Source organism: Burkholderia sp. KCJ3K979 (genome assembly GCF_016759955.1).
GTDB lineage: Bacteria > Pseudomonadota > Gammaproteobacteria > Burkholderiales > Burkholderiaceae > Burkholderia > Burkholderia orbicola.
Genome location: NZ_JACFYV010000008.1, coordinates 1 through 57,671 on the forward strand (window position 1 = coordinate 1; position 57,671 = coordinate 57,671).

The following is a 57,671-nucleotide window of genomic DNA, read 5'->3' on the forward strand; positions in this document are numbered from 1 at the left end:
CGACGCGGCGCCGGGCGTGGCGCTCGCGCTGGCCGAACAGGCGGTGCTGTCGGCGCGCGATTCGGTGGCCGGGATCGCGCGCGACGCCGACGTGCTGCTGCTGTCGCTGCCGACCTCGGCGGTGGTCGAGGCGGTGGTGCTGGGCGCGGGCGGCGTGCTCGAGAACGCGAAACCGGGCTCCATCGTGATCGACACCACCACGGCCGATCCGGACAGTACGCGGCGCGTGGCGGCGGCTTTGGCCGAACGCGGCATCGGCTTCGTCGACGGCCCGGTGAGCGGTGGCCCGAAGGGCGCGGCCACCGCCACCATGACCATGGTGCTGGGCGGCTCGGACAGCGATATCGCGGCCATCGAGCCGATCCTCGCGGCGATCAGTGCCAAGCGCGTGCATGTGGGGCCGGTAGGCGCCGGCCACGTCACCAAGCTGCTCAACAACCTGCTGACCGGCGTGCACCTGCTGGTCGCCAGCGAGGCGGTGCGCACCGCGCGCGCGGCCGGCGTCGATCCGGAAAAGCTGGTCGAGGCGCTCAACGGCGGCTCAGGCCGCAACAGCGCGACGCTGACCAACTATCCGACCTGGATCTTCAACGGCAAGTTCGATTCCGGTTTCACGATGAAGCTGATGCGCAAGGACGTGCGGCTCGCGCTGGGCCTGCTCGACCAGTTCGACAGCGTCGCGCCGGTGGCGCGCGAGGCGGCGCGCGTGTGGGCGGCCAGCGAGGGTTCCGTCGCCGACGGCGAGGACTTCAACCGCATCGTCGACTTCGTCGACCCGGCCTGAGGCGGGGCAGCCCGCGCCACGATCCCGCTCGACTCACCTACACGGAAACCTGACATGACCCAGCACGCAGACCAGTTGCTCGCCGCGTTCGCGCACTTCTTCCCCGGTGCCGCCACGATCGGCTCGTATATCGACGGCGAACTCGTCGCCGGCCAGGGCGACACGATCCAGCTTTACGATGCGGCGACGGGCGAGGCCACGCTCGCCTATCGCGACGCCGGCGCAGCCGTTGTCGACCATGCCGCCGAAAGCGCGCGCCGCGCGCAGCGCGAATGGTGGGCGCTCACGCATGCCGCGCGCGGCCGGGTGATGCAGGAGGTGGCGCGCGCGATCCGCGCCGAGGCCGACGCGATCGCGCGGCTGGAGGCGCTGGGCTCGGGCAAGCCGATCCGCGACTGCCGGGGCGAGGTGGCGAAGGTCGCCGAGATGTTCGAGTACTACGCGGGCTGGACCGACAAGTTCTACGGGAGCGTGATCCCGGTGCCGACCTCGCACCTCAACTACACGCGCCGCGAGCCGGCCGGCGTGGTGCTGCAGATCACGCCGTGGAACGCGCCGGTGTTCACCTGCGGCTGGCAGGTGGCGCCCGCGGTGGCGATGGGCAACGGCGTGCTGCTCAAGCCGTCGGAGCTCACGCCCTTCACGTCGCTGGCGGTCGCGAGGCTCGGCGAGCGGGCCGGGCTGCCGCGCGGTCTGGTCAACGTGCTGGCCGGCTTCGGTCACACCGCCGGGCAGGCCGCGATCGCGCATCGCGTGGTGAGCAAGGTGGTGTTCGTCGGCTCGCCGGCCACCGGCGCGCGCATCGCCGAGGCCGCCGCGCGCCGCGTGCTGCCGTGCGTGCTGGAGCTGGGCGGCAAGTCGGCCAATATCGTGTTCGCCGATGCCGACCTCAAGCGCGCCGCGCTGACCGCGCAGGCGGCGATTTTCGCCGGCGCGGGCCAGAGCTGTGTGGCCGGCTCGCGTCTGCTGGTGCAGCGCGCCGTCTACGACGAATTCGTCGCGATGGTGGCTGCCGGGGCGAAGAAGATCCGCGTCGGCGCGCCGCTCGACGAGGCGACCGAGGTGGGCCCGATCAACAATCGCAAGCAGTACGACCACGTGATGTCGATGATCGCGAACGGCGTGGCGGCGGGCGCCACGCTCGCCAGCGGCTCGGCCGAGCGCGTCGAGGCGGGCCGCGGCGGCTACTTCGTCGCGCCCACCGTGCTGGCCGGCGTGTCGAACGCGATGGAGGTGGCGCGCACCGAGATCTTCGGGCCGGTGGTGGCCGCCATCCCGTTCGACACCGAGGAGGAGGCGATCGCGATCGCCAACGACACCGACTTCGGCCTGGCCGGCGCGGCATGGACCACCGACGTGGCGCGCGCGCATCGCATGGCTGCGCAGGTGAATGCCGGTACCTTCTGGGTCAACGGCTACAAGACCATCAACGTGGCGTCGCCGTTCGGCGGCTACGGCATGAGCGGCTACGGCCGCTCGAGCGGGGTCGAGGCGCTGTACGAATACACGCAGACCAAGAGCGTGTGGGTCGAGACGGCGGAAGCGCCGCCCACCGCGTTCGGTTATCTGTAATCACCGGTCCGCATGCGACGGCAGCCGGGCTTCAAGGGGAGATTCGTCATGGAACACGCACTGGGTATCGAGCGCCGCGAGCTGGGCGGCGCGGCCACCGCCAAGGTCCTGCTTTACGCGGCCGGCATTTTGCTGGTCGCCGAATGGATCGGCTCGTTCACGTTCAAGCTCGGACCGGGCAAGGTCGTGCTGCTGCCGATGATCTGGGCGCTGCTGCTCGGCGCCGCGGTGGGGCTGGCCAGCGCGCGCTGGAACAGCAGCGCGCGCCTGAGCGTGCCCGACCAGTTCTTCGCGGCCGCGATCCTGCAGCCGGCGCTGCTGCTGTTCGTCTCCAAGCTCGGATTGATGGTGGGCAGCGCGCTGCCCAAGCTGGCGTCGGCGGGCTGGGCGCTGGCCTTCCAGGAATTCGGCCACTTCGTCGGCACCATCCTGCTCGGCCTGCCGCTCGCGTTGCTGCTCGGCATCAAGCGCGAGGCGATCGGCGCGACCTTCTCGGTGGGCCGCGAGCCGAGTCTGGCGATCATCGGCGAGAAGTACGGGATGGATTCGGCCGAGGGGCGCGGCGTGCTGGCCGAGTACCTGACCGGCACCGTGTTCGGCGCGGTGTTCATCGCCGTGTTCGCGGGTTTCGTGAGCAGCCTCGGCATCTTCGATCCGCTCGCGCTGGCGATGGGCTCGGGCGTCGGCTCGGGCAGCATGATGGCGGCCGCGTCGGGCGCGATCGCCGCGCAGCAGGACCCGGAGACGGCGAAATCGGTGCTCGCGTTCGCCGCGGCCAGCAACCTGATCACCACCACCATCGGTACCTACTTCACGCTGTTCATCTCGCTGCCGCTCGCGGTCTGGGGCTATCGCGTGCTGGAGCCGCTGATCGGCCGCACCACCAAGGCCTCGGCGCAGCCGGAGGCGGCCAGCCCGTCGTTGGGCGAAGTGCGGACCGAGGCACCCGCGCTCGGCTACGGCGGCAAGCTGCTCGCGTGGATCGTGACGGCCGCGATGGCGCTGGTGTGCGACTGGATCGCCCACGGCACCACACCGTTGGCGGGACTGCCGGGAATCGCGATCATGGTGGCCGCGACGATCGTCGGCGACGCGCTGGCGCGCGTGACGGGGCGGCGGATTCCGGCGGTCTGCTGGGTATCGGTGGTGGCGATGTTCCTGACCTCGCCGTGGTCCCCGTGGGCTTCGCAGATCGCCGCGCTCAGCTCGCACAACGATTTTCTCGGCGTGACCACGCCGATGCTGGTGTTCGCGGGGTTGTCGATCGCCAAGGACATCCCGGCCTTCCGCCGGCTCGGCTGGCGCATCGTGCTGGTGTCCTTCGTGGCCAATGCCGGCACCTTCATCGGCGCGACCCTGGTGGCGCAGCTGTTCCATATCTGACGTCTCGCGGGGCGGTGGCGGGCGGCATGAATCGGCCCGCCGCCACGCCACGCCGCGACGACCGCAAAAGTGCTTCCCTCCGCATGAAACTGATCGATTCCATCGTCGCGCACGCCGACGAACTGACGGCGATCCGCCGCGATATCCATGCCAATCCCGAGGTGGGCTACGACGTGTACCGCACCGCCGAACTCGTCGCCGAGCGGCTCGAGCAATGGGGTTACGCCGTCACGCGCGGCGTCGGCCGCACCGGCGTGGTCGGCACCTTGAAGCGCGGCGGCAGCGCGCGTGCGATCGGCCTGCGCGCCGACATGGATGCGCTGCCCGTGCAGGAGGCCAACACCTTCGCGCATCGTTCGACGGTGCCCGGCGCGATGCATGCGTGCGGCCACGACGGACACACCACCATGCTGCTCGGGGCCGCGCGCCATCTGGCGCGGCATGGCGAGTTCGACGGCACCGTGCAGTTGTTCTTCCAGCCGGCCGAGGAAGCGGGCGGCGGCGCGCGCGCGATGATCGAGGACGGCCTGTTCGAGCGTTTCCCGGTGGATGCCGTGTTCGGGCTGCACAACTGGCCCGGCATCGCGGCCGGCGATTTCGCGGTGCGGCCGGGGCCGCTGATGGCCTCGACCAGCCTGTTCCGGATCGACTTGCGCGGGGCCGGCTGCCACGCGGCCATGCCGCACCTGGGCCGCGATCCGGTGTTCGCGGCGGGGCAGGTGCTGAGCGCCCTGCAGGGGATCGTCACGCGCAACCGCAATCCGATCGACGGCGCGGTGCTGTCGGTCACGCAGGTGCATGCGGGCGAGGCGATGAACGTGGTGCCGACCGATGCCTGGCTCGGCGGGACGGTGCGGACCTTCTCCGATGCGACGCTCGACCTGATCGAGACGCGCATGCGCGCGGTGGTGGCCGCGACGGCCGCGGCCTTCGATTGCGAGAGCGAGGTGGATTTCCAGCGCCAGTATCCGGCTACCGTGAACGACGCCGAACAGACGGCAGTGGCGGTAGCGGTGATGCGCGAGCTGGTGGGCGACGCGCATGTGAACGCGGCCGTCGATCCGACCATGGCGGCGGAGGATTTCTCGTTCATGCTGCGCGAGAAGCCGGGTTGTTATGCGTTCCTCGGGAATGGGGCGGGCGATCATCGCGTGCACGGGCATGGCGGCGGGCCTTGCCTGCTGCATAACGCCAGTTACGACTTCAACGATGCGTTGCTGCCGGTGGGAGCGAGTTATTTCGTGAGGCTGGTGGAGCGCGTGTTGGGGCGGTAGGCAGGCGCTGCCGACACTGCAGGGGGAGTCGACGCCGCTTTGCGCGACACCACGGTCGGCGACGATTTTATTTCGTTGGACGAATAGGCTGGATTCCGGGGAAGTCTTGCGGTTCCGCGTCGGCGTCGGCCGATGAAGCGCCATGTGAACTTCGCAAACGGTGACGACCTTTGCTCTGTTCTACGGCTGTGCCGGGCCGCCTCGTGCACTCCTCGATCCTTGCATCATCGATGTGACAAGTGCGTGTCATCGGTGAATTTGTTATTTTCCGCTTGATTGGATCCCTATCACACTGGATAGAATGCTTCCCGTTCCTGACGAATACGGAACGGATAGTACATTTTTGTCGCGTTGACGATAGCGAAAAAACAGGGGATCCAGACATGCGAGACAAGGGAGCATCGACGATGCTGTCCGAGGAAATCGTCCCACTCGGCGACATCGAGAGTACTGCACGACGCCATTTCGTGATGGGTCTCGGTGCTACGCTTCTGGCCGGATGCGGCGGTGACGGAGGTAACGCGGTTACAGACGCTGAGCGTACATCGGCAAACAACAGCGCCCTGGCGTCCGGAGTTGCTCCAACTTCTGGCGGTATCGACGCACGCGCGACGTCGGCAGGCACTGCCCAAACCCGCACCTTCACGCATCCTGGCTTGCTGCATACCGAGGCGGATTTCGCACGCATGCGCGCGAAAGTCGGCGCGCACGCTTCCCCGTGGATCGACAGCTGGAACGTGCTCGTCGCCAACGGTCACACGCGCCTGACGAACAAGCCGAACCCGCAGGTCGGCATCTATCGCGGCAACGATCCGACGCATGGTCAGAACTACGGCGCGCTCTACAACGACATCGCCGCCGCCTATGGCGACGCGCTGCGCTGGAAGGTGTCGGACGACAAGCGCTACGCCGACAAGGCCGTGGAGTATCTGGACCAATGGGCCTCGACGCTGACGACGCTCGGCGGCAGCGACGTGGCGCTCGCCGCCGGCATCTATGGCTACGAGTTCGCCAACGCCGCCGAAATCATGCGCAGCTACAGCGGCTGGAGCCCGGCCGGCCTCGCCGCGTTTCAGGCGATGATGCGCAATGTCTTCTACCCGGTCAGCCATGCTTTCCTGACCCGTATCGACACCGCGATGGACACGCACTACTGGGCCAACTGGGGACTGGCGAACATCGCGTGCGTCCTGGCCATTGGCGTGCTGTGCGACGATGCCGAGCTCGTCAACGAGGCCGTCACCCATTTCAAGACCGGTGGCAGTAACGGCTGTATCCGGCAAGCCGTGTATTACATGCATCCCGGCAACCTCGGGCAATGGCAGGAAGCCGGCCGGGACCAGGGGCACAGTGTGCTCGGCATTGCATTGACGGGCGCCATTTGCGAGATGGCGTGGAATCAGGGCATCGACCTGTACGGCTACGACAACAACCGCTTCCTCGCAGGCGCGGAATACGTGGCCAAAGCCAACCTGACACAGGAGGACGGCGCGTTCCACACGGTGCCTTTCGTCACGTACCAGAACAGCGCCGGCGTCATCCAGACGCAGCTGTCCACCGGCGGGCAAGGCAGCGCCCTGGGGCGGCCCTGCTGGGCGCTGGTGGCCAACCATTACATCAACCGCAAAGGTCTGGCGGCGCCTTACACCCAGCGCGCAGCCGAGCTTGTGGCACCGGAAGGCGGTGGCGGCAACTACGGCTCCAACAGTGGCGGATTCGACCAGCTTGGCTACGGCACGCTCACCTGCACGCTCGACCCCGGCACCCCTGCCGCCACGCCGACCGGCCTGACGGGCTACACCAGTGCGGGCAAGGTGGTGCTGTCGTGGTGGGGCAGCAGCAACGCCGTCAGCTACAACGTCAAGCGCGCCACCATTGCCGGCGGACCATACAGCACCATCCAGAGCGGGATCACCGGTCTGCTGACCTATACCGACATGCCAGCCGGTGCCGGCACGTATTTTTATGTCGTGACGGCGCAAACGATTGCGGGCGAATCGGCGCACTCCAACGAAGTGAAAGTGATCACGGCGCAGCAGTTGCTCGCGCACCTCGCGTTCGATGAAGGCAGCGGCATCACGGTCGCCGATAGCTCGGGCAACGGGCGCAATGGCACGCTCAACGGCGCTACGTGGGCAGCGGGGCGCAGCGGCAACGCGGTCTCGCTCAACGGCTCGGGCGCGTATGTGGCGCTGCCCGACGATCTGCTGGCCGATGTGTCGGACTTCACCATCGCCAGCTGGGTGTTCTGGAACGGCTCGCAGACGTGGGCACGCCTGTTCGATTTCGGCACGGGCTTTCACCGCTACATGATGTTCACGCCGCGCGGGCAGATGCGCAACGGCTGGGCCGGCATGCGCTTCGCCATGACGGCCAACGGCCCCGGTGACGGCCCTCCGGAACAGATCATCGACGCGCCCACCGAGCTGCCGAGCAAGCGATGGGTGCATGTGGCCGTCACGCTGTCGGGTTCGACCGGCACGATCTACGTGGACGGCATGCCCGTCGGTACCAACACGGCGATGTTCCAGGCGCCGTTCCGCCTCGGCGGTGCCACGCAGAACTGGCTGGGCAAATCGCAATACAGTGCCGACGCCACGTTCCACGGCCTGATCGACGATTTCCGCATCTATCGCGGTGCGCTCGGCGCTGCGCAGATTGCATCGCTCGTGGCGAATTGATTGCGCAGGGCCCGACGGCGGGCCCTGCGATGAACCTCTTCCTTCAAGGATTTCTCCGATGACCGTGTTTTCTCAGCGATGGATTGCCGCTGCGGCGGTGGCGTGTACGTTATGGGGCTGTGGTGGTGGATCCGGCAGCACGACAGGCGCGTCCAGTCTGGCCGCCAATGTCGCCGCCAATCGTGGCCAGATCGGCGGAAACGGCAGCGGCAGCAACCTGCCGGCGGCGAGCTGGACCAGCGTCAAGTGGGGCGGGGGCGGCTACGTCACCGGCCTGATCTATCATCCGACCAACGCGAGCCTGCTGTACGCACGCACCGACGTCGGCGGCGCGTACCGCTGGAATGCGGCCAGCTCGACATGGACGCCCATCACCGACGGCATCGGTTTCGGTGCGGGCGAGGGCGACTTCCACGGCGTCGAAAGCCTCGCACTCGACCCGAACGACGACCAGCTCGTCTACATGATGACCGGCATTACGGTGACGCAGGGGCACAACGGCCGCATCTACATCTCCAGCGATCGCGGCAACACGTGGACGCACTACGACCTGCCGTTCCCGGTAGGCGGCAACGACAACGGCCGGGCCACCGGCGAGCGCCTGCAGGTGGACCCCAACAATCCGTCGACGCTGTTCTACGGCTCGCGCACGGCCGGCCTGTGGAAGAGTGCCGATTCGGGCCGCACGTGGGCGCAGGTCACGGGATTGTCCTCCACCACGATCGGCGGCGGCAATTCCCCGATCGGCGTCGAACAGGTGATCTTCGATACGTCGGGCAAGGGTAGCGGCCAGCCGACCTGGATCATGTGGGCCACCGTCGCCCCGGACTACGCGAACGCGGCGGGCCTGACGTCGACGCTGTACAAGTCCACCAACGGCGGCTTTTCGTGGACGCCGGTGCCGGTCCCGTCAGCGGTGTCCGGCTACTACATCCCGCACGTCGTGCGCACGTCCGACGGCACCTTTTACGTGGTGTTCAACGCGGGCGTCGGCCAAGGCATCGGCGGACCGAGCCGTCTCTACAAGTTCGGCGGCAGCAACGACAGCAACTGGACGCTGCTCAACAGCTCCAGCAGCAACGGCTTTGGCGGCCTGTCCGTCGCCGGTCTGGGCTCGTCCGCTCGCATTGCACTGGGCATGACCGGCTGGAGCGACACCAGCAAGACGATCCAGCTATCCGACGACGGCGGCACTACATGGCGCGAAATCGAGGCCGGCATGCCGCATACCGGCATTGCTGCGGGTGGCTGCGCCGGCTGGGTCGAGGGCGTCACCATCGACCCAACCAATCGCGATCACGTCATGCACGTCCACGGCGGCGGCATCTGTGAAACGATGAACGCCTCGTCGCCCACGCCAACCTGGAGCCCCAAGGTCGACAACCTCGAGGAAACCGTGACGCTGGCGCTGGTCACGGCGCCGCCCGGTGCGTCATACAACTTCATCAACAGCGCGGGCGATATCGGCACGTGGGTCAATACGGATCTTTCGACGAGGCCGACGAAGGGCCCCTTGAACACGTGGAGCAACGGCAACTCGGCCGATATGTCGTGGTCCGATCCGGCGTACATCGCCGCCGCGGGCGTCGACAACGCCAACGGCCATGCCACCAGGGGCTTCTGGTCGGGCGACAGCGGCAATAGCTGGTCGACGTTCGCGTCGCTGCCCAACGGCGCAGCGGCAAGCCAGAGCAACGTGGGCAACCTGGTCGTCCCGTCACGCAACAACGTGACCTGGGCACCGCCGGACTCGGTGCCGTCGTACACGACAAACAATGGCGCCAGCTGGACGGCGACCAACCTGCCGGCGTTCAGCGCCGTCTGGAACGGCTTCCCGCGTGCCTACCGCCTGGCCGCGGACCGCAAGAACCCGAACAAGGTCTATGCGTATGATTCGGGCGGTGCGTCGTGGAGCTGGCAGCGCGGCAAGATCTACGTCTCGAACGATGGCGGCCACACGTTCACGCTGAGCCAGGGCTCGGTGAACGCGAATCTGGCGTGGAATTCGTGGCGGGATACGTCGATGGCGGTCAATCCGAACGCGGAGGGCGATCTTTGGCTGGCCGACGGCACGGCCGTGTACCACTCGGTGGACTCGGGGGCGACCTGGTCGAAGCTCGGCGCCTTTGCGTCGGCCAACGGCACGCCGGGCGCCACCGTGATCGCGTTGGGCAAGGCACCGACCGGTTCGCCGTACTCGGCCGCGGTCTACGTGGAAGGCACGCTGAACGGCGTCTGGGGCATTTACCATTCCGACGACGGCGGCGCGACGTGGGCGCGCTTCAACGACGACGCGCACCAATTCGGCGACTCCGGCGTGATGGCCGGCGACTGGAACACATACGGCCGGATTTACGTCAATGGCGCCGCTCGCGGTCTGATCTTCAGCAATTGAGGTCGACCGTCCGGTTGCGGTTTGCAACCGGACGGTGCGCGTGGTTGAATGGCGGCAAGGACGAGGATCTCGTGCTTTCTCGTGCTCGTCAGCGGGGTCGATCCGAGCAGCGCAACATCGACGGCGCGTCCGGATCGACGTACCGAGCGCCCCGCGAAGCGGGCGTATCCCGCGGGCGCCTTCCGACCAATCTTGCAGAGGCATACGCGTGATGCGCGTCGATCAGCCGGCCTTTCTGGGTTCTCTCTTTCTGGCGCGCCTTGCAGACCAGATGCTGCTCTTTCTGGTGCCGCTCGTCGTCTTTCAGGTCACTCGGCAAGCGACGTGGTCCGGGCTCGCTTTTTTCATCGAAACGCTCCCGCGATTCATTGCCTTCCCGATCTGCGGTGCACTGAGCGATCGCGTGTCGCCGATTCGCGTGCTGCGAATGAGCCAGGCCAGCCGGGCCGTCGCTTGTCTGATCGGCATCGTCGGCTATGTCGCCTGGAGCGGAATCGGCTGGCTGATCGCGCTGTCCGCCGTATGCGGCGTACTCACGAGCCAGGGTCTCGTCGCCCGGGAGGTGCTGCTGCCGCAGATTTTTCCGCTGCAGCGCTTCGAGAAGGTGCTGGCCCATACGCAGCTCGCCGATCAGTCGGGCGTCGTGCTCGGACCGATCGTTGCGGCGGCGCTGCTGGGATGGCGCACCTGGGAGTGGGGCGTCGCTTGCGCGGCGCTACTGTTCGTCGCGGCGGATCTGTTGGCGTTCGTATGGCAGCGCACCAGCACGGCGCGCATTGCGCGTCCCGAGCACGCGGTGGGGCCGTGGTATGCGCCGTTCGGCGTGGCGCTGACGCATGTCCTTACGCTGCCGGGGCTCTCGCGGCTCGTCCTGCTCGCGGCGGCGGAAAACCTCGTGATCGGGACGACACTGGCGACGTCGGCTGCGATGGTCACCGGTACGTTTCGGCAGTCGGGCGGTTTCTATGCGGGGCTGCAGGTCGCGGGTGCCGTCGCGACGGTCGTGGTCCTGTTGTTCGTCGCGCGTATCGAGGTATCGCGCGTGCGGCTCGGCATCGTCGCATTCGTCGCGATCGCGGCCGGCGGCCTCGTGATGGGCCTGTCGGGTTCGATCGCGATGTACGTTGCCGGTTTCCTGATGGTCATCGGTTTCGACAAGATGTTCAACGTGTACATCCGCAGCGCACGGCAGGCGATCATTCCCCCTCGGGACTATGGCAAGACGACGGGCGTCATCGTCCTGCTGAACAACGCGACGCAGCCGCTTGGCGGGCTGCTCGTGGGGCTCTTCTCCGGCCGCGGGCGCGTGGCGCTCGTCGTGACGCTGACGTCGATCGGCATGGCGATACTGGGTGGCGCGATCGTTGCCGTCGGCGCGGCGCGGACGCGATCGACCGCGCGCGTGTCGGACTGACGCGACTGACGCCCAAGCCGACGACGCGTGGGCCGCGTCGGCCTACGCAGCGGGCGCGACCGACGCGCCGGTAATCTTGTGCCGCGCGAGTGCCTCGGCGACGAACCCGGATGCCTTCGCTTCCTCGACGAAGGCCCGCAACGTGTCGGCTGCCGCCGCACCGCGGCTTTTCGGCAAACCCATCGCCTGACGGATCACCATGAATCGCTCGTCGAGCAAACGCAGGCCAGGCGCTTGACGTGCGTCTGCCTCGAGCTGTTGCTTGACGCCGGCGGCCACATCCAGGCCCTCGTCGAGGAACGTCCGGACGACGGTCGGAGACGTCGGTGCCCGCACGATCCGCGCATGCTTCAACTCGCGCGTCAGGAACAAATCGTAAGCGCTTCCCTCACCAACTGCCACGCGGATCGACGGCTGGTCGACATCGTCGTTGGCGCGAATCGACGATTCATCGCGCACCATGTAATAGCCTTCGATCAAAACGTACGGATCGGTAAACGCGATGGTTTCTCCTCGTCGTGGATCGATGGCGAAGAAGCCGACGTCTGCCCGCTCGTCGCTGACCGCCTGGACGGACTTGCCGGCCGCGTCGAGCACCACGAGTTCAAGTGCCACGCCGAGCGTTGCGGCAAAGGCGCGCGCCAGATCGACCGACACACCGGCCGGTTCGCCCGATGCGTCCTTGCTCGCGAGAATGGGATTCCCGAGATTGATCGATGCCCGCAGCTTGCCGGTGGGTGTGAGTGCGCGAATGACGGATGGGTCGGGTTTCATGTCGATAGCGTGAAGAAAAGAAATTCATGGGTGGGCACGAGCCTTCAGCCGCAGACCCGTGCATCGCTCGACTTGCGTTGCGCGAGCGCCCGGGGCCTCAGCAGTATCGCGACGGCCAGCACGCTGGCGAGCGCAATACCGCCCGCGAGAAAGAACGCGCTGAAGAACGTATGGCTTTCCTGCACGAGAAAGCCGGTGGCAGCCGGGCCGACGATGCCCGCGCAGTTGGCGATCGCGTGTACGCATCCGCCGACACTGCCGAGTTTCGGGCCGGGGATCGTGTCCTGAATCAGTGCCCAATAGGCGCTGCCGCTCAGATAAAGGGCAAACACCGCAACGGCCATCAACAGCAGCGCACCGAGCGTCGTGGTCACGGCGCCGGCCAGCGTGACGCACACGCCTCCCGTGCCGAGACAGGCGATCAATACCCGCTTGCGCGCGAGCAATGCGTTGCCCGTGCGGCGAAAGATCAGATCGGACAGCACGCCGCTCAGTCCGTAGCCGATGAACCCCAGCAGCCAGGGCAGCACCGTCGCGAGACTCATGCTTTTCAGGCTCAGGTGGCGGTCCATCGTCAGAAAGGTCGGGAACCAGGTGAGAAAGAAAAACAGGATGTAGCTGTAACCGAAGTACGAAATCATCGCCGCGAGAATGGCGGGCTGCTTGAGGTAGAAGCCGAGGGGCCGCAGGTCCGCAGGGTTTTCGGGGACGCTTCGGTCGGATTCGATCAGCCGGCGTTCGTCATCGGATACGCGTGCATGCTGATGCGGCTTGTCGGTCGCCATGGACATCCAGAACACCAGCCAGAGCAAGCCGAAACACGCGATTCCGGCGAATGCGACGCGCCACCCGTAAGCGGCCGTCAGCAGGCCGACGACCGGCCCTGCAACCGCGCCGCCCAGCGGCAGGCCGCAATTCGCGAAGCCGAATGCGGTCGCCGATTCCTTGTGCGGAAACCAGTTGTTCACGATCTTGTTGATCGTCGTCGCGAGCGGACCTTCGGCCATGCCGAACAGCGTGCGGACGGCCAGCAGCGAGCCGAAGCCGCCGGCAAGACCGGTCGCACCGCATAGCAACGACCACGTCAGGACTGCCCCGGAGAAGACGCGCTTGCCGCCCCAGCGATCCGCCGCCCATCCGCCGATGAAATTGAATGCCGCGTAGCCGATGAAGAACGTCGAGAACAGCAGCCCGAGGCTGCTCGGCGACATATGCAGTTCCCGCATGACGGCGGGGGCGGCGACGGACAGCGCCGCACGGTCGAGATAATTGATGAAGCCTGCGATGAACAGCAGCAGGACGATGCGCCATCGAATGTTTGTCACCTGTCGCTCCCTGGAGCTTGTTATGTGCTTGACGGCCGGGCGCTCGAACGCGCTATCCGGTCCGTCGCTTGTCGTTTCGCTGCCGCGCCGTGCGTTCGGAGCGGTGCGAGCGTGGCGGCCACGCTCGCGAACGCGGCGTTCAGCGCCGCGGACGGGCGGTCGCTTCCAGCATCGCGAGCTGTGCCGCGCCGATATCGATGCCTTCCGCCATCTGGCGTTCCAGGCGACCGAGTTCGATCTCGCCGGGCACGATCACGGGCGCCTCCGGATCGGCCGGTTGGGAGCCGTGCAGGATCGCCGCGTAATCGGCCATGTGCGTGGCGAGCCACCCGGTGCTGCCGAGCCGGGTCGTATCGATGAGAATGAAGAAGTGGCCGAGATTCTGCGGTTGTTCAGGGTCGTCCTCCCACGACTTGACGTGCGTGAGATACGCCGCTCCGGAAAGCAGTCCCGCGAACAGGTCGACCACCAGTGCGAGGCCGTAGCCCTTGTGGCCGCCGATCGGCAGCAGAAAGCCGTCGAGCGCGGCTTTCGGATCGGTGGTCGGTTTGCCTTGCGCGTCGGTGGCCCAGTCGCCGGGAATCGGCTCGCCCCGCTTGAGCGCGTTGCGGATCTTCGCCCGTGCCGCGACGCTGATCGCCATGTCCAGCATGAACGGGCGCCCGTCCGGGTTCGGGACGCCAAAGCCGACGGGACTGTTGCCCAGGCGGGCGTCGGTACCGCCCCACGGCGCGATCGTCGTCGTCGCGTTACTGCCGATGATGCTGGCGAAGCCCTGCATCGCGGCGAGGTACGAATAGGGGGAGACGGGGCCGAAGTGATTGCTGCCGCGCACGAACACACAGGCAATGCCTTGTTCGCGTGCGGCCGTCATCGCCAGATCGAGTGCGCGATGGCCGACGAGCGGGCCGATGCCGTTGTCGCCGTCGAGGCGGTAAAGGGCCGGCGCCACCTGTTCGGTGGTGATCGACGGTGCGGGATTGATGCCGCCGATGCGCAGGCGCGAGCCGTACGATTCGATACGGCTCGTGCCGTGCGTACGCAGACCGAACAGATCGGCAAGCACGAGGATCGTGGCGGTGTCGGTCGCATCGGCGCGCGTCAGGCCGAGCGCGCAGAGTGCTTCGATGGTCAGCTCGGTCAGATGTGCCTTGCTGACGATGCCGTGGGTGGGAGTGGGCTGGGTCATGGAACGCGTTGTCTCCTTCGATTTGAAAACCGTGCGGTTCAAGCGGCTGCGAATAGCACGACGCTTGCGTTTCGCACATGATCGAGCAGGAGCGGTTCACGCAACAAACGCATATTTTCGTTCGATTGGTGCGCCGTGCGCACGAATCGAACCCAATCCAACCCAACCACCGGATGCGCGCGAAGGCTTTGCCGTGCCGCCCGAAGCCGAGGGCCGGCGCTTCGCCTAAGCGGCCGTGCTTGCGGGAGGCACACCGGGTGCACGCATCTCCGTCAACAGCTGAAGGAAGAAGCGGCCCGCGGAGGACAACCCGCGGCCGCGCCGCTGGATGACACCCAGCGTTCGCCGGATCGGCGGATCGACGAGCGCGACGCTGGCAAGTACCTTGTGCGGGCCGCGGGGCATCGCGAGCCGAGGCACGACACCGACGCCCAGGCCCGCTTCGATCAGACTCACGAGCGCGGGTACATGGCGTACCTCGCAGAACCATTTGGGCCGGTCGGCCGCGCCTGCCAGCGCCTCGTCTATGACCGCGCGATTGCCGCTGCCTTGCGCGATGGCCAAATACTCGAGGCCGGCGAGCTCCGCCCACGCGACGGATTTGCGCTTTGCGAGCGGATGACTGCGCGGGCAAGCGAGAACGAAAGGGTCGTCGAGCAGCGGCGTGAATTCGATGTCCGGCTCTTCGGTGCCGACGTAAGTCAGGCCAAAATCGGCTTCCCCGCGCGCGACGGCGAGAAAAACCATCGACGACGGCTCGTCGATGAGACGCAGGCGAATGCCCGGGTAGCGCTGATGATAGGTCGCGATGGTTTCCGGCAGGAAGTAGCGCACCGCCGACGGCACGCACGCGACCGTGAGTTCGCCGGTCATCTTGCGGGCAAGGTCGTCGAACTCGAGCATCGAGTTGTCGACCTCGTTGAGGATGCGGTGAGCGCGCTCGAGAAACCCGCGGCCGACGATCGTCAGGTCCATCTTCCGTGTGGTTCGCTCGAACAGTCTGACGCCCAGCACCTCTTCGAGTTTTTCTATCCGGCGCGACAGCGCGGATGCCGACAGATGCAGTGCATCGGCCGCCGCGCGAAAGCTGCCGAGGTCGGCCGTCGCCACGAAGGCCCGCAAGTCCGATATCTCGAAATTCATGCCGATGACCACAGCGAGGGAAAGGGGTGCCCAGTTTCGGCGTGCCGATGGGGGCTGTCAATTCGTGCGTGCGGCACACGAATTCGCCGGCGCGATCGGCCTGCCTTGCGGCGGGCGACGGGCGGGGGGCCGTCCCGACTCGAGAAACGCTCGCCGACGCTGCCGACGTGAACACCCGCGGCGGGTGGGAACAAGAGATGCCAGTCTGACGCTTTCGTTGTCCCGGTTCCCGGAATTCCGCACGAGCCGTCCCGCAGCGCCGCGCACGCTCAAAGCGGCAGCACGGAAGTCTGCTTGATCTTCTGCATCGGAATCTCGGTCTTCACGCTCTGCACGCCTTCGATCCGGGTCAAGTGGTCGATCTGGAGTTTCCGATAGGCGTCGATGTCGGCGGTCACGACCCGCAGCAGGCAATCGCAATCGCCCGCCATCAAGTGGCACTCGAGCACCTGTGGCAGCCGTTGAACCGCCTCGGTGAAACGGTCGACGGTTTTCGCGTCCTGGCTCGTCAGCCAGATACGGACGAACACGGTCAACCCCGCGCCGATCTTCGAGGCGTCGAGCAGCGCCGCGTAGCGCTCGATGACCCCAGCCTGTTCCAGCTGCCTGACCCGACGCAGGCACGGTGACGGCGACAAGCCCACTTTCTGCGCCAGTTCCACGTTCTGGATGCGCCCATCTTCCTGGAGCGCTCTCAGAATGCGACGGTCCATTTCGTCCAGTTCGATCGCGGTCATTGATCCGACAAGTTCGGTTGAGGCACGCAGTGCCGGAATGTTCGGTTTTTGAGGCATTGAATTGCCAAAACGCTTCCATCTTAGGTCGAACACGCAACCTGAAATTATTTTTTCTACGATAAATTTTGGCCCGTAGCAGCCGGGGCGGTCCCGCTGCCGATCAAGGGGCAAAAATGAGCACCGGTTCCGTCCAGCACTTCGCATTCGAACAAAATCCCCATCCCGTCCCGGCGGCCGAGCGCGCCGCGCTGCTCGACGATCCCGGTTTCGGCCGGGTCTTCACGGATCACATGGTGACGATCCGGTACTCGGCGGAACAAGGGTGGCATGACGCGAAAATCGGGCCGCGCGAAGCGTTCCGATTCGATCCGGCCACGCTCGTGCTGCATTACGCGCAGGAGATTTTCGAGGGCTTGAAAGCCTACCGGTTGCCGGGCGGCGGCGCGGCGTTGTTCCGTCCCGACGCGAATGCGCGGCGCTTTCGCCATTCCGCCGAGCGGCTGTCGATGGCGCCGTTGCCGGAGGCGATGTTCGTCGAATCGGTGCGTGCGCTGGTGCGGGCCGATCGTGACTGGATTCCGGCGTTCGACGGTGCGGCGCTCTATTTGCGTCCGTTCATGATCGCGACGCAGGCGGTGCTCGGCGTGAAGCCGTCGCCGGAGTACCTGTACTGCGTGATCGCGACGCCGGTCGGCGCGTACTTCAAGAGCGGCGCGGCCGGGGTCACGTTGTGGGTGTCGGAGCACTACACGCGGGCGGCGCCGGGCGGTACGGGCGACGCGAAATGCGGCGGCAACTATGCGGCGAGCCTGGCGGCGCAGGCGGAGGCGATTCGCGAAGGCTGCGAGCAGGTGGTGTTTCTCGATGCGGTCGAACGCCGCTGGATCGAGGAACTGGGCGGGATGAACGTGTTCTTCGTGTTCGACGACGGGTCGATCCGGACGCCGCCGCTGAACGGGACGATTCTGCCGGGCATCACGCGCGCGTCGTTGATCACGCTGGCCCGGGAACTGAATTACACGGTGCGGGAGGAGGGCTACACGATCGAGCAATGGCACGCGGATGCGCGCAGTGGTCGACTGGTCGAGGCGTTCGCATGCGGCACGGCGGCGGTCGTGACGGCGATCGGCCGGGTGAAGGGCCGGGCGTACGACTTCACGATCGGCGACGGTGGCGCAGGGCCGGTCACGCAGCGCCTGAAGGCGGCGCTGCTCGATATCCAGAACGGGCGTGAAGCCGATCGCCACGGCTGGGTAGACCGCGTGTTCTGAGTTCGGCACGGCGGCCCTCGCGACGCACGACGGCCGTCATGAAAACCGTGACCGGCATGCCGGCCGGAAGCCGCCGCGCTGTCTCTGGAATTCTTCGATCATGTCAGCTGTTTCGTTGTCACGGGCGATTGACCGCCTGTTCATTGTCGACCCTGGTCTTCATCGTCTGCTGGGCGGTGCGCGCGCCGCGCTGGCGAGCTTGCTGGCCGGTGCGCTCGGCATTGCGTCGGCGCTCCATCTCGGTTTTGCGATCACCACCGGCGCGGTGGGCATCCTGTTCTCGATGATCGCGCCACTCTTCCTGCGCGATGCTCACCGGCTGGACTGGTATGAGTCGCTTGCGTGGCAGTACGGCACCGCATGCGCAAGCTTTGCCGCGGCCGCCTGCGTGAGTGCGTGGCCGGCCGTCGGCAAGGCGGGGTTCGTGATCGTCCTGTTCTGTTCGATGCTGTGCCAGACCCGCGGGCCGCGCACGATCGGCTGTGCGTTCCTGGCGATCGCCATGTACTACCTCGGTCTTTATCTGCATCCGGCCGCGCTACAGGCCGGCCACATGCTGGCGATGTCGATCGCCGGCCCGGCAAGCGTCGTGCTCGTCTGCCGCGTGCTGTTGCCGGTGCACGCGGCGCCCACGCCACGGCTCATTGCGCGCTCGGTATCGCTGCACGCGGCGTGCATCGCACGAAGCGACGTGTCGGATGCCGGCGCGCTGGATGCGATGGCCCATTTACTGGCGCTGAACGAAGCCGCCATCGCGCTCGAGCATCACGCGTCGACACGCGATGAAGGCGACGCGCATGCGTTGCACACCGCGCTCGTCGCCTTGGAGATCGCGTCGGCTCGACGCGTGCTGAACCGCGATCGAACCGATGCCGCCGCCGCGGCGCTGCGTGCCGCGATTGCCCGCTTCGAGAGCGTCGCCGACTGCCTGGCGGCGCGCATCACCGCCGCACCGCCGCCCGCGACGCCGCAGCCCGCGCGCGCGGTGCCGTGGACCGCCGGCTGGCGCACGCTTGCATGGTTGCCGGCGATCCGCGCCGCGGCGGCTGCGTGCGCCGCGATGTTGATCGGCGAGACGCTGTCGTCGGAGCGGTGGATGTGGGCGGTGCTCAGCACGTTCGTCGTGTTCTTCGGCACGTACTCGTGCGCGGACACGATCTATCGCGGCGCGCAACGCGTCGCCGGGACGCTCGCCGGCGCGCTCGCGAGCGTACTCGTCGTCGGCGCGGCTCATCATGCGAATGCACTCGTGGTCATCGTCATGGGCGTGTGCGTGTTTGGCTGGGCGTACCACATCCTGCACGCCTATGGGCGCGGCGTGTTCTTTCTCACGGTGCTGATCGGCCTCGTCTATGCGCAACTGGGGTTCGAGATCGGCGCGCTTGCGGAACTGCGTATCGGCGAGGTGTTGATCGGCTGCGCGGTGTCGCTCGCGGCGGCGCTGCTGGTGATGCCGCTGGCGGCGTCGCGCCACATTGCGACGCGCTCGCACGGGCTGTTGGCGGCGCTGCGCGAACTCGTGCACGACCGCGACGACGGCATGCGGCCGGGGGCGGCGCAGATGCGCGCGGCCGATCGCCGCTTTCACGACGTGCGCATGGCGATCCGGCCGTTGGCTGCGTGGCGCATGCTCCGTGCATCCGGCGACGCCCGACGGTTGTCGGACACGTTGCTGTCCTGCTGGCTGTATGGCCGAATCGTGGCGACACGCCTGCCGGTCGAAGCCGGTGGCCCGGATGTCGCATTCGAGCGGCCGGCGCGCGCGGCTGTCGTCACGCGAATCGATGCGTTGATCAGCGATCTGGGTCGCGGCCGCTCGATGCGACTCGATGCGGCTGCGAGCGTCGGGCACGGAACGCTTGCGGTAGCCGGCGATCCTCCGTTACCGGTCCATCGGGAACTGGCGCGGCTCGACGCGAAGTTGACCGAACTCAACCGCGCATTCGAGGACGTGCTGTTCGGAAAAAATACGGGCGAGGAACGCTCGCATCGCGCCGATGGCAGCGTTCTCGCCTCCGATATTCGGGAAGCGATACGTTGTTCAGGTATCTGAAGCATCGAGCGCCAGCCGGATGGCGTCGCGTGTCCTGCGTGTCGCCACGGCTGCCTGCATCGTGCGGAATAGCTCGACGAACCCCGGGTTGGAAGCGAGCCCGAGCGGGGCGAACGGCTTTGAATCGAGGATCGCGAGCGGCGCGCCGCTTCGCACGCGCTCGAGATCCGCTGCCTCGAATTGCGGCTCACTGACGGCGAACGCGTTGCCGAGATCGTCGACACCCTTCAGGTAATGCTGGAAGCAGGCCAGCAGCAGCGCTTCACGGCGCATGTCGCCGTGACGCGCGATCAATGCCCCGATGGTCTTTTCATGAAACACCGGGATCTTCGACGCGCCGTCGTGCGCGACGCGCAGCAACTGATCGCCCAGTGCGGCGTTGCGGAAGCGCGCGAGCGTATCGCGGGCATAGGCGCGTGCGGACACGCCATGCGGTAGCGTGAGGATCGAGCCGACGTCCCGGGTAAGGAAGATGTCGAGCAGCGCCGCGAGATCGCGATCGGCCATGGCGTCGTGGACGAAGCGATGTCCGAGCAGAATCGCCGGGTAAGCGAGCAACATGTGGGAAGCGTTCAGCATGCGCCCCTTCATGGCCTCGTACGCATGGACGTCGTCGCGCAATTCGACGCCGGCTGCGTCGAATGCCGGGCGGCCGGCGCTGAAGCTGTCCTCGACCACCCATTGCGAGAACGTTTCGGCAACGACGGGCGCCGTGTCGTCGAAGCCTGACAACCGGTTGGCGCGCAGGCGGATCGCGTCCGTCACCTGCGGCGCGATCCGGTCGACCATGCTGTTCGGGAACGCGACGTAACGCTCGATCCAGGCGGCGAGATCGACGTCGGTCGCCCGTGCGAAATCGAGCACCGCGCGCCGCGCGGTATCGCCGTTACCGCGCAGATTGTCGCAGGACATCACGGTGAAGGGCAGTACGTTGGCGGCTCGACGCCGTCTGAGCGCTTCGACGATGAACCCGAACGCGGTACGGGGCGGTCCGCCCAGCAGATCGTGTGCGACGTCGGGCGTATCGAACCGGAATGCGCCGGTCGTCTCGTCGAGGTTGTAACCGCCTTCCGTGATGGTCAGCGATACGATCCGGATCGCCGGATCGGCAAGCCGGGTCAGTACGGCTTCCGGGTCGGCCGGTGCGTGCAGATACTCGATCATTGCACCGATGACGCGCACGACCGTCGTGCCGTCGCTCGAGAACTCCGTCAGCGTATAGAGGCAATCCTGCGCGCGAAGCGCGTCGGCCTTGGCGACCGAGGCCGGGCCGCTACCCAGTCCGATTCCGCATATTGCCCATTTTTCGTGACCGGGCAGATGCAGCACATGATCGACGTAGCGCGCCTGATGGGCGCGATGGAAGTTGCCGACGCCGATATGCGCGATGCCCGCCGTCAGGCGATGGCGGTCGTAGGCAGGAACGGCGACGTGCGGTGCCGCGCGTCCGAGGGTTGCATTGGCGAGCGGATGGCGCGTGCCGTCTTCGCGCGCCGGAAGGGATGCGTTGTCGTTCATGATCGCGAGGTGTTTCTCGTTCGGGGAAGGTCAGGCGCGTACGCGCCAAGCGGGCGTCGTGTCCTGCATGTGTCGCAGCCAGCGCTCGACGAGCGACGGCAGCGCGGCCATGTCGTCGAAGACGACGGACGCGCCTGCGGCGTGCAGCTTGTCCGTCTGCGTTCGTGCCGCGTGCGCGGCGCCCACGAAGCCGAGTACGGTCATGCCGGCGGCCATCGCGGCGGCCGTACCCGTCGCGCTGTCTTCGACGACGATGCACCGTTCGGGCGCGACATGCATGCGACGGGCGGCGGCCAGATAGACGTCGGGCGCGGGCTTCGGCGAGGGCACCTGGTCGGCCGTGAACAAGCGTTCGCCGAACAGGTCGGCCAGGCCGATCCGGTCGACCACGCTGCGCACATAGGCAAGATCGCTGTTGCTGGCGCACGCCTTGACGAGCGGGATGGCGGCGAACGCGTCGCGCACGCCGTCGATGGCCGGCGCATTCACCGCGTTTGCGTGGATGTCCGCGCGAATCGCCTCGACCGTGTCGTCGTCGAGCGGCCGGTCGACGATGGTCGCGACCGTGCGCAGCAATTGCTCGGCTCGCATGCCGAGCAGGGGACGTACGACGTCGCGAAGGCCGGCGAGCCCCCAGAGGTGCTCGAGGCGAGTCACGACGATGCGTTCGGCGATGGCTTCGCTATCGACGAGCACGCCGTCGCAATCGCTGATCAGCGCATGATCCGAAAGTCGACGTGTGGCAGTAAGTTCGTTCATGTCGGTTTCCGTGATGAGAAAGCAGGATGGACGTGACTGGCTTGACCGTGTCCGATCATGAATGGCGCGGCCCGAACGTTCCGCGCTTCAATGCGCGTTCGATGTCCTCGAGGCTGCGACCGCGCGTTTCCGGCACCATCGAATAGATAAATACCCATGCGAGTGCGTTGAGACACGCGTACGCCCACATCGCACCGCCGACACCGAGCCATTTGGTCACGGTCAGCGCAGTGCCGGTCAGCAAGAGGTTCGAGCCCCATAGCATTGCGGCGTGCGCGCCGGTGGCCTGGTTGCGAATCGCGAGGGGGTAGATTTCCGCGCCCGTCAGCCAGCCGATGACCTGGATACCGCCGGCGTTGAACACCATGAACGCGATCAGGCAGATGACGATCCACAGTTGCTGCATGGGCAAAACGAAGTCGCCCCGCAGCAGGCAGCCAAGCAGCACGAGGCTGGCTGCCGCGACGGGCAGCGTCGCGAGGCTGAGCGTGCGGCGGCCGACATGGTCGACGGTCAGCTTGCCGATGAAGGTCATCACGAGATAGGTGACGGCGACGCCGAGTGCGGCCCAGAGCGATGCCGACGCGCCGAATCCCGCGTCGCGAAGGAACGTCGGCGTGTAATAGATCATCATCTCGATGCCGCTGAGCTGGGTGAACGCGGCGACGCCGAGGCCGGCAACGAGAGCGGGGCGTACCCAGGGCTCGCGCATCGTGCGCCACCCCGATGTCGCGCCGTCCTGCTGCCGCTCGACCACGTCCCGAATATCGGCAATCTCGTGTCGGACGGCCGCTTGGGATTCCCGCACCTTCGACAACTCGCCATGCGCGTCGGCGATGCGATCCTGCTCGACGAGCCAGCGCGGGCTGCGCGGCAGTCGGGTCATGCCAACCATCAGGATGACCGACGGGATGACCGCGATACCGATCATCGCGCGCCAGGAAAACAGGTCGTTACCCGCGACGCCGATCAGGGCCGCGAGCAGGATGCCGATGCCGATCGAGACGTTGAAGTAGGTCACCAGGCGGCCGCGCTTGTCCGGCTCCGCGAGTTCCGCGATGTAGGTCGGCACGATCTGCGTCGAGCCGCCGACCGCGAATCCGAGCACGAGGCGGGAAGCGGCAAGGGACCACGCGTCGGGCGAGAGGGCGGCAGCCAGCACGCCGGCCGCATAGATCGCCGAGACGATCGTAATGGTCTTGCGGCGTCCGAATGCGGCCGACATGCGGGTGCCGGCCAGCGCACCGATCACCGCGCCGAGCAGGATCGCCGCGGCGACGAGCTCCTGTGCGCGATAGTCGAGGCCGAAGTCTCGCGCGATGAGGGGCAGGGCGCCAGAAATGATGCCGGTGTCGTATCCATAGAGCCCGCCGGCGATCGCCGCGATCGATGCGACGGTGCGCATGTAGGCGGACGGGGTGGGCCGGGGGCGGGCCGCGGGTGTGTCGGGAAGGGCGGAATCAGAAGCCATGACGGTTTTCCTTGTGGTGCGGCTCGTCGCACGGGCGAACGAACGCGTAACGTGACGGCATGTGCCCACTCCGGTAACAGGCGTTGCCGCACGTGCGGCAACGCGTCACTGAAGTCGCGGAGCGGGAAGTCGCGGACGGGCGCTCAGCCGAGCGCGTGGACGTGGCCGGACGGCGTGCCGCCGCGTCGGGCACATGGAGTGCGCCGACAGGAGGGACTTCCGGTTTGTACGTGGGGTGATTGCTTCGTCATGTCGGTCACCGAGTAGGGAAATCGCTCACGGCCCATCCAAACCGGTTTGGGTCGAAGGCGCGACGATTCCTCTGGTTGAGCACGATCTGGAGCCGCACTTTGGAGCAAGGCGCCAGTGTCTCCTCTGGCGCTTCACGGCCTGCGTGGCAGGCGAACGATTCCGCCGTTGCCCGGTGGAATCGTGACGGTATTTCGGCGGACCAACAGGTCAGGCGCCGAAACAGGGGAGGCCAGCCGAGAGGGGCTGGCGGGCTATGGCCTCGTGGCGCGCGCTACAGGACGCATGTCGCCCGAGGCATGAACAATTATCCAGAATCAGAGCAAAAGATCAAGTTTACGAAATTATGCCCCGGCGGGCGGCCCGATAAGGGTGCGGCAAGTTGACGATCCGGCGATGCCGCCCTGTCACGTGCGCTCGAGCATCTTGATCGCCGCGGCGGCCGCGCCCGCACGGGTCTCGACATGGAGCTTGCGGAACAGGTGTTCGAGATGCTTGTTCACCGTGCGCGCGGCGATGCCCAGAATGTCGCCGATATCGCGGTTCGTCTTGCCGTGCGACACCCAGAGCAGCACTTCGGCCTCCCGCATGGTCAAGCCGAAGCGTTCGGCGAGTGCATTGCAATGCACGGTGTCGTCTCTTTCCTTGAGGATCACGATCCATTCGCCCGGTTCCGGGCCGCGCGTCGCGCTGGCCGAGCGGCGTATCGGGCCCGAGCTGAATTCGTGCACGGCGTCGCCCGGGGCGCCGCGCGCGAGCCAGTCGACGAACCACGTGCGCAGTAGCGCGGGCAGCTGCGTCGGCGCATCGGTATCGCGTGCGGTCGTGGGTTGCCGGGCATCGGCGGGGGCGTCATGCGCGGTCGTGTATGCAGCGATATGACGCGCAGCCTGCGGGCTCTGCCACCGAATCGTGCCGTCCGCGCCGACGATCAGCGCCGCGCGCGTGTCGAGCGACAGTGCCGCCTCCGCGTACAACTGCGCACGTGAACGCCGTACATGGGCGCCGATGCGTGCGCACAATTCCTCGGGCTGCACCGGCTTGGTCACGTAATCGATGCCGCCTACACGAAAGCCGCGTACGACATGTTCGCTCTCCGTCAACGCAGTCATGAAGATGACGGGCAGATGCTCGTGGCGTCCATCCTGCTTGATCCGCACGCATGTTTCGAAGCCGTCCATGTCGGGCATCATCGCGTCGAGCAACACCACGTCGGGTGTCACGCGCGCGAGGCGTTTGAGCGCATCCTCGCCGGACAGCGCGACGATCACCACGTAGCCGTGCGCCTGCAGCGTGTCGGAAAGAAAGGCGAGGTTCTCCGGCGTGTCGTCGACGATCAGGATCATGGGCCCTTCGCGCAGCCACGCGGCCGGGTCGCCGGCGATCGGGGAGGCCGCGATCGTGGTGTGCGCGTCACGCGTTCGCGCCGCGCGCGAGTCGGTCAAGTTCATGCTCGAGTTCCCTTAGCTGAAAACGTTCCGCCAACGAGCGCAACGCGTCGATTTGATCCCGCAATCCGGGCCGGGCCTCGCGGGCAGCGTCGAGCGCTTCGATCACGCCCTGTACGTAGCCGACTTCGAGATGCGCATGCAGATGTTCGATGAGCTCGCGTGGCCACACGGCGGGCGTGGGCGGCTGTGTCGCCGCCGGTCGCGCGCTGGCGCCGGCGTCCGATGCGATCCAGTCGAGCGCCAGCAGTTGCGCGAGCTTGTCGAGCAGCAGATTCACCTGCAGCGGTTTCACCAGATAGCCCTTGCATCCGGTCGCGCTCGCCCGATCGCGGTCGTCGGCGAATGCGTTCGCGGAGAGCAGCACGATGGGCGCGTTCGACAACTGATTCTCGGAGATCAGGCGGCTGGTTTCGTAACCGTCCATCAGCGGCATCGAAATATCCATGATGATCGCGTCGGCCGTGTGCATCGCCAGCCAGCGCAGCGCATCGGTGCCGCTGGCGGCTTCAGCGACGTCGAAGCCGAGCGGCGTGAGCAATTGCACGACGATGTCGCGCTGATCGTCGAGGTCGTCCACCACGAGAATGGTGCGGCGCGCACCCGTATAGCCGCGAATCGACGCGAGTTCGGCGTGGGTTTCGGCCGCCGCGTCGACGGCCGGGGCGAACAGGCGCACCACGAAGCGCGTGCCGTGCCCGACTTCGCTGTCCACTTCCAGGCTGCCGCCGAGCGCTTGCGTGAGCAGGCGGCAGATCGTGAGCCCGAGACCGGCGCCGTGATCGTACGCATGGGCCGCTTCGCCGCGTTCGAACGGCAGGAACAGGCGCTCCAGTTCGGCGGGCGGGATGCCGGGGCCGGTATCGATCACCTCGAATTTGAGCGTATCGAGCACGTGGCTGACGCGCAGGGTGATCGTGCCGCTCGACGTGAAGCGGATCGCATTGCCGATCAGGTTGGTGAGGATCTGGCTCATGCACTTCTGGTCGGTGCGCACGGTGGCGGGCAGCCGACCGACTGTCTGCACGTCGAAGGCGAGCGCCTTTTCGAGCGCCTGCGGACGCAGCATCGACGTCAGGTGCGCGACGAAATCGGCGAGGGATACCTTGGCGACGTTCAACTGAAGCTTGCCCGCCTCGATGCGCGCGATGTCGAGCAAGCCGTCGACGAGCGCGAGCAGATGCTCGCCGCTGCGATGGATCGTGCGCACGGCGTTGTAGCGCATGGGCGTGAGTTCTTCCTTCGCCTGCAGCAGTAATTGTGCGTAGCCGAGAATGCTGTTCAGCGGCGTGCGCAGCTCGTGGCTCAAGCCGGACACGTAACGGCTCTTGGCCTGGTTGGCCGATTCCGCGGCGGCGGTCGCGCGCTTGAGCGCCGCGTCGGTTTTCTGATGCGCGTCGATTTCGAGCATCAGCAATTCGTTTTGCCGCTGCGACTCTTCCTGCGTGACGCGGCGGTTTTCGCGCTCCAGCACGAACCACCAGGCCGCGATGCAGCCCACCAGCGAGAGCGCGAGAAAGATATTCAGAAAGCTGCCCGAAAGCGCATGAGCGATCGATGGCCCGGCGGCGCGCATCGAAGTCGCGCTCTGCGCCCAGATCAGATAGAGCACGCTGCCCAGCACCGCGAGCATGGCCAGCACGAGGCTCGCATAGTGAACGAGGCGCAGCGCGGCGGGGCCGAGCCGCGCACCCGGCAGCACGCGATGCAGCGCGCGGTCGGCCTGCGACGCGAAGCGTGCGTGCGGCTTGCAGCGATCGTGGCAGCGCGAATCGAGCGAGCAGCACAGCGAGCAGATCGTGCCGCCATAGGCCGGGCAATGCGCCGTATCGTCGGGTTCGAAGGTGTTTTCGCAAATCGCGCAGCGCAGCGAAGTGGCGTCGCCGGTCGGTTGCGCGGCGCGGGCAATGTAATAGCGGCCGCGGGTGAGTACCGCGAGCAGCGGCGCGCATGCGAACGCCGCACCGAACGCGATGAACGACGACATCGCCTGGGCGAGCACGCCGAACAGGCCGCTGTGCGCGAGCATCGCGACGGCGGCCGCGATCAGCATCGCGCCGACGCCCACGGGGTTCACGTCGTAGAGATGCGCGCGCTTGAATTCGATGTGTCGCGGGCTATAGCCGAGCGGCTTGTTGATGACGAGATCGGCGAACAACGCGCCGATCCACGCGATCGCGATGTTCGCGTAGAGAGACAGCACCTTGGCGATCGCATCGAACACGCCCATTTCGACGAGCAGCAACGCGATCATGACGTTGAACACGAGCCATACCACGCGGCCCGGATGGCTGTGCGTGAGCCGCGCGAAGAAATTGGACCACGCGAGCGAGCCCGCATAGGCATTGGTCACGTTGATCTTCAACTGCGAGACGATCACGAACAGCGTCATCGCGGGCAGCGCCCAGCTCGCGAGCCCCAACGGATCGAGCAGCAGATGATAGGCGACGAGGTACATCTGCGTAGGCTGGGTGGCGTGGACGGCATCGACTTCGTACTGCAGCGCGATGAAGGCGAGCAATGCGCCGCCCAGCATCTTGAGCGCGCCGGGCACGATCCAGCCCGGCCCCGTCGAGAGCAACGCGAACCACCAGCGCGTGCGGTTCTTCGCGGTGAGCGGCGGCAGGAAGCGCAGATAGTCCACCTGTTCACCTACCTGCACGATCAGCGCGAACACGACCGTCGACGCTTGACCGAACGCGATCAGGCTGAAAGCGCGGCCTTGCGGCGCGAAGCCCGCGAAGGTGGTCCATTGCGCGATCAGGTCGGAATGGCGCCACAGCACGGCTGCGTAGGGCAGCACGAACAGGACGAGCCACAGCGGCTGCGTCCAGCTTTGCAGGCGGTTGATCAGCGTGATCCCGAACATGACGATCGGAATCACCACGAGCGAACTCACGACGTACGCGATCGCCAGCGAAATATGGAAATACAGCTGGAGCGCGAGCGACATGATGGCCGCTTCGAGCGCGAAGAAAATGAACGTGAACACCGCATACAGCAGTGAAGTGACCGTCGAACCGATATAGCCGAAGCCCGCGCCGCGCGTGAGCAGGTCCATGTCGACGCCGTAGCGCGCCGCGTAATAGCTGATGGGCAAGCTGGTGAGCCAGATCAGCACGGAGACGGCCGCAATGGCCCAGACCGCGTTCGTGAAGCCGTAATTGACGACGAGACTGCCGCCGATCGCTTCCAGCACCAGAAACGACACCGCGCCGATCGCCGTATTGGCCACACGCAGCTCCGACCAGCGCCGGAACGAGCGCGGCGTGAAGCGCAGCGCATAGTCCTCGAGGGTTTCGTCGCCGACCCAGGCGTTGTAGTCGCGGCGCACCTTGACGATGCGTTGCGTACCGGGCGCGCCCACTGACGGGTGACTCTGGGACATGACGATGATCCGAAATGGTGCGAAAGCGGCACGAGCGGGGCGCGGACGGCACAACGGCGGACCACGCCGCTCAGGAGCGCCCTGCAATGCAAATTACATTCCAGCCCGCGCACGGGGAATACGTCGATTGACGTATTCCGATCCTCAAATTGGCTTCCTACAGTGCGTCCAACCTCGACCCAGCCCGCAGCGACCCGCGCCGGGCACCCGATAAGGAGAACGTGATGTCAGCAGACGATCGATTCGATGACGATGGCCGGATGCCTTCGCCGCTGCGCCGGAAAATGCTCGGCGGTCTCGCCGCCGCGCCGCTGATGGCGCTGGGCCTGCCGCGCGGCGCGTTTGCGCAGACGCCGCCCACGGCGAAGGTCAACACCACGCGCCTCGCGGTCACGGACACCACGGTGACGGTCGGCCAACTGCACTCGGCCACGGGCACGATGGCGATTTCCGAAACCGGCTCGATCCAGGCCGAGCGCCTCGCCATCGAACAGATCAACGCGATGGGCGGCGTGCTGGGCCGCAAGATCCAGATCATCCAGGAAGACGGCGCGTCCGACTGGCCGACCTTCGCCGAAAAGTCGAAGAAGCTGCTGGAGAACGACCACGTCGCGGCCGTGTTCGGCTGCTGGACCTCGGCCTCGCGCAAGGCGGTGCTGCCGGTGTTCGAGAAGGACAACGGCCTGCTGTATTACCCGACCTTCTACGAAGGCCTCGAACAGTCGAAGAACGTGTTCTACACGGGCCAGGAAGCGACCCAGCAGATTGTCTGGGCGCTCGACTGGGCCTCGAACACGAAGAAGGCCAAGACCTTCTTCCTGATCGGCTCCGACTACATCTGGCCGCGCACGTCCAACAAGATCGCGCGCCGTCATATCGAACAGCATCTGCACGCGAAGGTGGTGGGCGAGGAGTATTACCCGCTCGGCACGACCGAATTCGCGTCGCTGATGAACAAGATCAAGCTGGCGCGCCCGGACTGCATCTTCGCGACCGTGGTGGGCGGCTCGAACGTGGCGTTCTACAAGCAGCTCAAGGCCGCGGGCATCACGCCGCAGAAGCAGTTCCTGCTGACGCTGTCGGTGACCGAGGACGAAGTGCTCGGCATCGGCGGCGACAACTTCGCGGGCTTCTATTCGTCGATGAAGTACTTCCAGTCGCTCGATAACGACAACAACAAGAAGTTCGTCGCGGCGTTCAAGGCGCGCTACGGCCAGAAGTCGGTGATCGGCGACGTGACCCAGGCCGCCTATCTCGGCCCGTGGATCTGGAAGGCTGCGTGCGAGCGCGCGGGCAGCTTCGACGTGGACAAGGTGGTCGCGCATTCGGCCGGCATCGAAGTGGCGAACGCGCCGCAAGGCTACGCGAAGGTCGATGCGAACCACCATCTGTGGAGCCGCTCGCTGATCGGCCAGGGCCAGGCGGACGGCCAGTTCAAGGTCGTCGCGCAGTCGGAGCAGCCGATCCAGCCGAATCCGTTCCCCAAGGGCTACATGTAATCCGTCAACCGCAGCGGCGCGGCGGCCGATGACGCCGCCGTGCGAGGAGCGTTCGATGTCCGCTACCGATATTTTCAACATCACGCTGATGCAGGGCTTCGCCGGTCTGAGCCTCTTCAGCGTCCTGCTCCTGATGGGGCTCGGGCTCGCCGTGATCTTCGGCCAGATGGGCGTGATCAACATGGCGCACGGCGAATTCATGACGATCGGCGCCTATACGGTCTACCTGTTTTCGTGGTTTTCGCAGAACGTCTGGCACGCGCTCACGCCCGTGTATTTCTTCTTCGCGATTGTCGCGGCGTTCGCGCTGGCCTTCGCGGCGGGCTGGCTCGCCGAATGGGCGCTGATCCGCCATCTCTACAAGCGGCCGCTCGACACGCTGCTCGCCACCTGGGGCCTGAGCCTCGGCATGCAGCAGGTGTTCCGCTCGACCTTCGGGCCGAAGGAAGTGAGTCCGGCGCTGCCCGACTGGCTGATGGGTTCGTGGGAACCCACGCCCGGCCTCGACATTCCGGTGAGCGGCATGTTCGTGATGGGCCTCGCGCTGCTGATGACGGGCGGCCTGCTGCTCGCGCTCTATCGCTCGCGCTGGGGCTTGCGCGTGCGCGCCACGGTCGCGAACCGGCCGATGGCGAACGCGGCGGGCATCAACACGCGGCGCACCGATCGCATGACGTTCGCGATCGGCTGCGGCATCGCGGGCGTGGCGGGCGCGGCCTTCACGGCCATCGGCTCGACGGGACCGACGAGCGGCTCGCTCTATATCGTCGATTCGTTTCTCGTCGTGACGTTCGGCGGCGCGGCCAGCTTGCTCGGTACCGTGGCGTCGGCGTTCGGCATCGCGCAGATGCAGTCGATCAGCGAGTTCTTCCTGTCGGGATCGATAGCGCGTGTGCTCACGCTGCTCACCGTCGTGGTGATTCTCATGCTGCGCCCGCAGGGCCTGTTCGCGTCGAAGGTGCGGCGCGTTTAAGCGTGCGTCGATGAACGCGCGTCATTCACAGCTTCATTCGACTGGAGAGATGGACATGGAACCCATCCAACCCGCGGCCGGCACCGTATCCCCGCGATCCCGCCCGGGCGCGCCGCCGGCCGGCTGGCGCGCTCGCGTCGCGCGGCTCGACGCGTCGGGCTACGCGGGCATCGTGCTGCTCGCGCTGCTGATCGTGGTCGTGTTTCCGCTCGCGCTCGACACGTTCCGCCTGAACCTGATGGGCAAGTACCTGACCTATGCGTTCGTGGCGATCGGCCTCGTGATTGCGTGGGGCTACGGCGGGGTGCTCAGTCTAGGCCAGGGCGTGTTCTTCGGCCTCGGCGGTTACGCGATGGCGATGTTTCTCAAGCTCGAGGCGTCCGATCCGGCCGCCACGCACACGCAGACTACGCCCGGCATTCCCGACTTCATGGACTGGAACCAGCTCACCGCGCTGCCCACTTGGTGGAAGCCGTTTCACTCGTTGCCGTTCTCGATCCTCGCGGTGCTCGTCGTGCCGACGGCGCTCGCGTTCGTGATCGGCTACGCGATGTTCAAGCGGCGCGTGGGCGGCGTGTACTTCGCGATCATCACGCAGGCGGTCGCGCTGATCCTCTCGGTGCTGATCATCGGCCAGCAAGGCTATACGGGCGGCGTGAACGGCATCACCGATCTGCGCACGCTGCTCGGCTGGGACATCCGCACCGATCACGCGAAGCTCGTGCTGTATTTCGTGAACGCCGCGCTGTTGATCGGTGCGCTGCTCGTCGGCCGCTGGGTTCAGCGCAGCAAGCTCGGCACGCTGCTGCTCGCGATGCGCGACAAGGAAGACCGCGTGCGCTTCTCGGGCTACGACGTCGCGATGTTCAAGGTGTTCGCGTTCTGTCTCGCGGCGATGCTCGCGGCCATCGGCGGCGCGATGTTCACGCTGCAGGTGGGCTTCATGTCGCCGTCGTTCGTCGGCATCGTGCCGTCGATCGAAATGGTGATCTACGCGGCCATCGGCGGGCGCATGTCGCTGGTCGGCGCGGTGTACGGCGCGATCCTCGTCAATCTCGGCAAGAGCTGGTTCTCGGAGAGCTTTCCGAACCTCTGGCTCTATCTGATGGCGGCGATGTTCATCGGCGTGGTGATGGTGTTTCCGAACGGGCTGGCGGGCCTCTACGACGAGCATGTGCGCCCGCGCGTGCGGCGGCTGCTCGGCGTGGCGAACAAGGAGGCGTGAAGCATGAGCAATACCGACTTTCTGCTCGCGATCGAAGACCTGACCGTGTCGTTCGACGGCTTCAAGGCGATCGATTCGCTCAATCTCTATCTCGAACGCGGCGAGCTGCGGGTGGTGATCGGCCCGAACGGCGCGGGCAAGACCACGCTGCTCGATCTCATCTGCGGCAAGACGAAGGAAACGGCGGGCAGCATCAAGTTCCGCAACGAGGAAATCACGCGTCTCGCGGAATTCCGCCGCGTGCGTCAAGGGATCGGCCGCAAGTTCCAGACGCCGTCGATCTACGAAAACCTGAGCGTCGCGCAGAACCTCGAAGTGTCGTTTCCGCGCGGCCGCAGCGTGTTCGGCGCGCTCGCCTATCGCGAGGATACCGAAGTGGCCGATCGCGTGCGCGACGTGGCCGATGAAATCGGCCTCTCCGCCACACTCGATATGGAAGCCGGGCTGCTTTCGCACGGCCAGAAACAGTGGCTCGAAATCGGCATGCTGCTCATGCAGGACCCCGAACTGCTGATGCTCGACGAACCGATCGCGGGCATGAGCGTGCGCGAGCGCGAACTGACGGCCGAACTGCTCGACCGCATCTGCCGCAATCGCTCGATGATCGTGATCGAGCACGACATGGCTTTCGTGGAGCGCATCGCGCACAAGGTCACGGTCATGCATCAGGGGAAGATTCTCGCGGAAGGCCCGATGGCGCAGGTGCAGGCCGACCCGCGCGTGATCGACGTCTACCTGGGCCACTGAGTCCGCCACCGGACGACAACACGGAGAACACATCATGCTGGAAGTCGACGATCTCGTCGTCAGCTACGGCCAGAGCGAGGTGCTGCACGGCATCGACTTTGCCGTCGCGCAAGGCGAAAGCGTGGCCGTGATGGGCCGCAACGGCATGGGCAAGACGACGCTGTTCAAGGCGCTGATCGGCATGCTGCCCGCCAATCGCGGCACGGTGCGCGTGGCCGGCGCCGACGTCTCGAAGGACGAGAGCTACCGCCGCGTGTCGAAGGGCATCGGCTACGTGCCACAAGGACGGCAGATTTTCGCGTCGCTGACCGTCGAGGAAAACATCCAGACGGGCCTCGAAAACGCACCGAGCCAACGCGTGCCCGACGAGCTCTACGCGTTGTTTCCGGTGCTGTTCGACATGAGAAAGCGCAAGGGCGGCAATCTGTCGGGCGGCCAGCAACAGCAACTCGCGATCGCGCGTGCGCTCGCGACCGACCCGAAAGTGCTGCTGCTTGACGAGCCGACCGAAGGCATCCAGCCGTCCGTCATCAAGGACATCGCCAAGGCGCTCAACCAGATTCGCACGAGCCGCAATATCGCCATCGTCGTGTCGGAGCAGGTGCTGAGCTTCGCGCTCGACGTGGCCGACCGCCTGTTCGTGATCGAGGGTGGGCGCTTCGTGCACCAAAGTACGCGCGATGCGGGCGACACCGACCGCATCCGCGAGTACCTGTCCGTCTGAGCGCGGCGCGGCGTTCGCGCGCCGCGCCGTATGTCAATCCGCGAACCCAAGGAGCGAACGTCATGCCCGAGACTCTCATCAAGGTCGATCTGAACCAGTCGGCCTACGAAAACGAACAGGTGCACAATCGCTGGCACCCCGACATTCCGATGGCCTGCTGGGTCAAGCCCGGCGACGATTTCATCCTCGAAACCTACGACTGGACCGGCGGCTTCATCAAGAACGACGACAGCGCCGACGACGTGCGCGACATCGACCTGTCGATCGTGCACTTCCTGTCCGGTCCGGTGGGCGTGCACGGCGCGGAGCCCGGCGACCTGCTGGTGGTCGACCTGCTCGACATCGGCGCGAAGGCCGACAGCCAATGGGGCTTCAACGGCTTCTTTTCGAAGACGAACGGCGGCGGCTTTCTCACCGATCATTTCCCCAGCGCGCAGAAATCGATCTGGGATTTTCATGGTGTCTACACGAGCTCGCGCCATATTCCGGGCGTGAATTTCGCGGGCCTGATTCACCCCGGCCTGATCGGCTGCCTGCCCGATCCGACTCTGCTGGAAACCTGGAACGCGCGCGAAACCGGCCTGATCGCCACCGCGCCCGAGCGCGTGCCGCCGCTCGCGAATCCGCCGTTCGCGGCCACCGCGCACATGGGCAAGCTCGCGGGCGACGCGCGCGACCAGGCCGCCGCGCAAGGCGCGCGCACGGTGCCGCCGCGCGAGCATGGCGGCAATTGCGACATCAAGGATCTGTCGCGCGGCTCGAAGGTGTTTTTCCCGGTGTACGTGGATGGCGCGGGCCTGTCGGTCGGCGACCTGCACTTCAGCCAGGGCGACGGCGAGATCACGTTCTGCGGCGCGATCGAAATGGCCGGCTGGGTGCATATGCGCGTGAACCTCATCAAGGGCGGCATGGCGAAATACGGTATCCGCAACCCCGTCTTTCAGCCCAGCCCGATCACGCCGACCTATAACGACTACCTCATTTTCGAGGGCATTTCCGTCGACGAGCAGGGCGGCCAGCATTATCTCGACGTCACCACCGCGTATCGCCAGGCGTGTCTGAACGCCATCGAGTATCTGAAGAAATTCGGTTATTCGGGCGCGCAAGCGTATTCGCTGCTGGGCTGCGCGCCGGTGCAGGGGCATATCAGCGGCGTGGTGGACATTCCGAACGCATGCGCGACCTTGTGGCTGCCCACGCAGATCTTCGACTTCGACATTCGCCCGAATGCGGACGGCCCGATCCGGTACATCCAGGGCGGGGTGGATCTGCCGTGTTCGCCGGATCTCGCGAAGGCGTGAGCGACGCACTGAAATCACGCAGGAACAGGAGGCCGTCATGCCAATCTACGACTTCGAATGCGCAAGCTGCGGGCCGTTCTCCGTCATGCGCCGCATCGCGGATCGCGACAAACCGAGCCGCTGTCCCGACTGCGGCGCCGAAGGCGGGCGCGTCGTCAGCGCGCCATCACTGGCGCTGATGGGAGGCGCACGCCGCGCCGCACATGCGACCAACGAACGTGCCGCGCACGCGCCGCGCCAGTCCGGCGACGGGCCGCCACTGCGCCATCGCGCGGGTTGCAGTTGCTGCTCGGGCGGCGCGGCGAAGCTTGCAGGCACGGCGTCGGACGGCCTCAAGCGGCCGGCGGGACGGCCGTGGATGATCAGCCACTAAGGTGTGCCGCGCGCGAGCCGATGCGGGGAAGCAGCGGCCGTCGCATGCGGCGTCAACGTGTACGTGTTAGAGGAGGAAAGCGTCATGCGACATGGTGATATTTCCAGCAGCCGCGATTGTGTGGGTGTCGCGGTGGTCAACTACAAGATGCCGCGTCTGCACACGAAGGCGGAGGTGCTCGACAACGCGCGCCGTATCGCCGACATGGTGGTCGGCATGAAGCAGGGTTTGCCGGGCATGGATCTCGTGGTGTTCCCCGAGTATTCGACCCACGGCATCATGTACGACCGCCAGGAGATGTTCGATACGGCGTCGACGATCCCCGGCGAAGAAACGGATATCTTCGCGGCGGCATGCCGCAAGGCCAACGTGTGGGGTGTGTTCTCGATCACGGGCGAGCGCCACGAAGCGCATCCGCGCAAGGTCCCGTACAACACGCTCGTGCTGATCGACAATCGCGGCGAGATCGTGCAGAAGTATCGCAAGATCATGCCGTGGACACCGATCGAAGGCTGGTATCCGGGCGACCGCACCTATGTGACGGACGGGCCGAAGGGCCTCAAGATCAGCCTGATCATCTGCGACGACGGCAATTATCCGGAGATCTGGCGCGACTGCGCGATGAATGGCGCCGAGCTGATCGTGCGCTGCCAGGGCTATATGTACCCGGCGAAAGAGCAGCAGGTGATGGTCGCGAAAGCGATGGCGTGGATGAACAATACCTACGTCGCAGTGGCCAACGCGACCGGCTGGGACGGCGTGTATTCGTACTTCGGCCATTCGGCGATCGTCGGGTTCGACGGGCGCACGCTCGGCGAATGCGGCGAGGAGGAAATGGGCGTGCAGTATGCGGAGCTGTCGCTCGGCATGATTCGCGACGCGCGGCGCAACATGCAGTCGCAGAATCATCTATACAAGCTGCTGCATCGCGGGTACACCGGCACGATCCATTCCGGCGACGGCGTGAACGGCGTCGCGGAGTGCCCGTTCGGGTTCTATCGCGACTGGATTGCGGATCCGCACGCCACGCGTCGCCGTGTCGAAGCGCTCACGCGTGCAACGCCGGGCACGCCGGAGTGTCCGATCGAAGGCATTCCACACGAAGACTGAGTGCGTGCACCCGGGTGTAATCGGGCGAATTCATGAAGGGGATTCGCATCGATTTCGATCGACTCACCGGCGCCCGCACCGAAGCCGCGCCGAGCGGGTTCCGGTGCGGGCCTCCGACGGGTTAGAAGCGATGCACCATGCCCATGCGATAGACCATCTGGTTCGGCCCTGACGACGCGCCAGCCGACGCGTCCACGATCTGGGCTTCGTCAAAGCTCGTCCCGGTACGGGCGCTGACAACATGCTGCCACGCGCCTTGCAGATACAGCGAAGTGCGCTTGCTCAGGTCATAGTCGAGCATCATGCCGATCTGGTGCCACTTGGGGACATATTTCGTGTCGGACGTGTACAGATGCGCCATGGTGAACGTGTAGGACGCTCCCAGCCAGAGGGCGTGAGTAAAGGAGTACTGAGCATTGAGTTCGAAGTTGTCGAATTTCCACGCATTCCACGTCGCGCCGTTTTGCAGGGCGGTATTGTCGATCCACGCATTGCCGGCGGGGTTGTAGACATCGACATGGGACCACGCGGCGCCGACGAGTACGTGGGTGAACTGGTAGGAAGCCGCTACGCCGATGTCCTGCTGCGACGAGCCGTTGAAGAGATCGCCACTGTTGACCGCGCCACCCGCCGCGAGCCCGGGATTGTTGAGCTTCAGGTAGGACGCCGCCGCAGTCAGGTTGCCGCTCTGGTAGTTCAGCGTGGCGCCCCAGACGCGATTGTTCGAGAATCCGCCGGGCTGGTTGCTGAAGCCGTACATCGCTTCCGCGGTGAGTCCGCGGTATGTCGGGGTCACATACTTGACGGCATTGTTGACACGGAAATCCCAGTCCGTATTGTCGTTGTCGAACGGGTGGGTCGCGATGTCGCCGGCCCAGTTGCCGGCCGCCGTGATGCCGCCGAAGCCGAGCGTGTCGACGCTGGTATCGTACTGGCGTCCGAGCGTGAGCGTGCCATATCGTGACGACGACAGGCCCACGAACGCTTGACGGCCGAACATGCTCGAATCCTGACCGAGCTTGCCGCTGTTCACGTTGAAGCCGTTTTCGAGCTGGAAGATGGCCTTGTCGCCGCCGCCAAGGTCTTCACTGCCTTTCAAGCCCCATCGGCTGCCGAATGTGTCTCCGCTCGACATCTGCCAGGCGCGATGACCGCCTGCATTGCTCGTGAAGTTGAGGCCTTCGTCTATCAGCCCGTATAGCGTGATGCTCTGCTGGGCGTGCGCCGTGCCTGCGAGCAGGAGTGCCGGCGCGAATACGTACCAGGGCAGTTTCTTCGATCGACGTTTCATTTAGTTCCTCTGACGGTGGGGTGGGGCAGTCGGCGCTGGATCGCGCCGACTTCGATGTCGTCCCGGAATGCGATCTCGGCGGACGAGGCAGTGTAGGCAGAGGAAAAGCGGTCGCCGCAACGTGCATGGAAAGACTATTTTTCAGTATTCGAAAGTGTCATGCGCCGACGGATGCTGCACGGAAAAGTGCGGTGCCCTGGAGTCGCATGACGATCGAACGCCTTGCGATGTGTTGTTTTCTATCTTTCGCCGATTGACATGAGGATTTATTCGCGTGAAGCGCCGACATATCGGCACGGAACATCGGAGCAACCCAAAAAAACGCGCGCGGCCACGAGGGCTCGCGCGCAAACTCGGAGAACGGTTGCAGGGAGCGTTCAGTTTCCGCTCGACGCGACGGTATTGGCCGCCCCGGCACAATCGTGCTGGTACTTCTGCATCAGGCGCGCCTGTGCCGAATCGATATCGTCGGGATAGCTGCTCTCGTCTCCAGACGACGGGTTGTAGCCGACGGACTCCAGTTCGTTCAGTTCGTTGACGAGCTGCCGGTGGGAGACCGGGCCGTTCGCATGCACGAACGGATAGTCATGACATTGCGCGGACGTGAGCTTCGTCCCGGCATGCGCGGAGACGCTCAATGCGAGCATGGCGGCGCACACGAGATAACGGACGGGATGATTCATCTTCGGCTCCTGGATAGCGTTGAGTAGATGCCGTACGGCAGGATGTCTGCGTCGGCCGCGAGACGAAGATTAGGTACGGCGGACTAGCTAAACGGCAGCGCGATGATGAAACATGTTTTAGGCAAGCCCGGCTCGGAGCATGCACCGGTTGCCGCAGGCATTGAAGGTTAAAGAATCGTTCATGCGCGCGCTTCCGGATGGTTAGGCGCGGCGGCGTATCGTCGAGCGATGGATCGATCGATGCCGCGCGCCGCGCGGTGGACACGGGGGTAAGGCAATGAAATCAAAGGTCATCATGGCTGGGCTGGTCGCGCTGATGGGTGCGTCGCTGCCGGCGTTCGCGAAGGTGCAGGGAACCGGGCTCGCGATCGCCGATGTGACGCTCGCGAACGCGAAAGCCGAACAGCGGGATCGTGCGATCGATGCCGCACGTGATCTCGCGTCGCACCGTGCGGACGCGGCCGGCACACGATCGCACCCACGCTGATCACGCGTTGCCGCGCACCGTTCGCAGCCGGTCGCGGCGGCTCGCGTGCGTCGCGAGCCGTGGTACGAAATCGTGTCGCAAAGGCGAGCATACCGGGTCGTTTTCAACCTCCGTTTCAATGGCAAATATGACGGGATCGAAGCAGGCCTGGACGTTATGTTGCCGGATATGAAACTTTCTTCACGAAGCCGACGTGCATCTTTTACGCGTGCACGCATAAGCTCTGCACGAGCGCGTTCGGCCGTCGGGTATCGAAGCGCGCACGTCCCTTCGATGAAGACGAGAATCGTACATGGCATCATCCGCTTCCCCGGTCAACGAGCCGGCCTCGCCTGACAAGCCGGCCGAGGACGGCACGGCCGTCGCGCACGTCCTCACGATCGAAGACGACGAAATCACCGCGAACGAAATAGTCACGGAGCTGGAGGGGCGCGGCTTTACGGTCGAATGGGTGGCGAACGGGCGCGATGGCATGGCCCGCGCGCTCGGCAACGAATTCGACGTGATCACGCTCGACCGGATGCTGCCGGTGGTCGACGGCCTCACGATCCTGACCACGATGCGCAGCGTCGGCGTGCGCACTCCCGTGCTGATGCTGAGCGCGCTCGGCGACGTCGACGAACGGGTCCGCGGGCTGCGTGCGGGAGGCGACGACTACCTGACCAAGCCGTTCGATCCCGAGGAAATGGCCGCGCGCCTGGAGGTGCTGCTGCGCCGGAGCCAGGCCGCGCCGGCCACGTTCGACACGACGCTGGTCGTCGGCCCCCTCAAGCTCGACCTGATCTCGCGCAAGGCGTTTCGCGACGGCGAGGAAATCGTGTTGTTGCCGACCGAGTACCGCGTGCTCGAGTACATGATGCGCAATGCCGGGCAAACCATTACGCGGACGATGTTGTTCGAGGCCGTATGGGGCTATCACTTCGATCCCGGCACGAACCTGATCGAAGTGCACATGGGCCGGTTGCGCAGGAAGATCGATCCATCCGATGCGAAGCAGATGATCCAGACCGTACGCGGCGCGGGGTATCGTCTTGGCTGAGCCGGCTACCGCGGCGTCGGCCGCGCATCACGTCCCGCCGGCACCCGCGCGACGCTGGTACTCGAGTACGTTTCGGCTGGTGTCGGTCTATGCCGTGACGTTCTCCGTGTCGGTGATGCTGCTGCTCGGTTTCATCGCATCGGTGATCACGCACGACATGGAGCGGGAAACCGACACGGTGATCGATTGGCAGATGATCTACTTCGATTCGATCCAGGACGGCCAGCTTGCCGCCGCGATCCTGCACCGGATCGAGCACGAGCGGATGCATACCAACTACTACGGGCTCTTTACCGCGGACGGCACGCATATCGCCGGCGATGTGCTGGCGTTGCCCGCCGGCCTGCAGCCGAACCGCAGCGGCGTGACGCTCGATCACACGATGCCGATCGCGGGAGACCAGGTACCGCCGGTCGTCCGCACGATGGCGGAGCGGCGTGCGAACGGCGACGTGCTGGTGCTGGGGCGAGACCTCACGCACATCCTGCGCATCCGCGCGGCGATCATCCAGGCGTTGGTGGGCGGCGGGCTGCTCTGTCTTGGCACGGGCGTCGTGGGCGGCCTGATGCTCAGCGTGCGGCAAATGCGGCGTCTGAAGGAAATCCGGCGCATCACGCAGGGTATTGCGCAGGGCGACCTCGGCCAGCGGTTGCCGGTCGGCGGCCACGACGAGATCGATCTGCTGTCCCATCTCGTCAACCATATGCTCGAGGAGATCGAGCGGCTGATGAACGAGGTAAAGGGGGTCTGCGACGGCATCGCGCATGACTTGCGGACCCCGCTCGCCCATGTGCACACGCTGCTCGCGCAGGCGGCACAGCGGGCGGAGCGTCTCGACGATGCGGTGCTGGAGCGTCTCGTCTCGCGGGCACGCCACGAGACCGACGTGTTGCTCGATCGTTTCCGGGCGATGCTGCGTATCGCCGAAATCGGGTCCTTGCAGCGGCGCGGCGGATTTGCGGAGCTGTCGCTGGAGGATCTGGTCATCGACGTCGGGCAGTTGTTCGAACCGCTCGCGGACAGCCGCGCGATCCGCTTCGTGCAGTCCGTCGAGCCGGTGGCGCGGATTCACGGCGATCGCGCACTCCTGTTCGAGGCGCTGAGCAACCTGCTCGACAATGCGCTCAAGTACACGACGGCGGGCGATACGGTGCGCCTGGAACTGCATGACACGCCGTCCGGCCCGCGCATCGACGTGATCGACAACGGCCCGGGCATCGCAGCCGACGAGCGCGAGGCGGTGCTGCGGTCCCGGTACCGCAGCCGCCGTACCGGGCATCTCGCGGGTGCCGGACTCGGCCTGAGCATCGTATCGACGGTCGTCAACGTGCACGATTTCACGCTGCGGATCGGCCATGCCGAGCCCGGCACGCGCGTGACGATCGAATGCTGGCCGAGGTCGCTGGGATGATGGTCGGCCGGACGACGCTGCGCGTGTCGGCGTATGTCGGCCGCGAGGCCGGTTGACGATGCGCATCCTGCTCGTGACTTCGCCGCATCCGGAAGCGTCGTGGCTGCACAAGGCGCTGCAGGAAAGCGGGCACAGCGTGCCGCGCGCCGACGATCTGCGCGACGGCTTATTCCTTGCGTCGCAGGAGGCTTTCGACGCGATCGTCGCGACCGCGTTCGAGCCCGGCAGCGATGCCGCGCTGATCGCGATGTTGCCGCGTTTCGTGGCCGACGGCGGCGGCGCCGCGCTCGTGGTGCTGATCGGCGACGCGTCGGCGCGCGAACGCATCCAAATGCTGCGCGCGGGCGCCGATGCGTGTTTCTGCGCACCGTATTCGTTCATCGAGCTGCACGAGCGCCTGCAGGCGCTGCAGCGGCTGGCCGGGCCGCGCGATGCGGGCCGTTCGATCGCGAGTGTGTCCGCGGTCGAGACCCTGGCGCGCGAACTCGCGGACGGCAAGCTGCGCCTCGCCGTGACGCGCCGGGAATTCCTGTTGCTCGAATGCCTGATGCGCCATCCGAACGCGCCGGTGCCGCGCGACCAATTGATCCGGTATGTCTGGCAGGACAAGGAGGATGTCGATCCGTCGAGCGTCAATCTCGTGGTGTCGCGGCTACGCCGCAAGCTCGCGCGGCATCTGCCCGACGTACGGATCGATACGGTGAGCCGCTATGGCTACCAGGTGACGCTGCCGGACGCATGAACGCGCGGTTTCGGCCGCGCAACGAACATGACGGGCGCACTGCCGATGGCAGCGCGCCCGTCATGCGTTTACGACCCGAAGAACGGCACGCAGAAGTCGGGCGGGCCGACGCAATCGCCGGGGCCATCGGGCTGCGCGGCGGCACAGGCGGACAACATGACGCCGGCGGCAATCGCGACGAGCGCGAGACGGGCGGAACGGGCGAGCAACGAAAGCAGCTTCATGGATGGCGAGCAATTCGGGGGACAGGTGGCGCCGCGGGAGGCGCGAGCCGGGCATCGCGCCCGGCCGCACGATCGCCCCAATCAATGCGAATAGAGCGTGGAGTTTAGGTACTTGAGCTGCCCGTCCTGTTCGGCGTGCACGAGTTCGGCATGGACCTCGGCGCGCGTCTTTTCGTGGATCGGCTGGCCGTAGGGCGGCACCCACTGGCCGGCGGCCTGGGCGCCGGGCGCGCCGTCCTTGGTGGCGGCCGGCGACATCCGGGTCGGCTGACTGCCGGTCAGCGCAAACGCGGGAACGGACAGCGTGCCGATTGCGGCGAGCATGGCGGCGGCGACGATGCGGGCGGTTTTCATGTCTGGAGTCCTCATGATGATTGAACGGGCATTTCCCCGGGCGCGGCGTGTCGATATCGGCGTCGCACATGGGTTGAGGACAAGCATAGAGGAGGGGCGTTAGCGGATCGGCATACGCAACGTGAAAAGAAATTCATGCACCGGCGCGCATTCGCGGCGGACGTGAAACCGGTATGTCGCCAGGATGAAGCAGGTTTCATGTTTCGGGCCGTTTCGATAACGGCGCTGTCACGCCCGCTGCCTAAATTGTGCGCCATCGCATCGCGCACGAGCGGCCATGTTGCCCGGGCCGGCGATGCGAGCAGACCGATCCACTCCAATGAAACCATCATGAAGAAATATCTGGCAATTCCGGCGGCGGTCGCATGCCTGCTGGCGAGCGCGGCACATGCGCAGAGCAGCGTGACGCTGTACGGCACGATCGACGCGGGCCTGGACTACATCAGCAACCAGAAATCGGCCGCGGGCGCGGGGCCCGTCTACGGTGTCCAGAGCGGCAACGTCAGCACGTCGCGCTGGGGGCTGCGCGGCAACGAGGATCTCGGCGGCGGCCTGGCCGCCGTGTTCGCCCTCGAGAACGGCTTCAACGTCGCGAACGGCAAGCTCGGCAACGGCGGCGACGAGTTCGGCCGCCAGGCATGGGTCGGCCTCGCGAGCCGCCAGTGGGGTACGGTGACGCTCGGCCGCCAGTACGATTTCCTGGTCGACTTCGTCGCGCCGCTGTCGGCGACGGGGTCGGGATTCGGCGGCAACCTCGCCGATCATCCGTACGACAACGACAACCTCGCCAACGATACGCGGATGAACAACGCGGTGAAGTTCCGCAGTGCGAACTACGGCGGCTTCACGTTCGGCGGTGCGTACGGCTTCAGCAATCAAGGCGGCGGATTCAGCAACGACAATGCGTACAGCGTCGGCGCGCAGTACGTGAACGGCCCGGTCGACCTCGCCGTCGCGTACCTGCAGTCGAACCAGCCGGGCGGTGTCGACGCGCCGCAGAACACCGGCGGGTCGCTGAGCAGTTCTGATGGCGATGCAATGCTTGCGGGCGGCCGCTGGCGCACGTTCGGCGCCGGCGTGCACTATGCGTTCGACCATGCCGCGATCGGCTTCGTCTACACGAGAACGATCCTGAACGACCCGCGCGAGCTGTCGCAGGGCGGCGCGTACGGCCGCGTGAACGGCCAGTTGCTGACCTTCAGCAACTACGAACTGAACGGGCGCTACTTCGTCACGCCGGCCCTCTCGCTGGGCGGCGCCTATACGTTCACGCAGGGCCGCTTCGACGATGCGGGCCGCGGCATCGCGCCGAAGTGGAACCAGTTCATGCTGCAGGCCGACTATGCGCTGTCGCGCCGCACCGACCTCTATCTGGAAGGCGTGTATCAGCGCGTGACGGGCGCGGACGGCGTCGCGGTGCTCGGCCACGCGGGGATCTTCAACCTTGCCGCGTCAGGCAACGATCGTCAGGCCGTCGTCGCGGCCGGTATCCGTCACAAGTTCTGAGCGGCCGGGCTGATGTAAAAAACGGCACCCGTCATCGCGACGGGTGCCTTGAAATGCGACACGCCTCGTCATGTCGCAAGGGATTCAGTTCGCTGAACTAGCCATCGTCGCGGCCGGTGCCTGCGTACCGGGTGGGGCTTCATCGGTCGACCACCCGCCGCCCAGCGCGGCGATCAAGCCTACCGCCGCGAGTTGTCGACGCGTGTCCAGTTCCAGCATCGCGATCTTCGTATCGAGCTCGGTGGTCTGCGCCGTCACGACGTCGAGATAGCTGACGACGCCGTCCCGATAGCGCGACATCGACAGCTGCAACGTGCGTTCGGCCGCGTCGAGCGCTTCCTGTTCGCGATCGGCTTCGTCGCCGAGGTGATGCGTGAGCGCGAGGTTGTCTTCCACCTGCTGGCACGCGTCGAGCACCACCGCGCGGTATTTCGCGCCGTTCTCGGCCAGTTGAGCACGCGCCTGGTCGGTGAGCGCCTGGCGCCGGCCGCCGTCGAACAGCGTCAGCGCGAGGCTGGGCCCGATCGACCAGATCTCGTTCGGCGCGCGGAGCCAGTGGCCGAGGCCCGAGCTCTGGTAGCCGCCGACCAGCCCGAGCGTGACGTCGGGGAAGAATGCCGCGCGCACCACGCCGATCTTCGCGTTGGCGGCGGCCATGCGCCGCTCGGCCGCCGCGACGTCGGGGCGCCGCTGCAGCAGCGTCGCGGGAATGCCGGCCGGGATCGTCGGCAGATACGCCGGGTTCAGGTCCGGCGTCAGCGAGAACGACGACGCCGGTACGCCCGTAAGCGTCGCGATCGAGTGCTCGTAGAGCGCACGCCGCGCCCGTACGTCCTCGGCCGACGCGCGGGCCGAATCGAGCTGCGTCCGCGCGCGCGACACGTCGAGATCGGACGCGATGCCGCCCGCGTGCCGGCTCATCGTCAGGCGCAGCGCGCGCTGATACGTGTCGATCGTATCGGCCAGCAGCTGTTGCTGCTGGTCGAGCCCGCGCAGGCTGAAGTACGCGCTGGCGAGGCTGGCCTGCAGGCTCAGCCGCACCGACGCGAGATCGTCGGCGCTGGCCTGCGCGTCGGCGCGCCCGGCCGCGACTTCGTTGCGGACTTTCCCCCACAGGTCGAGGTCGTAGTCGAAGCCGGCGTCGAGCGTGTTGTCGCCATAGACGTTCGGCTGGTTCGAGCCGCGCAGCGGCCGCGTGGCCGATTGGCGGTTGCTCGAGATCTGCGCGCCGAGACCGATGGTCGGGAAGAGGCCCGAGCGTGCCTGGTCGAACAGCGCGGCCGCTTCGTCGTGGCGGGCCACGGCCGCGGCCACGTCGGGGTTCGCCGCGGCCACCCGTGCTTCGAGCCGGTCGAGTACGGGATCGCGGAACGCCTTCCACCAGCCGTCGCGCGCGATGCGGTCGGCCGGCTTCGCGGCCTGCCAGCCGCCGGCTTCCTTGAAGCTGGCGGGCAGCGCCGTTTGCGGCGCGTGATAGGCGGGCGCGAACGAGCACGCGGACAGGAACGCGACGCCGGCGAGCATCGCGCAGAGCCGAAGCCGGTTAGCCATGCGCGCGCTCCGTATCGCGCGCGACCGACGCGACGGTGCGGACCGGCGCCGCGAGCCTGACCGGGTCGCCGTCGGCGAGCGAGTCGGGCGGATTGTCGATCACGCGGTCGTCCGGCGCGAGGCCGGTCGCGATCTGTACGTGCGTGCCGAGATCGGTCGCGATCGTCACGGGCTTGAAGATCGCGCGATCGTCCTTGCCGACCACGGCGACCTGCAGGCCTGCCTGCCGGAAGATCAGCGAGCTGGCCGGAATCGTCAGCGCGTGGGTGCTGCCGGCCGGCAGCGCGAAATGCACCTCGGTGTATTCGCCGGGAATCAGCTTGCCTGCGGAGTTGTCGACCATCAACTGCACGAGCAGCGTGCCGGTCGAGTCGGCGATCGAGTCGTCGGTGTCGGCGAGCGTCGCACGGAAGGTCTCGCCCGGATGCTCGGGCACGGTCAGCGTGGCCGTCATGCCGGGCCGGATCGCGGCGGCTTCGTTCTGCGGCACGCTCACGTAGACCCGCATCCGGTGGACGTCGGATACCGCAAACAATTCCGGGCCGGCGCCGCCGCCGGCCGAGATCAACTGGCCGATGTCGGTCTTGCGCGCGGTGACGACGCCGTCGAACGGCGCGACGATGCGCTTGAACGCCTCGAGCGCGTCGAGGCGCCGCACGTTGGCCTCGTTGGCCGCGACGATCGCCTGCTTGGCCGCGAGGTCGCTGGTCTTCTCGTCGGTTTCCTGCTGCGACACCGAATCCTGCGCGAGCATCCGGGTCCAGCGCGCGGCCGTGGACGCGGCGAGCTTCTCGTTGGCGAGCGAGCTCTGCAGGTCGGCGCGCGCCTGCTGCAGTTGCTGGTCGAGCTCGGGCGTATCGATCAGCCCGAGCAGTTGCCCCGACTTCACGTGCGCGCCGATGTCGGTGTACCACGCATGCAGGTAGCCCGACACCTGCGCGTGGATCGGCGCGCTCTCGAATGCGGACAGGTGGCCGGGCAGCACGAGCGTCGCGCCGTCGCCGCCGGTCGACGGTGTGTACGCGACCACGGTCGGCACCGCTTGTTCGGCGGACCAGGTCGTCATTTCCTGTTTCGCGTGCGCGCGGCCGACGATGCCGGTCGCCACGATGCCGGCCGCGATCAGCGCGGTGATCGTGGCGACGAGCTTGAGGTTGGGCAGCCGTTTCGGCGACTTGATATCGATCTCAGTGGACATGGGAAGCTCCGGACGCGGAAGGGGAGGAAGCGCGGGACGCGTCGTGCTTGAGCGCATCGCGCCGGTGCACGAGGCTGAATACGACGGGAACGAAGAACAGCGTCGCGATCGTCGCGCATGCGAGGCCGCCGATCACGGCGCGGCCGAGCGGCGCGTTCTGCTCGCCGCCGTCGCCGAGGCCAAGCGCCATCGGCGCCATGCCGATGATCATCGCGAGCGCGGTCATCAGCACCGGGCGAAAGCGCGTGAAACCGGCTTCGAGCGCGGCGGCCAGCGCGTTGCCGGTTTCGGCCAGGCGCTCGCGCGCGAAACTGACGACGAGGATCGCGTTCGCGGTGGCCACGCCCATGCACAGGATCGCGCCGGTCAGCGCCGGCACCGACAGCGGCGTATGCGTGGTGAACAGCATCCAGACGATGCCGGCCAGCGCCGCCGGCAGTGCCGAGACGATCACGAATGCGTCGGCCCACGAGTGGAAGTTCACGACGATCAGCAGGTAGATCAGCACGATCGCGCCGACGAGGCCGAGCAGCAGGCCGGCGAACGCGCCGTTCATGGTCTGCACCTGGCCGCGCAGCGTGACGGTCGAGCCCTTGGGCAGATCCTTCGCGGTGGCCTTGACGATATCGTCGATGTCGGTCGCGACTGCGCCGAGGTCGCGACCCTGGGTGGTCGCGTAGATGTCGAACAGCGGCTCGATGTTGTAGTGCGACACCACCGCGTTGCCGACCCCGCGCGTGATCGTGGCGAGGCCGCCCAGCAGCTGGGACTGGCCGTTCGCGCCGGTGACCGGCAGGTTCTGCAGCGCCGACAGCGTGGTCATCCGGTACTGCGGCGTTTGCGCGACGATCGGATAGGACACGCCGTTGCGCGGGTTGAGCCAGTAGGTCGGGTCGACCTGGCTGGTGCCGGCGAGCGTCGCGACCACCGAGTTCGTCACGTCCTGCTCGGTGATGCCGAGCTGGTCGGCGCGCGTGCGGTTGACCGTCACCGTGAACTGCGGATAGGTGCTGGCCTGCTGGATGCGCGGGTCGGCGACCCCTGCGATCAGGCGCAGCTTGCGGTACAGCTCGTGCGCATAAGCGAGATTGGCCTGCTGGTTGGGGCCGGCCACCTGCAGGTCGACCGGGGCCGGTGCGCCGAAGTTGAGGATCTGGCTGACGATGTCCGCGGGCAGGAACGAGAACGTGGTGCCCGGATAGGCGCGCGGCAGGCGTTCGCGCAGCGTGTGCACGTAGTCGGCGGTCGGCGCGTGATCGCGCGACAGCGAGATCAGGATGTCGCCGTCCTGCGGTCCGAGCGTGCCGCTGTTGTTGTAGGTCAGGTTGATCCCGCTGTTCGGCAAACCGATGTTGTCGATCACTTCGCGCAACTGCGTGGGCGGAATCACGCCGCGAATCGTGTTTTCGATGCGGTCGAGCTCGGCGGCGGTTTCCTCGACCCGTGTGCCGACCGGCGCACGCACGTGCAGCGCGATCTCGCCGGAATCGATGGTCGGGAAGAAGTTACGACCGAGCGACGGTGCGAGCAGGAAGGACGCGGCCACGACGCAGAGGAAGGCGACGACGAACGGCTTGCGGCGCGTGAGCGCGAGGCCCAGCAGGATTCGGTACGACGCGCGCACGGACTCGAAGCGGCGCTCGAATGCACGCTGGAAGCGCACCAGCGGATTGCGCGACGGCGGGACGTCGTGTGCGCCGGCATGCCCCGCGTGCGGGTCCATCACCGCGGCCAGTTCGCCCGACGCGTGACCGGCCGATGCGTGCGGCTTGAGCAGGTATTGCGCGAGCATCGGCACGAAGGTGCGCGACAGCACGAACGACGACACCATCGAGAAGATCACGGCCTTGGCCATCGGCACGAACAGGAAGCGCGAGATGCCGTCGAGCATCAGCATCGGCACGAACACGATGCAGATGCACAGCAGCGAGACGAGCGCCGGCATCACGATCTGCTTCGCGCCGTCGACGATCGCGGTGCGCGTGTCCTTGCCCTGTTCGAGGTGCCAGTTCACGTTCTCGATCGTCACTGTCGCATCGTCGACCAGAATCCCGACCGCGAGCGCGAGGCCGCCGAGCGTCATCACGTTGAGCGTTTCGCCGGTGGCCGCGAGCAGCGCGATCGCCGAGAGTACGGCCAGCGGGATCGATGCGGCGATGATCAGCGTCGAGCGCCACGAGCCGAGGAACAGCAGGATCATCAGCGAGGTCAGCGCGGCGGCGATGATGCCTTCGCGCGCCACGCCGCTGACGGCGCCGTTCACGAAGGTCGACTGGTCGCCCATCGTGACGAGCTTCAGGCCCGGCGGCAGCGTCTGTTCGACCAGCGGCAGCTTCGCCTTCACGCCGGCGATGATGTCGAGCGTCGATGCCGAGCCGTTCTTCAGGATACTCATCAGCACCGCGCGGTGGCCGTCCACGCGCACGATGTTGCCCTGCGGCGGGTAGCCGTCGCGCACGTGGGCGACGTCACGGATATAAATCGTCGTGCCGCCGACCGACTTGATCGGCAGGTCGTTCAACGCGTCGAGCGAGAGCGGGCTGTTGTTGAGCTTGATGTTGTATTCGAAGCGGCCGATCTTCTGCGTGCCGGCCGGAATGATCTGGTTCTGCTGCGCGAGCGCGTGCGCGACGTCCTGCGCCGACAGCCCTTTCGATTGCAGCGCCTGCGGGTCGAGATCGATCTGCACTTCACGTGTCTTGCCGCCGTACGGCGTCGGAATCGCGACGCCGGGCACCGACAGCAACTGCGGTCGAATGAAGTTGACCGCGTAATCCCCGAGCTTCTGTTCGTCGAGCGTGTTGCTGGTCAGCGCGATCTGCAGCACGGGCACCGTCGACGCGTTGTAGTTGAGGATCTGCGGCGGCGTGGTGCCGGGCGGCATCTGCTTGAGCACGGTCTGCGAGATCGACGTGACCTGCGCGGTCGCCGTGCGGATATCGACGGTCGGCTGGAAGAAGATCTTCACGATGCCGTAGCCGCGGAACGATTGCGACTCGATGTGCTGGACGTCGTTGACCGTCGTGCCGAGCGTGCGCTCGTAGTAGGTGATCACGCGTCCGGACATGTCGTCCGGCTGCAGGCCGGCGTAGTTCCACACGACGCTGATCACCGGAATGCGGATGTCCGGGAAGATGTCGATGGGCGTTCGGACCGCAGCAAGCGGGCCCGCGATCAGGATCAGCAGCGCCAGTACGACGAACGTATAGGGCCGCGTGAGCGCGAGCCGGACAATTTTCAGCATGAGGTGCTGCTCCGTTCAAAAGCGTCGTGAAGAAGAGCCGGATGTGCGCGTCTTCGGGAAAACACCGAGGCGCAACCGCTGACCGCATTCTGCGGAGCGGCCCCTAACAACGGGTCGCAAAAAAGATGAAACAAGTTTTAAGGTGCGGGCGCACTCAGCCGAGCATGTAGCCCGAGCCGCGGATCGTGCGGATCAGCGGCGCCGCGCCGGGCCGGTTCACCTTCTTGCGCAGGCGGCCGATGTGCACGTCGATCAGGTTCGTGCCGGGATCGAAGCGGCAGCCCCACACGGCCTCGAAGATCATCGTGCGCGTGAGCACGCGGCCGGCGTTGCGCATCATGAATTCGAGCACGCGGGATTCGGTCGGCAGCAGCGCGAGCTCGCGCGCGCCCAGCGTCGCGCGTCGCCGCACGAGGTCGAGCGCCAGCTCGCCGGCGCGCAGCACCGTCTCGACGCGCGTGCCGCGCGGCCGCCGGCGAATCAGCACGTCGATGCGCGCGCACATCTCTTCGAGCGAGAACGGCTTGACGAGGTAGTCGTCGCCGCCGGCGCGCAGCCCCTCGATACGCTGGTCGACCCCGGACATCGCACTCATCACGAGGACCGGCGTATCGAGGCCGACGCCGCGCATCGTGGCGAGGATCGTCAGCCCGTCGAGGTCGGGCAGCATGCGATCGAGCGTGACGACATCGTAGTTCGCGCTCATCGCCCGGGCCATGCCGTCGCGGCCGGTGCGCGCGACGTCGATCTGGTGGCCCGCGGCATGGAGCGTGTGCGCGATGTGATCCGCGATCAGCGGATCGTCTTCGATCGTCAGGATGTGGGCCATGGCGTACGCGATCCGGCGGAATCAGGCCGCGGCAAGCTGCATCGCGGTGCGCTCGGGCGTGCGATAGTGATCGACCACGTAGTCGATGAAGCTGCGCACTTTCGTGGACAGATAATTGCGGCTCGGGTAGAGGATCGATACGCGGCGCGGGCCGCCGTTCACGTCGTAGCGTTCGAGAATCGGCACCAGGGCGCCGCTCGCGAGATCGTCGGCGACGAGCGGATGCGGCAATTGCGCGATGCCCATGTGATTGAGTGCCGCGATCCGCACCATCGTGTTGCTGGTCGACGCCAGCGCATTGCCGGTATAGATGCGCGACGAACCGTCGACATCCGAGAACTCCCAGTTGCGCGCGGCGCCGTTCGACACCGTCAGCAGGCAGTGCGTATTCAGTTCGACCGGCTCGGCAGGCGTGCCGTGGCGCGCGAGGTAGCCGGGAGAGGCGACGATCACGTCGCGCACGCTCGTCAAGGTGCGCGACACGAAGGTCGAGTTGACCAGGCGGTGATCGTCACAGAAGCACACGTCGTAGCCGCCTTCCACCATGTCGACCTGGATATCGAAGGTCGTCACGTCGAATCGCACGCGCGGATGCTCGATGCGATACGTGGACAGCAGCGCGCCAAGCCCGGCCGCCACCGAGGTTGCCGACGCGGCGATGCGCAGCGTACCGTGCGGGTCGCGATTGACCTGCGCGAGATTCGATTCGATCTCGTCGAGCTTCTCGATGATCGTGCGGCAGCCGTCGAGATATTCGCGGCCTGTCTCGGTGAGCGACAGGCTGCGCGTGGTCCGGTTCAACAGGCGCATGTTCAGATGGGCCTCGAGCATGCCGACGCTGCGCGTGACCGCGGCGGCCGACATGCCGAGCTGACGTGCGGCGAGACTGAAGCTTGATAACTCGACCACGCGCGTGAAGACACGCATCGCTTGCAGTTGGTTCATGATCGGCGAGGAATGGAGTTGCCGGAAATGGGGGTGGCGCGTCCGTCTTCAGCGGGCTACGTCGACGCATCGCGCCGCGCCGCGCCGCGCCTGCCGGGGCGGGCAGCGAATTCATTATGGAAGGCACGCGGGTGGGGGGCGCTAAAAAAACAGCGCTGGCCGGATGAAATTTCGTTTAGAAAACGGCGGAGCCCGACGGACGATGACGCGGCGCCTTTTCTGAAAAATTTCTAAAAAAAGATTCATGCGCGGATCACAAATCTTCAGGCGGCAGACGGGTACCGAGATCGATAATGGGATCACGTAACCGCGGCAAGGACGACAGAAATGGCACAACCGTTGAGCATCAAGATGATCGAGGAGCGCGGCAAGCTCGTCGTGCTGATGTCGATCGAACGGGGCGCGGCAGTGCTCGATCCGGAAGATGTGGATGCCGTCATCCAGTATTTGAGTTTGCTGCGCGCGTCGATGCAGCCCGCGGTGCCGGAACGTCCGCCGCACGCGCAGCAGTTCGTGACGGAAATGGATCCTTGCTGGTATGCCGAACGCCATCCGCTGCAGGGCGGCGTGGTGCTGTTGATGCGCCATAGCGGGCTCGGCTGGGCAAGCTTCGCACTCCCGCCGCGCAGCCTTGAACGGTTGCACGGTTCGCTGACGCAACTGCTCGAGGACGAGCGGCAGGCGATCAGCCTGCCTCACTGAAGCTGCTGCCCGCACGCGCCGGCATTCGGCGTCGTCGCCACGGAGCGGTTCGATAGCGGCCCGGGTGTGAATGCTGCCGTCCGGCCCGGGCCGCGGCACGTGCTATCCGCGCCCGACGAACGGCATCGCGGTCGCCATGATCGTCATGGTGAGGATGTTGGTGTCGAGCGGCAGATTCGCCATCTGGACGATCGCGTTCGCGACATGCGCGACGTCCATCCGCGCTTCGGGCGCCAGGCTACCGTCCGCTTGCGGGACGCCTTGCGTCATCCGCTCCGTGAGCGCGGTGGCCGCGTTGCCGATGTCGATCTGGCCGCACGCGATGTTGTACCGGCGGCCGTCGAGCGCCAGCGACTTCGTGATCCCGGTCACCGCGTGCTTGGTGGCCGTGTACGCGATCGTATCGGGGCGCGGTGCGTGCGCCGAGATCGAGCCGTTGTTGATGATTCGGCCGCCCTGCGGCGTCTGCGTTTTCATCAGCCGCCATGCGGCCCGCGCGCACAGAAAGACGCCGGTCAGGTTCGTCGCGACGACGCTGTTCCACACGTCGAGTTCGTATTCGTCGAGGGACACGACCGGCGCGTTGCGGCCGGCGTTGTTGAACAGGACGTCGAGCCGGCCGAACCGTTGCGCGATCTGCGCGAACGCGCGGTCGACCGATGCTTCGTCGGTGACGTCGACGGGAAACACCTGCGCGTCGCCGCCGGCGGCGCGGATCGCGTCCTGCGTTTCGCTCAACGACGCCTCCGTGCGTCCGAGCAGCGCGACGGTGAAGCCGGCCTGGGCGAGCGCGATGGCCGCGGCGCGACCGATGCCGGAGCCGGCGCCCGTGACGGCGGCGAATTTCTTCGAGACAGACATGGCTGGATTTCCTGCGGGTTGAGTGAGGGGCGGCCGACGATGACCGATGTCATCGCCACTTCGGCAATGTAGTCGAAATGCGCGACGTGCCTGTTCCCGCGGCATTGCATCGCACGACGGACCGCGCGTCGCTCGTCGGATATTCGTCGATTATTGCTCGAATGGTGAAACTGTATCGATTTAGTGTATCGATACAGAGAATGATATAGTGCGGCCACGCGACGCAGCCGGTTGCTCTGTACAAATAGAGGGCCGCATCGTAAGCGCGCGCAGAACCGCTTTTCTCACCGGATTCTTCCAGGAACGATGTCCATGCGTTTGCCCGGCCTTTCCGTGCTTGTCGTGTTTTTTCTCATCGCGACGGACCCTGCGTCGGCGGCCGGGCAGGCGGCCGATCGCATCGCCGCGGGCAAGGCGCTGGCCGTCGCGGCGGACTGTGTCGCGTGCCATACGGTGCAGGGCGGCCAGCCGTTCGCGGGCGGCCTCGCGATGCCGCTGCCGATGGGCGACATCTACTCGACCAACATCACGCCGGACCGGCAAACGGGGATCGGCAACTATTCGGAGCAGGACTTCGCGAACGTGCTGCGCAAGGGGCTGCGGCGCGACGGCGGCAACCTGTACCCGGCGATGCCGTACCCGTCGTACACGAAGTTCAGCGACGACGACATTGCGAACCTGTACGCGTATTTCATGCAGGGCGTCGCGCCGGTGCGTCAGCCGAACCGCGCGCCGGATTTCCCGTGGCCGCTGACCATGCGCTGGCCGCTGAAGATCTGGAACGCGCTGTATCTGCGCGAAGGCGCGTACGTGCCGAAACCCGGGCGGGACGCCGAATGGAATCGCGGCGCCTATCTGGTGCAGGGCGCCGCGCATTGCGGTACCTGCCATACGCCGCGCGGCATCGGAATGCAGGAGCTGGCCTACGACGAAACCGGCGTCGGCTATCTCGCCGGCGCGCCGCTCGCCGGCTGGCAGGCGTTCAACATCACGCACGATCGCGACGCGGGCATCGGCACATGGACGACCGCGCAGATCGTCCAGTACCTGCGCACCGGCAACGTACCGGGCAAGGCGCAGGCCGCGGGCCCGATGGCGGAGGCGGTCGAGCACAGTTTCAGCCGGATGAGCGAACGCGACCTGAACGCGATCGCCGTGTATCTGTCGACCGTGCCCGCCGCGAAGGGCGCCGATACCGCGCCGCGTTCGACCCAGGGGCGTCCGACCGACGACTACGTCGCGATACGCGCCGCGGCTGCGGCGGGTGGCCGGACGCCGGCCGGCGCGTCGCTCTACCTCGATCATTGCGCGAGCTGCCACGGGATGACGGGCGCCGGCACGACGGACGGTTTCTTCCCGTCGCTGTTCGCCAACAGCGCGGTCGGCACCGCCACCGCGTCGAACCTGCTGCAGGTCGTCATGCACGGCGCGAGCGTGAACAACGGCACCACGCACTACTTCATGCCGGCGTTCCAGACCGAACTCGACGATGACGAAGTGGTGACGCTGGTGAACTACCTGAGCGAACGATTCGGCAACGGCCGGGCTCGCGTGAGCGCGGCGGAGGTCGCGAAGATCCGCACGGCGCCCGCCCACTGACAGGAGATGCACGCGATGAACAATTTCGATGTGACCGGCGAACCGGATGCGCGGCGTCGCCGTCTCGTGAAGCTGTCGGCCGGTGCGGCGCTTGCCGTCGCGTTGCCGGCCGGCATGCTGATCGCGCGCGCCGCGACCGCACCGCAGGCCGTGCCGTTGCGGGACTTTGCCGGGGTGGCCGCGTACTTGACGCGTCGCTCGGCGCTTCCGTCGCGCTATGTGGAGTCGGTCTACGACGGTCTCGTCGAGCAGGATCGCGAATTCCCCGCGCGGTTGCGCGCGCTTGCCGTCGCGATCGACTCGGGCACGCAGCCGCTCGATACGTTCGTGCGCACGCTCGGTGTTGCCGCCCCGCAATTGCGCGCGGCGGCACTGGCCATCATCGAGGCCTTCTACACCGGGAGCGTCGGTCACGGCGGGCAGGCGCGCATGGTCGGCTACGAAACCGCGCTGATGTTCGAGCCGACCCGCGACGTTACGGTCATTCCGACCTACATCCGCGCGCGCCCCGAGTACTGGACCGCGCGCCCGGCCGCCGAAGCCGGTTGAGCAGCCTTCGAACAAGGATCGAAATCATGAGCAGTTCCTATGACGCGGACGTCATCGTCATCGGCGCGGGCATCCTGGGTGGCGCCGTCGCGCAGTCGCTGACGCAGCAGCGCAAGTCCGTCATCGTGATCGAGGCGGGGCCGGAGGTGAAGCGGGCCGAGCTCGTCCGCGCGTTCCGCAACTACGGCAACAAGTCGGATTACAACGGCCCGTACCCGGATCTGCCGTGGGCGCCGAAGTCGTCCACCGGCCGCTATTCCGATCGCTACATCGACAGCGTCGGCCCGGTGCTGCAGAAGCCGTCGTTCCTGCGGCTCGTCGGCGGCACGACCTGGCACTGGGGCGGCGCGACGTGGCGCATGCTGCCGAACGATTTCCGGCTGCACAGCTTGTATGGGCAGGGGCGCGACTGGCCGATCGGTTATGACGAGCTCGAGCCGTGGTACCAGCTCGCGGAGGAGCAGATCGGCGTGTCGGGCTCGGACACCGACGACCAGAGCGGGCAAGGCGGGGCGCCGTTCCCGCCGCGCTCGAAGCCGTACCCGATGCGGCAGCAGCCGTGGTCGTACCTGACGCAGCGGGTCGCGGAAAAGGTCGCGACGATCGGCCATCGTTTCGTCGACGAACCCAACGCGCGCGCGACGCGACCCTACGAGGGCCGGCCGACCTGCGCCGGCAACAACAACTGCGCGCCGATCTGCCCGATCGGCGCGCAATTCTCCGGCGATCGCCCGGTACTGCGCGCCGTCGCGCAGGGTGCGCGGCTGCTGACGAATGCGGTCGTCTACAAGATCGAGCGCGGCGAGGGCCGCAAGATCGCCGCGATCCACTACATGACGCCGGATGGCAAAAGCACGCGCCTGACCGCGCGGACCTTCGTGCTCGCGGCGCACGGTGTCGAGATTCCGAAGCTGCTGCTGATGTCGGACGTTGCGAACACGTCGGGCCAGGTCGGCCGCAACATGATGGGGCACACCGGCCGCGCGATCGCGATGCTCGCGCGCGAACCGGTGTGGGCCGGGCGCGGCCCGACCCAGCAGGGCAGCATCAACACGCGGCGCGACGGCGCGTTTCGTCGCGAACACGGCGCGATCCGGCATTTCCTCGACAACACGGTGCCGAACGAGATCGTTACGCGGCGGCTGATCGCGCAAGGTGTCGTCGGCGACGCGCTCGATGCGCGGATCCGCCACGATGCGGCGCGCTACCTGAAGATCGCGAGCTACGTCGAGATCCTGCCCGACCCGCGTAACCGTGTGACGCTCAGCGATCGCAAGGATGCACTCGGGCTGCCGACGCCGCGTACCGACTATGACGTGTACGACTATTCGTTGCGAGCGGCGTCGCAAGTGCTCGACGATTACCGCGACTTCCATCAGGTGTTCGGTGCGACCGAGATCGTGAACGACGTCCATGCGTGGGTGCCGAGTTCTCACATCATGGGCACGACGATCATGGGCAACGATCCGGCCGATTCGGTCGTCGATCGCGATTGCCGAACGCACGATCACCCGAACCTGTTCATCGCGAGCACGGCCGTGCACCCGAGTTCGTCGGTGGTCAATCCGACGCTGACCGGGTATGCGCTGGCGCTCAGGATGGCGAAGACGATTGGAGCGGAAGTCTGACGCAAGCGGGGCGGCCCGGCAGCGCATACGTGCCGGCCGCCTTGCCGG

The 57,671-nt window shown here is 66.3% G+C and carries 47 protein-coding genes; 27 read left to right on the forward strand and 20 right to left on the reverse strand.

Translation table 11 applies throughout. The annotated features are described in order from the left end of the window. The 7 genes from H3O04_RS03420 to H3O04_RS03450 all read left to right on the forward strand — a co-directional run. A partial coding sequence (locus H3O04_RS03420; RefSeq protein ID WP_202587137.1) for an NAD(P)-dependent oxidoreductase occupies positions 1-784 on the forward strand: 784 nt, incomplete at its 5' end. Positions 785-838: 54 nt separating this feature from the next. After that, positions 839-2,356: an aldehyde dehydrogenase family protein gene (locus H3O04_RS03425; RefSeq protein WP_124592055.1), complete on the forward strand. Its 1,518-nt coding sequence runs from the start codon at positions 839-841 to the stop codon at positions 2,354-2,356. Positions 2,357-2,404: 48 nt separating this feature from the next. After that, entirely contained in the window at positions 2,405-3,739 is a 1,335-nt protein-coding gene (locus H3O04_RS03430; protein WP_023475878.1) for a DUF3100 domain-containing protein, read from the forward strand. Positions 3,740-3,822: 83 nt separating this feature from the next. Next, positions 3,823-5,013, forward strand: a complete 1,191-nt coding sequence (locus H3O04_RS03435; RefSeq protein WP_202587163.1) for a M20 aminoacylase family protein — start codon at positions 3,823-3,825, stop codon at positions 5,011-5,013. Between the two features lie 407 nt (positions 5,014-5,420). Beyond that, on the forward strand, positions 5,421-7,694 hold the full coding sequence (locus tag H3O04_RS03440; protein ID WP_202587138.1) for a LamG-like jellyroll fold domain-containing protein: 2,274 nt from the start codon (positions 5,421-5,423) through the stop codon (positions 7,692-7,694). Continuing rightward, a complete protein-coding gene (locus H3O04_RS03445; protein WP_442862822.1) occupies positions 7,651-10,089 on the forward strand; it encodes a WD40/YVTN/BNR-like repeat-containing protein in 2,439 nt (812 codons plus the stop codon). The genes H3O04_RS03440 and H3O04_RS03445 overlap by 44 nt, the downstream gene beginning before the upstream one ends. Positions 10,090-10,300: 211 nt before the next feature. Then, positions 10,301-11,503, forward strand: coding sequence for an MFS transporter (locus H3O04_RS03450; RefSeq protein ID WP_023475873.1), 1,203 nt, complete (start codon positions 10,301-10,303; stop codon positions 11,501-11,503). 42 nt (positions 11,504-11,545) lie between these two features. On the opposite strand, the gene H3O04_RS03455 is transcribed toward H3O04_RS03450, so the two are convergent. The 3 genes from H3O04_RS03455 to H3O04_RS03465 all read right to left on the reverse strand — a co-directional run bounded on the left by H3O04_RS03455 (position 11,546) and on the right by H3O04_RS03465 (position 14,791). Further along, positions 11,546-12,277 carry an ABC transporter substrate-binding protein gene (locus tag H3O04_RS03455; protein ID WP_202587139.1) on the reverse strand — a complete coding sequence of 244 codons (732 nt, stop codon included), beginning with the start codon at positions 12,275-12,277 and terminating at the stop codon, positions 11,546-11,548. Between the two features lie 44 nt (positions 12,278-12,321). Next, entirely contained in the window at positions 12,322-13,602 is a 1,281-nt protein-coding gene (locus H3O04_RS03460) for an MFS transporter (protein WP_202587140.1), read from the reverse strand. 139 nt (positions 13,603-13,741) lie between these two features. Further along, positions 13,742-14,791: an Ldh family oxidoreductase gene (locus H3O04_RS03465; RefSeq protein WP_202587141.1), complete on the reverse strand. Its 1,050-nt coding sequence runs from the start codon at positions 14,789-14,791 to the stop codon at positions 13,742-13,744. Here H3O04_RS03465 and H3O04_RS03470 point away from each other — a divergent pair. Continuing rightward, complete coding sequence (locus H3O04_RS03470) at positions 14,790-15,020, forward strand: hypothetical protein (RefSeq protein ID WP_202587142.1); 231 nt, start codon at positions 14,790-14,792, stop codon at positions 15,018-15,020. The two genes, H3O04_RS03465 and H3O04_RS03470, sit on opposite strands and share 2 nt — an antisense overlap. Here the strand turns inward: H3O04_RS03470 and H3O04_RS03475 are convergent. Beyond that, a complete protein-coding gene (locus tag H3O04_RS03475) occupies positions 15,017-15,934 on the reverse strand; it encodes a LysR family transcriptional regulator (RefSeq protein ID WP_043887343.1) in 918 nt (305 codons plus the stop codon). The two genes, H3O04_RS03470 and H3O04_RS03475, sit on opposite strands and share 4 nt — an antisense overlap. 269 nt (positions 15,935-16,203) lie before the next feature. Next, positions 16,204-16,662, reverse strand: coding sequence for an Lrp/AsnC family transcriptional regulator (locus tag H3O04_RS03480; protein ID WP_027806114.1), 459 nt, complete (start codon positions 16,660-16,662; stop codon positions 16,204-16,206). Positions 16,663-16,844: 182 nt separating this feature from the next. On the opposite strand from H3O04_RS03480, the gene H3O04_RS03485 reads away from it, so the two are divergent. Together H3O04_RS03485 and H3O04_RS03490 are read left to right on the forward strand one after the other, a co-directional pair. After that, positions 16,845-17,942 carry a branched-chain amino acid aminotransferase gene (locus tag H3O04_RS03485; protein WP_202587143.1) on the forward strand — a complete coding sequence of 366 codons (1,098 nt, stop codon included), beginning with the start codon at positions 16,845-16,847 and terminating at the stop codon, positions 17,940-17,942. Between the two features lie 100 nt (positions 17,943-18,042). Beyond that, the gene (locus H3O04_RS03490) at positions 18,043-19,995 is read left to right on the forward strand and encodes an FUSC family protein (protein ID WP_237666163.1); all 1,953 of its coding nucleotides are present in this window, start codon (positions 18,043-18,045) and stop codon (positions 19,993-19,995) included. Here the strand turns inward: H3O04_RS03490 and H3O04_RS03495 are convergent. The 5 genes from H3O04_RS03495 to H3O04_RS03515 form a co-directional block, all read right to left on the reverse strand. Next, positions 19,984-21,513 carry a mannitol dehydrogenase family protein gene (locus H3O04_RS03495; protein ID WP_202587144.1) on the reverse strand — a complete coding sequence of 510 codons (1,530 nt, stop codon included), beginning with the start codon at positions 21,511-21,513 and terminating at the stop codon, positions 19,984-19,986. The two genes, H3O04_RS03490 and H3O04_RS03495, sit on opposite strands and share 12 nt — an antisense overlap. 30 nt (positions 21,514-21,543) lie before the next feature. Beyond that, the gene (locus tag H3O04_RS03500) at positions 21,544-22,272 is read right to left on the reverse strand and encodes an HAD family hydrolase (RefSeq protein ID WP_012339820.1); all 729 of its coding nucleotides are present in this window, start codon (positions 22,270-22,272) and stop codon (positions 21,544-21,546) included. A gap of 55 nt (positions 22,273-22,327) precedes the next feature. Continuing rightward, positions 22,328-23,743, reverse strand: a complete 1,416-nt coding sequence (locus H3O04_RS03505) for a sugar porter family MFS transporter (RefSeq protein WP_202587145.1) — start codon at positions 23,741-23,743, stop codon at positions 22,328-22,330. 656 nt (positions 23,744-24,399) lie between these two features. After that, complete coding sequence (locus tag H3O04_RS03510; protein ID WP_011547487.1) at positions 24,400-25,338, reverse strand: response regulator transcription factor; 939 nt, start codon at positions 25,336-25,338, stop codon at positions 24,400-24,402. A 67-nt stretch (positions 25,339-25,405) separates the two neighbouring features. Beyond that, positions 25,406-28,828 carry a hybrid sensor histidine kinase/response regulator gene (locus H3O04_RS03515; RefSeq protein ID WP_006478792.1) on the reverse strand — a complete coding sequence of 1,141 codons (3,423 nt, stop codon included), beginning with the start codon at positions 28,826-28,828 and terminating at the stop codon, positions 25,406-25,408. Between the two features lie 224 nt (positions 28,829-29,052). Between H3O04_RS03515 and urtA the strand changes: the two genes are divergently transcribed. The 8 genes from urtA (at position 29,053) to H3O04_RS03555 (ending at position 36,780) form a co-directional block, all read left to right on the forward strand. Next, a complete protein-coding gene (urtA, locus tag H3O04_RS03520) occupies positions 29,053-30,327 on the forward strand; it encodes an urea ABC transporter substrate-binding protein (RefSeq protein ID WP_023476817.1) in 1,275 nt (424 codons plus the stop codon). Between the two features lie 55 nt (positions 30,328-30,382). After that, positions 30,383-31,300, forward strand: a complete 918-nt coding sequence (gene urtB, locus H3O04_RS03525; protein WP_011547490.1) for an urea ABC transporter permease subunit UrtB — start codon at positions 30,383-30,385, stop codon at positions 31,298-31,300. Between the two features lie 55 nt (positions 31,301-31,355). After that, a complete protein-coding gene (gene urtC, locus H3O04_RS03530) occupies positions 31,356-32,525 on the forward strand; it encodes an urea ABC transporter permease subunit UrtC (RefSeq protein ID WP_023476819.1) in 1,170 nt (389 codons plus the stop codon). 3 nt (positions 32,526-32,528) lie between these two features. Next, positions 32,529-33,272, forward strand: coding sequence for an urea ABC transporter ATP-binding protein UrtD (gene urtD, locus H3O04_RS03535; RefSeq protein WP_006478796.1), 744 nt, complete (start codon positions 32,529-32,531; stop codon positions 33,270-33,272). A gap of 34 nt (positions 33,273-33,306) precedes the next feature. Next, on the forward strand, positions 33,307-33,996 hold the full coding sequence (gene urtE / locus H3O04_RS03540) for an urea ABC transporter ATP-binding subunit UrtE (RefSeq protein ID WP_006478797.1): 690 nt from the start codon (positions 33,307-33,309) through the stop codon (positions 33,994-33,996). A gap of 62 nt (positions 33,997-34,058) precedes the next feature. Further along, positions 34,059-35,297, forward strand: coding sequence for a formamidase (gene fmdA / locus H3O04_RS03545; protein WP_006478798.1), 1,239 nt, complete (start codon positions 34,059-34,061; stop codon positions 35,295-35,297). A 37-nt stretch (positions 35,298-35,334) separates the two neighbouring features. Then, on the forward strand, positions 35,335-35,670 hold the full coding sequence (locus H3O04_RS03550; RefSeq protein WP_124476803.1) for an FmdB family zinc ribbon protein: 336 nt from the start codon (positions 35,335-35,337) through the stop codon (positions 35,668-35,670). Positions 35,671-35,754: 84 nt separating this feature from the next. Then, a complete protein-coding gene (locus tag H3O04_RS03555) occupies positions 35,755-36,780 on the forward strand; it encodes an aliphatic amidase (protein ID WP_023476821.1) in 1,026 nt (341 codons plus the stop codon). A 121-nt stretch (positions 36,781-36,901) separates the two neighbouring features. On the opposite strand, the gene H3O04_RS03560 is transcribed toward H3O04_RS03555, so the two are convergent. Continuing rightward, positions 36,902-38,071: a porin gene (locus H3O04_RS03560; protein ID WP_202587146.1), complete on the reverse strand. Its 1,170-nt coding sequence runs from the start codon at positions 38,069-38,071 to the stop codon at positions 36,902-36,904. A 377-nt stretch (positions 38,072-38,448) separates the two neighbouring features. Further along, positions 38,449-38,754: a DUF4148 domain-containing protein gene (locus tag H3O04_RS03565; RefSeq protein WP_006478802.1), complete on the reverse strand. Its 306-nt coding sequence runs from the start codon at positions 38,752-38,754 to the stop codon at positions 38,449-38,451. Between the two features lie 277 nt (positions 38,755-39,031). Here H3O04_RS03565 and H3O04_RS03570 point away from each other — a divergent pair, with 277 nt between their 5' ends. From H3O04_RS03570 to H3O04_RS03585, 4 genes are all read left to right on the forward strand, one after another. Beyond that, complete coding sequence (locus tag H3O04_RS03570) at positions 39,032-39,241, forward strand: hypothetical protein (protein ID WP_124476801.1); 210 nt, start codon at positions 39,032-39,034, stop codon at positions 39,239-39,241. A 292-nt stretch (positions 39,242-39,533) separates the two neighbouring features. Then, positions 39,534-40,280 (forward strand): response regulator transcription factor, encoded by a 747-nt coding sequence (locus H3O04_RS03575; RefSeq protein WP_237666164.1) that lies wholly within the window; start codon positions 39,534-39,536, stop codon positions 40,278-40,280. After that, positions 40,273-41,691, forward strand: coding sequence for a sensor histidine kinase (locus H3O04_RS03580; protein WP_202587147.1), 1,419 nt, complete (start codon positions 40,273-40,275; stop codon positions 41,689-41,691). The genes H3O04_RS03575 and H3O04_RS03580 overlap by 8 nt, the downstream gene beginning before the upstream one ends. A gap of 58 nt (positions 41,692-41,749) precedes the next feature. After that, positions 41,750-42,433 (forward strand): response regulator transcription factor, encoded by a 684-nt coding sequence (locus H3O04_RS03585; RefSeq protein ID WP_202587148.1) that lies wholly within the window; start codon positions 41,750-41,752, stop codon positions 42,431-42,433. 68 nt (positions 42,434-42,501) lie between these two features. Here H3O04_RS03585 and H3O04_RS03590 read toward each other — a convergent pair whose 3' ends face one another. Beyond that, positions 42,502-42,657, reverse strand: coding sequence for a hypothetical protein (locus H3O04_RS03590; protein WP_023476825.1), 156 nt, complete (start codon positions 42,655-42,657; stop codon positions 42,502-42,504). An 81-nt stretch (positions 42,658-42,738) separates the two neighbouring features. Then, positions 42,739-43,011, reverse strand: a complete 273-nt coding sequence (locus tag H3O04_RS03595; RefSeq protein WP_202587149.1) for a DUF4148 domain-containing protein — start codon at positions 43,009-43,011, stop codon at positions 42,739-42,741. Between the two features lie 330 nt (positions 43,012-43,341). On the opposite strand from H3O04_RS03595, the gene H3O04_RS03600 reads away from it, so the two are divergent. Next, the gene (locus H3O04_RS03600) at positions 43,342-44,517 is read left to right on the forward strand and encodes a porin (RefSeq protein ID WP_202587150.1); all 1,176 of its coding nucleotides are present in this window, start codon (positions 43,342-43,344) and stop codon (positions 44,515-44,517) included. An 84-nt stretch (positions 44,518-44,601) separates the two neighbouring features. Here the strand turns inward: H3O04_RS03600 and H3O04_RS03605 are convergent, their stop codons facing one another. The 5 genes from H3O04_RS03605 to H3O04_RS03625 all read right to left on the reverse strand — a co-directional run bounded on the left by H3O04_RS03605 (position 44,602) and on the right by H3O04_RS03625 (position 52,284). Beyond that, positions 44,602-46,068 (reverse strand): efflux transporter outer membrane subunit, encoded by a 1,467-nt coding sequence (locus H3O04_RS03605; protein WP_202587151.1) that lies wholly within the window; start codon positions 46,066-46,068, stop codon positions 44,602-44,604. Next, entirely contained in the window at positions 46,061-47,266 is a 1,206-nt protein-coding gene (locus H3O04_RS03610; RefSeq protein ID WP_202587152.1) for an efflux RND transporter periplasmic adaptor subunit, read from the reverse strand. The genes H3O04_RS03605 and H3O04_RS03610 overlap by 8 nt, the downstream gene beginning before the upstream one ends. Continuing rightward, positions 47,256-50,510 carry an efflux RND transporter permease subunit gene (locus tag H3O04_RS03615; protein WP_202587153.1) on the reverse strand — a complete coding sequence of 1,085 codons (3,255 nt, stop codon included), beginning with the start codon at positions 50,508-50,510 and terminating at the stop codon, positions 47,256-47,258. Before H3O04_RS03615 ends, H3O04_RS03610 begins: the two co-directional genes overlap by 11 nt. Before the next feature lie 154 nt (positions 50,511-50,664). Beyond that, positions 50,665-51,339, reverse strand: a complete 675-nt coding sequence (locus H3O04_RS03620; protein WP_006478810.1) for a response regulator transcription factor — start codon at positions 51,337-51,339, stop codon at positions 50,665-50,667. A 21-nt stretch (positions 51,340-51,360) separates the two neighbouring features. Continuing rightward, a complete protein-coding gene (locus H3O04_RS03625) occupies positions 51,361-52,284 on the reverse strand; it encodes a LysR family transcriptional regulator (protein WP_202587154.1) in 924 nt (307 codons plus the stop codon). A gap of 327 nt (positions 52,285-52,611) precedes the next feature. Between H3O04_RS03625 and H3O04_RS03630 the strand changes: the two genes are divergently transcribed. Next, positions 52,612-52,986 carry a hypothetical protein gene (locus H3O04_RS03630; RefSeq protein WP_202587155.1) on the forward strand — a complete coding sequence of 125 codons (375 nt, stop codon included), beginning with the start codon at positions 52,612-52,614 and terminating at the stop codon, positions 52,984-52,986. A 102-nt stretch (positions 52,987-53,088) separates the two neighbouring features. On the opposite strand, the gene H3O04_RS03635 is transcribed toward H3O04_RS03630, so the two are convergent. Beyond that, the gene (locus tag H3O04_RS03635; protein ID WP_023476830.1) at positions 53,089-53,847 is read right to left on the reverse strand and encodes an SDR family oxidoreductase; all 759 of its coding nucleotides are present in this window, start codon (positions 53,845-53,847) and stop codon (positions 53,089-53,091) included. A 312-nt stretch (positions 53,848-54,159) separates the two neighbouring features. On the opposite strand from H3O04_RS03635, the gene H3O04_RS03640 reads away from it, so the two are divergent. The 3 genes from H3O04_RS03640 to H3O04_RS03650 are packed head-to-tail and all read left to right on the forward strand — an operon-like array spanning position 54,160 to position 57,623. Then, entirely contained in the window at positions 54,160-55,446 is a 1,287-nt protein-coding gene (locus H3O04_RS03640) for a cytochrome c (protein ID WP_074802974.1), read from the forward strand. Positions 55,447-55,461: 15 nt separating this feature from the next. Next, positions 55,462-55,995, forward strand: coding sequence for a sorbitol dehydrogenase family protein (locus tag H3O04_RS03645; protein ID WP_202587156.1), 534 nt, complete (start codon positions 55,462-55,464; stop codon positions 55,993-55,995). 26 nt (positions 55,996-56,021) lie between these two features. Beyond that, on the forward strand, positions 56,022-57,623 hold the full coding sequence (locus tag H3O04_RS03650) for a GMC family oxidoreductase (protein ID WP_202587157.1): 1,602 nt from the start codon (positions 56,022-56,024) through the stop codon (positions 57,621-57,623). Positions 57,624-57,671: the final 48 nt, after the last annotated feature.

Bases quoted from the DNA above. Each gene is read 5' to 3' on its own strand.
- H3O04_RS03425 (WP_124592055.1), top strand. From the start codon at position 839: ATGACCCAGCACGCAGACCAGTTGCTCGCCGCGTTCGCGCACTTCTTC.
- H3O04_RS03430 (WP_023475878.1), top strand. From the start codon at position 2,405: ATGGAACACGCACTGGGTATCGAGCGCCGCGAGCTGGGCGGCGCGGCC.
- H3O04_RS03435 (WP_202587163.1), top strand. From the start codon at position 3,823: ATGAAACTGATCGATTCCATCGTCGCGCACGCCGACGAACTGACGGCG.
- H3O04_RS03440 (WP_202587138.1), top strand. From the start codon at position 5,421: ATGCTGTCCGAGGAAATCGTCCCACTCGGCGACATCGAGAGTACTGCA.
- H3O04_RS03450 (WP_023475873.1), top strand. From the start codon at position 10,301: ATGCGCGTCGATCAGCCGGCCTTTCTGGGTTCTCTCTTTCTGGCGCGC.
- H3O04_RS03455 (WP_202587139.1), bottom strand. From the start codon at position 12,277: ATGAAACCCGACCCATCCGTCATTCGCGCACTCACACCCACCGGCAAG.
- H3O04_RS03470 (WP_202587142.1), top strand. From the start codon at position 14,790: ATGGAACGCGTTGTCTCCTTCGATTTGAAAACCGTGCGGTTCAAGCGG.
- H3O04_RS03465 (WP_202587141.1), bottom strand. From the start codon at position 14,791: ATGACCCAGCCCACTCCCACCCACGGCATCGTCAGCAAGGCACATCTG.
- H3O04_RS03475 (WP_043887343.1), bottom strand. From the start codon at position 15,934: ATGAATTTCGAGATATCGGACTTGCGGGCCTTCGTGGCGACGGCCGAC.
- H3O04_RS03485 (WP_202587143.1), top strand. From the start codon at position 16,845: ATGAGCACCGGTTCCGTCCAGCACTTCGCATTCGAACAAAATCCCCAT.
- H3O04_RS03490 (WP_237666163.1), top strand. From the start codon at position 18,043: ATGTCAGCTGTTTCGTTGTCACGGGCGATTGACCGCCTGTTCATTGTC.
- H3O04_RS03495 (WP_202587144.1), bottom strand. From the start codon at position 21,513: ATGAACGACAACGCATCCCTTCCGGCGCGCGAAGACGGCACGCGCCAT.
- H3O04_RS03500 (WP_012339820.1), bottom strand. From the start codon at position 22,272: ATGAACGAACTTACTGCCACACGTCGACTTTCGGATCATGCGCTGATC.
- H3O04_RS03505 (WP_202587145.1), bottom strand. From the start codon at position 23,743: ATGGCTTCTGATTCCGCCCTTCCCGACACACCCGCGGCCCGCCCCCGG.
- H3O04_RS03510 (WP_011547487.1), bottom strand. From the start codon at position 25,338: ATGATCCTGATCGTCGACGACACGCCGGAGAACCTCGCCTTTCTTTCC.
- H3O04_RS03515 (WP_006478792.1), bottom strand. From the start codon at position 28,828: ATGTCCCAGAGTCACCCGTCAGTGGGCGCGCCCGGTACGCAACGCATC.
- urtA (WP_023476817.1), top strand. From the start codon at position 29,053: ATGTCAGCAGACGATCGATTCGATGACGATGGCCGGATGCCTTCGCCG.
- urtB (WP_011547490.1), top strand. From the start codon at position 30,383: ATGTCCGCTACCGATATTTTCAACATCACGCTGATGCAGGGCTTCGCC.
- urtC (WP_023476819.1), top strand. From the start codon at position 31,356: ATGGAACCCATCCAACCCGCGGCCGGCACCGTATCCCCGCGATCCCGC.
- urtD (WP_006478796.1), top strand. From the start codon at position 32,529: ATGAGCAATACCGACTTTCTGCTCGCGATCGAAGACCTGACCGTGTCG.
- urtE (WP_006478797.1), top strand. From the start codon at position 33,307: ATGCTGGAAGTCGACGATCTCGTCGTCAGCTACGGCCAGAGCGAGGTG.
- fmdA (WP_006478798.1), top strand. From the start codon at position 34,059: ATGCCCGAGACTCTCATCAAGGTCGATCTGAACCAGTCGGCCTACGAA.
- H3O04_RS03550 (WP_124476803.1), top strand. From the start codon at position 35,335: ATGCCAATCTACGACTTCGAATGCGCAAGCTGCGGGCCGTTCTCCGTC.
- H3O04_RS03555 (WP_023476821.1), top strand. From the start codon at position 35,755: ATGCGACATGGTGATATTTCCAGCAGCCGCGATTGTGTGGGTGTCGCG.
- H3O04_RS03560 (WP_202587146.1), bottom strand. From the start codon at position 38,071: ATGAAACGTCGATCGAAGAAACTGCCCTGGTACGTATTCGCGCCGGCA.
- H3O04_RS03565 (WP_006478802.1), bottom strand. From the start codon at position 38,754: ATGAATCATCCCGTCCGTTATCTCGTGTGCGCCGCCATGCTCGCATTG.
- H3O04_RS03570 (WP_124476801.1), top strand. From the start codon at position 39,032: ATGAAATCAAAGGTCATCATGGCTGGGCTGGTCGCGCTGATGGGTGCG.
- H3O04_RS03575 (WP_237666164.1), top strand. From the start codon at position 39,534: ATGGCATCATCCGCTTCCCCGGTCAACGAGCCGGCCTCGCCTGACAAG.
- H3O04_RS03585 (WP_202587148.1), top strand. From the start codon at position 41,750: ATGCGCATCCTGCTCGTGACTTCGCCGCATCCGGAAGCGTCGTGGCTG.
- H3O04_RS03590 (WP_023476825.1), bottom strand. From the start codon at position 42,657: ATGAAGCTGCTTTCGTTGCTCGCCCGTTCCGCCCGTCTCGCGCTCGTC.
- H3O04_RS03595 (WP_202587149.1), bottom strand. From the start codon at position 43,011: ATGAAAACCGCCCGCATCGTCGCCGCCGCCATGCTCGCCGCAATCGGC.
- H3O04_RS03600 (WP_202587150.1), top strand. From the start codon at position 43,342: ATGAAGAAATATCTGGCAATTCCGGCGGCGGTCGCATGCCTGCTGGCG.
- H3O04_RS03605 (WP_202587151.1), bottom strand. From the start codon at position 46,068: ATGGCTAACCGGCTTCGGCTCTGCGCGATGCTCGCCGGCGTCGCGTTC.
- H3O04_RS03610 (WP_202587152.1), bottom strand. From the start codon at position 47,266: ATGTCCACTGAGATCGATATCAAGTCGCCGAAACGGCTGCCCAACCTC.
- H3O04_RS03615 (WP_202587153.1), bottom strand. From the start codon at position 50,510: ATGCTGAAAATTGTCCGGCTCGCGCTCACGCGGCCCTATACGTTCGTC.
- H3O04_RS03620 (WP_006478810.1), bottom strand. From the start codon at position 51,339: ATGGCCCACATCCTGACGATCGAAGACGATCCGCTGATCGCGGATCAC.
- H3O04_RS03625 (WP_202587154.1), bottom strand. From the start codon at position 52,284: ATGAACCAACTGCAAGCGATGCGTGTCTTCACGCGCGTGGTCGAGTTA.
- H3O04_RS03630 (WP_202587155.1), top strand. From the start codon at position 52,612: ATGGCACAACCGTTGAGCATCAAGATGATCGAGGAGCGCGGCAAGCTC.
- H3O04_RS03635 (WP_023476830.1), bottom strand. From the start codon at position 53,847: ATGTCTGTCTCGAAGAAATTCGCCGCCGTCACGGGCGCCGGCTCCGGC.
- H3O04_RS03640 (WP_074802974.1), top strand. From the start codon at position 54,160: ATGCGTTTGCCCGGCCTTTCCGTGCTTGTCGTGTTTTTTCTCATCGCG.
- H3O04_RS03645 (WP_202587156.1), top strand. From the start codon at position 55,462: ATGAACAATTTCGATGTGACCGGCGAACCGGATGCGCGGCGTCGCCGT.
- H3O04_RS03650 (WP_202587157.1), top strand. From the start codon at position 56,022: ATGAGCAGTTCCTATGACGCGGACGTCATCGTCATCGGCGCGGGCATC.